We start from the raw sequence: 57671 nt of genomic DNA on the forward strand, positions 1-57671 counted from the left end.
GCGTGGCGTGGTGGAAGCGCAAAACCCTGCCTCCAGGCGGTCAATTCGCGGAGAAAACATGATTCCGACCCCGGCCGTGGGTGTGGTTTGCCTGAAGGGCGACGAAGTCCTGCTGATCCGTCGCGGCACGCCGCCGCGTCAGGGCGAATGGAGCCTGCCCGGCGGCCGAATCGAGCCGGGCGAGCGGCTGGCCGAGGCGGCGCTGCGCGAACTGCGCGAGGAGACGGGCGTCGAGGCCGAACTGATCGGCCTGATCGACGTGGTGGACGGCCTGTTTCCCGAGGCCGGGCGGCACTACGTCCTGATCGATTACGCCGCGCTTTGGACGGGCGGCGAGCCGACAGCGGGCGATGATGCGGCCGAGGCGGTCTTTGTGCCGTTTGAGGAGGCGCTGCGGCGAGTGGATTGGTCGGAGACCCGGCGCATCATTCGTCAGGCCCACGCCATGGCGGTGACCCATGGAGCGAAAGGGGAGCGCTGACGCCCTTGTCATCGCCAGCGAACCGGATTCGGTGGCGCGAGGGCCAGGCGACCGTTAAGCTGACCGCCAACCGGAGGGGCTTATGGATTTCTCGATTATCTTCTTTTTGATGTTCGCGGCCTTCGCGATCATCTTCCTGTTCAGCGTCATCAAGATCGTGCCGCAAGGCCGTGAATTCACGGTGGAACGCTTCGGCAAATACACCAAGACGCTGAAGCCGGGCATCAGCATCCTGACCCCGTTCGTCGAGCGCATCGGCAAGCGGATGAACATGATGGAGCAGGTGCTGGACGTCCCGACCCAGGAGGTCATCACCAAGGACAACGCCATGGTGAAGGTGGACGGCATCGTCTTCATCCAGGTGATGGACGCCGCCCGCGCCGCCTATCGCGTCGATGACCTGCCCTATGCCATCGCCCAGCTCTGCATGACCAACCTGCGGACTGTGGTCGGCTCGATGGAGCTGGACGAGGTGCTGTCGCAGCGCGACGCCATCAACACCCGTCTGCTGCACGTCATCGATGCGGCCACCGAGCCGTGGGGCGTCAAGGCCAACCGCATCGAGATCAAGGACCTGACGCCGCCGACCGACATCACCAACGCCATGGCGCGTCAGATGAAGGCCGAGCGCGAGCGTCGCGCCGTCATCACCGAGGCGGACGGCGAGAAACAGGCCGCGATCGCCCGCGCCGAGGGCGCCAAGCAGGCCGCGATCCTAGAGGCCGAGGGCCGCCGCGAAGCCGCCTTCCGCGACGCCGAAGCCCGTGAGCGTGAAGCCGAGGCCGAGGCCAAGGCGACGGCCATGGTGTCGGAAGCCATCGCCCGCGGCGATGTCAACGCCATCAACTACTTCGTGGCCCAGAAATACGTCGAAGCCTTTGCCGAACTGGCCCGCAGCCCGCAGCAGAAGACGGTCATCGTGCCCGCTGAAATGGGCGGCCTGGTCGGCACCATCGCCGGTCTGGGCGAACTGGTCGGTCTGGCCAAGGAGCAACAGCAGGTCCGCAGCGAAACGCGCGCCGTCGCCCGTCCGGCTCCGGCCTCGGCGCCCGCCGCGCCGGCCCGTCCCGCGCCGCGTCGCCCCGGCGGCGCCGTGCCGACCACGGAGTAGGGCATGGACTGGATTTTGAACCTCTACGCCGCCCAGCCCTTCTGGCTGTGGTTGGCGGTGGGCGTGGTCCTTCTAGCCATCGAGGCGGCCGCTTCAACCGAGTGGCTGCTTTGGCCCGCCGTTTCTGCCGGGCTGACCGCGCTGATTTCGGCGCTGGCGCCCAATCTGGGGCTGCCGGTCGAGATCGGCGTCTTCGCCGCCCTGACCGTGGCCTCGACCGTTCTGTCGCGCCGCCTGATCAAGCGCGTGAATCCCCAGGACGAACCCGACATCAACGACCGTGACCTGCGTCTGGTCGGTGAACGGGCGCGGGTGGTCGAAGCCTTCGTGGACGGTCGCGGCCGTGTCTTCGTCTCGGGCGCCGAATGGCCCGCTGAGATCGAGGGCGCAGCGCCCCTGGCCGGCGAGAGCGTCGTGATCGAATCGGTGGACGGGCCGCGCCTGCGGGTGCGCCCCGTCTGACAACCTCACGTTAGCTGGAGCGAATATCTGAGTTCCGATGCGATCGCATCGGAACCGATTTCGCTCTAGCGGCGTCGCATCTCTTCGACGCCGCGATTCGCCAGGACGTCGGCTCGTTCATTCAGGACGTGGCCGGCGTGACCCTTGACCCAGTGCCATTTGACCTCGTGGGGGCTGCGGGCCTCGTCCAGGCGGCGCCACAGGTCGTCGTTCTTCACCGGCTTCTTGTCGGCGGTTTTCCAACCGCGCGCTTTCCAGCCCCGAATCCATTCGGTGATGCCCTGCATGACGTATTTGCTGTCGGTGTGCAGATCGACGCGGCAGGGGCGTTTCAGGGCCTCCAGAGCGGCGATGGCGGCCATCAGCTCCATGCGGTTGTTGGTCGTGTTGGGCTCGCCGCCCCACAATTCCTTCTCGTGACCGCCGCCGGTCTGCAAAATGGCGCCCCAGCCGCCGGGGCCGGGATTGCCCTTGCAGGCGCCGTCGGTGTGAATGATGACGTGATCGACCAGACTCATGGCGCGATGCCTACAGCGTCCCTTGGCGCGCCGCCATCAGTCAGCCTATATGACGCACAACAATCAGTCGGACAGGACCGCGTTCGTGGTCCTCTTGAGGAGGTAACGCCATGGGCTCCATGAGCATCTGGCACTGGGCCATCGTCATCGTCGTTGTCGCCCTGCTGTTCGGCGGTCGCGGCAAGCTGTCGGGCATCATGGGCGACGCCGCCAAGGGCATTCGCGCCTTCAAGGACGGCCTGAAGGACGACACCGATTCCAAGCCCAAGGACGGCGTCGGCTCGCTGCCGCGCACCGAGTCCGAAAAAGAAGAAGCAAACCGCTAAGCCTTTCGCGGAAAGACGCTGAATCATGGGTGGTCTTGGCCCCGGAATCGGCGGGTTCGAAATCCTTGTCATCGGTCTGGTGGCCCTGCTTGTCGTAGGGCCCAAGGATTTGCCGATGCTGATGCGCAAGGTCGGTCAGTTCGTCGCCAAGGCGCGCGGCATGGCCAACGAATTCCGCGCGAGCTTCGACGAAATGGCTCGTCAGTCCGAGCTGGACGACCTGCGCAAGGAGGTCGAGGCGCTGCGGACCGGGCAGGGGATGCACCCGCTCGGCGCAGACGCCGAAGCGGCCTTCAAGGACATCCGCAAGGATCTTGAGGCCCCGCTGGAGGCGCCAGCCCTGGCCGCGCCCGCCGTGGTCGAGGCTGCGCCGGTCGCCACGGGGGTGGATGAATGGCCGGATACGTCTGCGGTCGCTGAACCTGTCGCGGCGGTGAAGCCCAAGCCGAAACCCAAGGCCAAGACCGCCGCATCAACCGGCGGTTCGATAAAACCCGCGGCCGCCAAGCCTGCGGTCAAGCGCGCCAAGAAGGTCGAGCTATGACGTCGTTCGATCGTGACGAGGCCGATATCGAGGCCTCGCGCGCGCCTCTGATGGATCACCTGATCGAGCTGCGCGGGCGGCTGTTGATCTGTGTCGTCGCCTTCGCCGTCGCCTTCATCGGCTGCTTCGCCTTTTCCGAAAAACTCTACCTCTTCCTGGTCCAGCCCTATGTGGTGTCGGCCGCCTTTCACCAGACAGTGGGGGCGCACGGCCATGTCTCACCGTTCGACCTGATCCTGGGCACGGCGCGCCTGATCCCTGTGCCGGATGTGGACCACCAGAGCGTCAAGCTGATCTACACGGCGCCGCTGGAAATCCTGTTCACCAAGATGAAGCTGGCCGGCCTAGGCGCCGTCATCGTGGCCTTCCCGGTCCTGGCCTGGCAGTTGTATCGCTTCGTCGCCCCGGGCCTCTATCGCAACGAGAAGGGCGCCTTCCTGCCGTTCCTGATCGCGGCGCCTGTGCTGTTCCTGCTGGGCGCGGCTCTGGTTTATTTCGTTATGCTGCCCTTCGTCATGTGGTTCTCGCTGAGCCAGCAGATCATCGGCGACGGCGTGGCGGCGGAGCTTCTGCCCAAGGTGTCGGACTATCTGAACCTGGTGACAGCCCTGATCCTGGCCTTTGGCCTGTGCTTCCAGTTGCCGGTCGTCATGACGCTGCTGGGCCTGGCGGGTCTGATCAGCTCCAGCGTCATGGCCAAGGGGCGTCGCTACGCCATTGTAGCCGTGGTCGTCGTCGCCGCCGTGGTGACGCCGCCGGACCCCATCAGTCAGCTGATGCTCGCGGTGCCCATGGTGCTGCTCTACGAGGTCTCGATCTGGTGCGTCCGCATCATCGAACTGCGCCGCAAGAAGGCAGACGCGGACGAAGGCCTGGCCGCCTGAGAGCCGCCTGGAAAATGCTGATTTGAGCGGGCGCGGCCGAACGGTTTGCGCCCGTTTTCTTTGCTGATCGGTCCTTCATGAACCCAGTGCCGAAGTGACCTTCGCGGCCTGTCCTGGCGAGGGGCGATAGCCCCTGGTGTGGGGATCAGCAGGAGCGTTGCGGGCGGCTTCTTCGTCACCTTAGCGGCGACGAAATGAATAAGGCGCCGGACGTTTCCGCCCGGCGCCTTGTTCGTCAGCCTGATCCGGAGATCAGCAGCTGTAGTACATGTCGAACTCGACCGGGTGCGGGTGCAGTTGAAGGCGGGCGACCTCTTCCGACTTCAGCGCGATGTAGCTGTCGATGAAGTCGTCATCCATGACGCCGCCCTTCTTGAGGAAGGCGCGGTCGGCGTCGAGCGCCTCAAGGGCTTCCTTCAGCGAACCGGCGACCTCGGGGATCGAGCCGCGCTCTTCGGGCGGCAGGTCGTAGAGGTTCTTGTCGGCGGCCGCGCCCGGATCGATGCGGTTCTCGATGCCGTCCAGGCCCGCCATCAGCAGGGCCACGAAGGTCAGGTAGGGGTTGCCCATCGGGTCGGGGAAGCGGGCTTCCAGACGCTTGGCCTTGGGCGAGGAGACGTGCGGGATGCGGATCGAGGCCGAACGGTTGCTGGCCGAATAGGCCAGCTTCACCGGAGCTTCATAACCGGGCACCAGACGCTTGTAGGAGTTGGTGGTCGAGTTGGCGAAGGCGTTGATGGCCTTGGCGTGCTTGATGATGCCGCCGATGTACCACAGACATTCCTGCGACAGGCCGGCGTACTTGTCGCCAGCGAACTGGGGCTTGCCGTCCTTCCAGATCGACATGTGGACGTGCATGCCCGAGCCGTTGTCGGCGAACATGGGTTTGGCCATGAAGGTCGCCGACTTGCCGTAGGCCGCGGCCACGTTGTGGATCACGTACTTATAGAGTTGCAGGCGGTCGGCCATGGTCAGCAGGTCGCTGAACTTCAGACCCAGTTCGTGCTGCGCCGGGGCGACCTCGTGGTGATGCTTCTCCGGGTCCATGCCCAGGTCCTTCATCACGCCCAGCATCTCACCGCGCAGGTCCTGTGCGGAGTCGACCGGGTTGACCGGGAAGTAGCCGCCCTTGTGACCCGGACGGTGGCCCAGGTTGCCCTCGGCGTACTCAGCGCCGGTGTTGGACGGCAGTTCGATCGAGTCGAAGCTGTAGCCGGTGTTGTGCGGGGCGGTGTTCCAGCGCACGTCGTCGAAGATGAAGAACTCGGCTTCCGGGCCGAAATAGACCACGTCGCCCACGCCCGAGGACTGGACATAGGCCAGGGCCTTCTTGGCCATCGAGCGGCTGTCGCGGTTGTAGGGCTCGCCCGTGTCGGGGCTGAGGACGTCGCAGAACAGGAACAGCGTGGTCTGCTGATAGAAGGGGTCGATGTAGGCGCGCGTCAGGTCCGGCTTCAGCAGCATGTCGGACTCGTTGATGGCCTTCCAGCCCGCGATCGACGAGCCGTCGAACATGGTGCCTTCTTCCAGGAACTCTTCGTCGACCATGTCGATGTCGAAGGTCACGTGCTGCAGGCGGCCGCGCGTATCGGTGAAGCGGATGTCGACGTACTGGACGTCTTTTTCCTTGATCTCTTGAAGGATCTTTTGGGCGGCGCTCATTCTCGAAGTCCTGTCAGTTCGGGGAGGAGAAACGAAAAGCGGCCGCCCTTGCGGGACGGCCGTGGTGGTGGGGTCAGATAGCCTGAGCGCCGGTTTCGCCGGTGCGGATGCGGATCACGTCTTCCAGAGCGGAGACGAAGATCTTGCCGTCGCCGATCTTGCCGGTGCGGGCTGCGGTCTGGATGGCGTCGACAACGGCCGGGGCGAGATCATCGGCCACGACGACCTCGATCTTGATCTTGGGCAGGAAGTCGATGACGTACTCGGCGCCGCGATAGAGCTCGGAATGACCCTTCTGGCGGCCGTATCCCTTGGCCTCCAGCACAGTCATGCCCTGCACTCCGATATCCTGGAGAGCGTCTTTCACTTCATCCAGCTTGAATGGCTTGATGACGGCTTCAATCTTCTTCATGGCGAGTCCCGAGCCGGCTCCCTTGGTTGGTCCGACGCTCGGGGGGTAAAGGGACATTGCATTGCACAATAAGGCAAGCAATTTTCGTGCGTAGAGGCCATCCGTGAACGGAATTCGATCATGAACCCGATCAACGACCCCATGACATGGCAAAGCCGACTGCCCTGGCCCGGCGCCGAGGCGCACAAGCATGCGCGCGGGCGCCTTGGCGTGGTGTCCGGCGGGGCTTATTCGACGGGCGCTGCAAGGCTGGCGGCGCGCGCGGGGCTGAGAATCGGGGCGGGACTGGTAAAGGTCTTCTGTGCGCCCGAGGCTGCGCCGGTGCTGGCGCCTGCGCTGGAGGCGGTCATGCTGGCCAGCTTCGTGTCGGGCGATCAACTGGCGGCGCTGGCCGAGCCGATGGACGCCGTGGTGATCGGCCCGGCGGCGGGACTGACCGAGGCGACGGCGGCCAATGTGGCGGCGCTGGCGCGGACGGGGGCGGCCCTGGTGATCGACGCGGACGCCCTGACCCTGTTCCGTGACCGGCCGGGCGACCTGTTCGCCAGTCTGGATCGCGACGACGTCCTGACGCCGCACGAGGGCGAGTTCGAGCGTCTGTTTCCGGGCCTGTTGGCCGAGGGACGCGAGACGGCGGCGCAGGAGGCCGCCAGGCGGGCGGGATGCGTTCTGGTGCTCAAGGGAAGCGCCACCGTCATCGCCGCGCCTGACGGGCGCTGCGCGGTCAACGGCAACGGCACGCCCTGGCTGGCCACGGCGGGGAGCGGCGACGTTCTGGCGGGAATGATCGGTGGGCTGTTGGCCCAGCATATGGAGAGCTTCGACGCGGCCTGTGCGGCGGTGTGGATGCACGCGGATGCGGCGAGGCGTTTCGGGCCGGGGCTGATCGCGGAGGATTTGCCGGATATGATCCCGGGTGTGCTGGCCGAGCTCTATCCCGGCTGAAGCCCGTGGTGCGGATGAGAGGACTCGAACCTCCACGCCTCTCGGCGCCAGAACCTAAATCTGGTGCGTCTACCAGTTCCGCCACATCCGCATAGGTAGGCGAATGCCTGTAGGCGAGGGCAGCGGATTGGGCAACTGACAAGGTTGGTCCGGATAGGAAAAAAGGCCCCGGATTTCTCCGGGGCCTTTCTCGTTTCTGGTGGCCTATCGCGCTTGCGCTGCTTGAGGCCGAACCGATCCGGGGATCAGTCCTTCTTGTTGTCGACGCCGTGGCCGAGGGCCTCCACAGCCGTTTCCAGCGTGGCGTCCTCGGTGATGTCGATGCCCTTGGCCAGCTTGGAGTGCCAGAAGCCATAGGCGGCGTAGATGACCGCGCCGATGACGGCGTAGCCGCCCAGCAGCATCAACGGCAGGGGGTTGTCCTCGGCGGCGTGCTGGAACATCGGGATCAGGTTCTGGCTGGCCAGGAAGAGGCAGGCCAGGATGCCCAGAACCGCCGTCACGATGCCGCCCGGCACCTTGAACGGACGTTCCATTTCAGGGTGCTTCACGCGCAGGACGATGACCGACAGGCAGACGATGGCGAAGGCCGTGGCCGTGCCCAGCGACACCAGGTCGCCCAGGATAGAGATAGGCAGGAAGGCCGCTGCGATGGCGATCAGGATGCCCAGAACGATGGTGCCGATCCAGGGGGTGCGGAACTTCGGGTGCACCTTGGCGAAGGACTTCGGCAGCAGGCCGTCGCGGGCCATGGTGTAGAAGACGCGCGTCTGGCCGTAGCAGAGCACCAGCATGACCGAGGACAGGCCGGTGATGGCGCCGATCTTGATCAGGAAGGCGATCAGGTTCAGTTGGCCGCTGGGCGATGCCGCCAGCGGCACATTGGCCCATTCCAGACCCATGCGGTCGATGGCGACGGCGATCGGAGCCGGCGAGGCCAGTTCCAGGTAGGGAACCACGCCGGTCATGACGGCGGCCACGGCCATGTAGATCAGGGTGCAGACGAACAGGGCGCCCAGGATGCCGATCGGCACGTCCTTGGACGGGTTCTTGGCTTCGGCGGCGGCGGTCGAGACGGCTTCAAAGCCGACGTAGGCGAAGAAGATGATGGCCGCGCCGCGGAAGATGCCGCCGACGCCGAACTGGCCAGCCTGACCGGTCGGTTCAGGGATGAAGGGGTGCCAGTTGTCCGGGTTGATGTACTGGATTCCGACGGCGATGAAGGTCAGCAGGACGATGATCTTGATGACGACGATGGCGTTGTTGATGTTCGCCGATTCCGACACGCCCAGCACCAGCAGGCCGCACACGGCGGCGATGCCGACGGCTGCGACCAGGTTGAAGGTTCCCGTCATCGGGAAGGAGGTCGCGCCGGCGTTCTGGACCAGTTGGACCAGAGGCGTGGCCCACTGAGGACCTTCGCCGCCCGCATACTGTATGGTCGGGAACAGACTGGCGCTGAGGCCGAAGTCGTTCATGATCGACACGACGTAGCCGGACCAGCCGACCGCCACGGTCGAGGCCGCGACGCCGTATTCCAGCACCAGCAGCCAACCCATGATCCAGGCGAAGACTTCACCCAGGGTGCCGTAGGCATAGGTGTAGGCCGAGCCCGAGACCGGCATGGTCGAGGCCAGTTCGGCGTAGCACAGGCCCGCCAAGGCGCAGGCGAAGCCGGCGACGACGAAGGACAGCATGATAGCCGGGCCGGCATTGGCCGAGGCCACCTGACCCGTCAGGACGAAGATGCCGGCGCCGATGATGGCGCCGATGCCCAGGCTCATCAGATTCAACGGACCCAGGGTCCGTTTCAGCTCGCTCTTGGCGGCTTCTTTCTGAATCTGAGCAATGGACTTTTTAAGGAATAGCCGGTTGCCGGCTGGCTTTACGCCGTCTGCGGACATGAAGTCGCGCCCCCAATTACGCAACGACCCCTCCCGGGTCGTCTTCTTGGGGGCGGACGCTAACCATCGGAAGGGCCGCGCGCAACGCGGTTTCGTTTGGATGAAGCGATGACGACGCTTTCGTGACCGGGGGCGTTGCGGCTAGAGCCGATGTGATGCTGCCGATTCACGCTGTACTGGAGCCGCTGAAAGCGGCGCTGAGCGCGACCAATGCGGTCGTTCTGGCCGCCCCGCCGGGGGCGGGCAAGACCACGGTCGTGCCCTTGGCCCTGCTGGATCAGGCCTGGCTGGGCGATCAAAAGGTGCTGGTGCTGGAGCCTCGCAGGCTGGCGGCTCGGGCGGCGGCCGACCGGATGGCGGCGACCCTGGGGGAGAAGGCGGGCGGAACGGTCGGTTATCGCACCCGGCTGCAGAGCCGGATCGGGCCTGAGACCCGCATCGAGGTCATCACCGAGGGCGTCTTCACGCGGATGATTCTCGACGATCCGGCGCTGGAAGGCGTCGGGGCGGTGTTGTTCGACGAATTCCATGAACGCAGTCTGGACGCCGATCTCGGGTTGGCTCTGGCGCGAGAGAGTCAGTCGGTGTTGCGCGACGACCTGCGGCTGCTGGTCATGTCCGCGACGCTGGATATCACGGGGGTGTCCAAACTGCTGGACGGCGCCCCCGTGATCGAGGCCGAGGGGCGGATGTTCCCGGTCGAGACCCTCTATCTGGGCCGCAACGCCGCCGAGCGATTCGAGGACGCTGTGGCGCGGGCGATCATGCTGGCGTTGGGCGATCAGACAGGATCAGTGCTGGTCTTCCTGCCGGGGCAAGGTGAAATCCATCGTACGGTTCAGCGCCTGAACGAACGGCTGCGCGATCCGGCCGTTGATGTGGTCGCCCTCTATGGGGCGCTGGACAAGGGCGAGCAGGACCGGGCCATCGAGCCGGCGCCGCCCGGACGGCGCAAGGTGGTGCTGGCGACCTCGGTGGCGGAAACCAGCCTGACCATCGAAGGCGTGCGCGTCGTGATCGACGGCGGCCTGTCGCGTGTCCCTCGCTTTGAGCCGTCCAGCGGCCTGACCCGGTTGGCGACGGTCAAGGTCAGCCGCTCGTCGGCGGAGCAGAGGCGAGGCCGCGCCGGACGCGTAGAGCCGGGCGTCTGCTACCGCCTGTGGGACGAGGAGCAGACGCGGGGTCTGGTCCCGCATCAGCGGCCGGAAATTCAGGAAGCCGACCTGACCGCCTTCGCGCTCGATCTGGCGCGCTGGGGCGCGAAATCGGTCGAGGGGCTTGCCCTGCTGGACCCGCCGCCCGCCGGAGCCTTGGCCGAGGCGCGGAAGGTGCTGACCCGACTGGGGGCGTTGGACGCCAAGGGCGACCTGACGGCGCATGGGCGGCGGCTGACGCGCATCCCCTTGCCGCCGCGACTGGCGCACATGGTGTCGGTCGCCTCTGATCAGGGCGACGCCCTGGGCGGGGCCAAGATAGCGGCGGTGCTGAGCGAGCCGGGACTGGGTGGGAACGCCATCGATCTGCACGACCGATTGAAGGGGCTGGAGCGAGATCGGTCGCAGAGGGCGCGCGACGCGATGAAGCTGGCCGAGCGCTGGGCGCGGGCGGCGGGCGGTGGAACTGGCGGCGAGGCCGATGCGGGCCTGCTGCTGGCCGAGGCCTTCCCGGAGCGGATCGCGCGGGCGCGGGGCAAGCCGGGCGAGGTGCTGCTGGCCTCCGGGCGCGGGGCCTTCCTCGATCCGACCGAACATATGGCGCGCGAGTCGTGGCTGGCGGTGGCCGAACTGGGCGGCGGGGACGCGCGCGACCGTATCCGCCTGGCGGCGGCGCTGGACGCCGCGACGCTGGAGGCCGATCTGGCGCACCGGATCGAGGTCGAGGACCGGCTGGCGCGCGAGCCTTCCGGCAAGCCGGTGATCCGCCGCATCCGCCGGATCGGCGCCCTGGTGCTGGACGAGAAGGTCGTCGGCGCGCCGGATCGCGCGACCATGACGGCGGCGCTGAAATCAGAAGTCGAGGCAGGCGGTCTGTCGGCCCTGAACTGGGGCGAACAGGCGGGGGCGCTGCGGGCGCGGCTGGCCTTCCTGCGCGGGCTGGATGCGACCTGGCCCGACGTGTCGGACGAGGGCTTGCTGACGGTGCGCGAGGATTGGCTGTGGCCACTGCTGGACGGAGCGCGGTCGCTGGGCGACATCGGCGACGGCAAGCTGGCCGAGGCTTTGCGCGGGCTGATTCCCTGGGATTTGCAGCGCAAGCTCGACGAGTTGGCGCCGCCGCGCCTGACCACGCCGCTGGGTTCAGCCAGCATCGACTATGCCGCCGAGGGCGGGCCGTGCGTCGAAATCCGGGTGCAGGAGTTGTTCGGGGTGAAGACCCATCCGACGGTCGGCGGCGGGAGGGTTCCGCTGACCCTGTCCTTGCTGTCGCCAGCACGAAGGCCGGTTCAGGTGACGAAGGACCTGCCGGGATTCTGGGCGGGATCGTGGGCGGCGGTGCGCAGCGAGATGCGCGGTCGCTATCCGCGTCATCCTTGGCCGGAAGACCCCGCCAACGCCGAGGCGACCAGCCGGGCCAAGCCGCGCGGGACGTGAAGCGTCGTCTTGACGGCGGATTACGATGCAGCGCAATGACCGTGCAGCAATTTAAGGATTTCGCGTGGCCGACGCTGCACTCTCACCGCCTGCTGCCTCCAAGCGGAGAATTCTGTTCGCAAGCCTGATCGGCACGACGATAGAGTTCTTCGACTTCTACATCTACGCCACGGCGGCGGTTCTGGTGTTTCCGGCCCTGTTCTTTCCGGGCGAGGACGCCACGACGGCCATGCTGGCCTCGTTCGCCACCTTCTCCATTGCCTTCTTCGCGCGACCGGTCGGGGCGGTCGTCTTCGGCCACTTCGGCGACAAGGTGGGACGCAAGGCGACGCTGGTCGCGGCTCTGATGACCATGGGGCTGTCGACGGTGGCCATTGGCCTGCTGCCGACCTACCAATCCGTCGGCCTGCTGGCGCCTCTGCTGCTGGCCCTGTGCCGCTTTGGTCAGGGCCTGGGTCTGGGCGGCGAATGGGGCGGGGCGGTCCTGCTGGCCACCGAGAACGCGCCGCCGGGCAAGAAGGCCTGGTACGGCATGTTCCCGCAGTTGGGCGCGCCGATCGGCTTCATCCTGTCGACCCTGAGCTTCATCATCCTGACGGCCACCCTGCCGAACGAGCAGTTCCTGAGCTGGGGTTGGCGCATTCCCTTCATAGCCAGTTCGCTGCTGGTCTTTGTCGGCCTGTGGGTCCGTCTGCGGATCACCGAGACGCCGGAGTTCAAGAAGACCATCGACAAGGCCGAGCGGGTCGAGACGCCGATCCTGACCCTGCTGGCGCGGCACAAGTTCGCCCTGCTGACCGGGACGCTGGCCGGGATGGCGACCTTTGTCCTCTTCTATCTGATGACCGTCTTCGCCCTGGGCTGGGGCACGACGGCGATGGGCTATACGCGCGAGCAGTTCCTGCCGATCCAACTTCTCGGGGTCTGCTTCTTCGGGCTGTTCATTCCGCTGGCGGCGCTGGCGGCGGATCGCTGGGGGCAGGGGCGGACGCTGCTGGTCACCTCGATCGCCATCGCCCTGTTCGGCCTGGTCTTGGCGCCTCTGTTCGACGGCGGCGGGCTGGCGGGCGTCGTGGCCTTCTTCATCATCGGCTTCAGCCTGATGGGCTGCACCTATGGGCCGCTGGGCGCGGCGCTGGCGCGGCCCTTCCCGACGGCGGTGCGCTATACCGGCGCGTCGATGACCTTCAATTTGGCGGGGATTCTGGGCGCGTCGCTGGCGCCGTTCGCGGCGACCTGGCTGGCGGGGCGTTACGGCTTGCAGGCCGTGGGCGCCTATCTGGCCGTCGCCGCCGTCCTGACCATTCTGGCCCTGCTGGGTATGAACCGGATCAAGACGGACGGGGAGGCGTAAGCCTTAGATGTCTGTGCCATAGGCCGCGTCCGTGACGGCATAGACCATGATGCCGGTGGCGACGGCCAGGTTCAGGCTGTCGGCTCGGCCTCGCATGGGAATCTTGACGTTCAGGTCGCAGGCGGCGGCCAGTTCGTCGGTCAGCCCGGCTTGCTCGTTGCCCATCAGGATCAGGGCCGGATGCTGCACGGGGCTATCGCGGTAGCCATGCTTCGCGTCCAAGCGGGTGCCGATGACGCTGCCCGGCCATTTGGCGCGCCAGGCCAGGAATTCCTCGCGCGTCGCCTTGCTGATGGTGACGGCGAAGACCGAGCCCATAGTGGCGCGCACGGCCTCGACCGAGAAGGGATCGACACAGTCGCCGATCAGGATGACGCCGCCGCAGCCGGCGGAATCCGCCGTGCGGATGATGGTGCCGAGGTTGCCGGGATCGCGCACCTGTTCCAGCGCCACCCAGCAGGGCTTCGCGGCGGGTTCGATGGCCTCTAGCGGGGTGTAGACCTGTTCGAACACGCCCAGCACCGTCTGCGGATTGTCGCGACGGCTGATCTTTTCGAGGATGGCGTGGGTGACGACGATGATCTGACCGCCCGCCCTGACCGTCTCGGCCTTGGCGCGATCCAGCAGCGGGTGAGGCCGAGCCTCGTCGCCGACCAGCAGCATGACCGGGGTGCGGCCCTGACCCAGAGCCTCGCCGATGAATTTCAGACCCTCGGCAAGGAAGTGGCCGGTCAGGTCGCGTTCCTTGCGCATGTGCAGGGCGCGGACCGACTTGATGGTGTCGTTGGTCAGTGAGGTGATGACGCGCTCGACCATGTCAGGCGCTCCAACGCGCGAAGAAGCTTAGGCCGATGGAGCGGGCGTTCGGGCCGTCCTCGGACAGGGCCAGTTCGCCCCAGTCGATCTTCCCGCCACGATCATGGGTCGCCTCGGCCATCATGTGGGCCAGAGACAGACCGGAAATCCGCGCCGCATAGGCGTTGAGCAGCAGGAAGGAGGCGTCGTCTGAGAGGAGGGCGGCGCAGTCCTTCAGCAGGTCCGGCATGTCCTCGAACAGGCGCCAGACCTCGCCATTGGCGCCGCGCCCGTACTTGGGCGGGTCTAGGATGATGCCATCGTACTTCGAGCCGCGACGGACTTCGCGCGCCACGAACTTGCGGGCGTCCTCGACCAGCCAGCGGATCGGACGGTCGGACAGGCCCGACAACTCGGCGTTCTCGCGGGCGTAGGCGACCGATTTCTTGGAGGCGTCGACGTGGGTGACGTGGGCGCCCGCCGCCGAGGCGGCCAGGCTGGCGACGCCGGTATAGCCGAACAGGTTGAGGATCTTCGGCTGCTGCAGGGTGCGGATGCGGGCGTCCAGCCATTCCCAGTTGGCCGCCTGTTCGGGGAAGAAGGCCAGGTGGCGGAACGGCGTGAACCGGCCCATGAAGCGCACGTCGCGCCATTTCAACGGGAAGGCGTCGATCGGGCCATGGGCGTCGAAGCGCCAGCGGCCGGAATCCTCTTCCTCCTGTTGCGGGTCGAACATGGCGTTGGCCTGTTCGAAGGCGCTCTCGTCATGGGCCTTCCAGAAGCACTGAGGCTCGGGCCGGACCACGGTGTAGCGACCGTAGCGTTCCAGCTTGCGGCCGTCGCCGCTGTCCAGCAGGGCGTAGTCCGACCAGCCTCGCGTGACGAGGGTTTCGGGAGAAGGAGAGAGAACCGGAGCCATCCGGCGCTGATAGGCGCTCAGGCGGCCGCTCGTCCAGCGTCGGCGATCAATGGCGCCAGGATCGGCGCTGTTTCCTCGCAGGCGATATCGGGGCGATGGGCGGTCTTGTCCCAGCGATGGGGTTCCAGGATCAGGCGAACGAAGGCGTGGGCGAAGGCCAGGCTGAGCAGCGACCAGTAGAAGGGAGCCGCGACCATGTCGCTGATGGCGAAGGGCGTATTGGCGCGCCGGGCGCCCAGTGTGGTCGCAAGGAGGGCCACCGCGGCCCCGCCCACCAGGATTCCCAGTCCGAACCACGGCGTCTGGGGCAGGTGGCGAGCCAGCAGGGCCATCAGAAAGAAGATGCCTATCCAGGCGACAGATAGGGCGTGTAGGGCCGCCGAGGCCACGGCCGCGCCGAGCGTCAGGGCCAGAGCGAGCCAGCCTCGCCATCCCATGCCCGAACCGGATCGGGTGTGGACGCACAGGGTCTGCATATAGCCCTTGAGCCAACGGGTGCGCTGCGGCAGCCAGTGAACCAGATGGCCTGGCGGGGTTTCGTAGGTGGGGCGGGTAAGCATGCCCAGGCGCCAGCCACGACGCCAGATGCGAAAGCCCAGGTCGGCGTCCTCGGTCACGTTCCAGGCGTCCCAGCCGCCTAGCGCCCGCAGAGCCGCAACGCGGAAATGATTGCTGGTGCCGCCCAGAGGGAAGGGCAGGCCCATCTGGGCCATCGCGGGCAGGGTGACCTCGAAAAGGGCCGCATACTCGGCCGAGAATTGCCGATCGAGGAAGGGCGAGGCGCGTCGCTGCTTGTGTCGCCGGCGGATGCGGAGCGGGGCCTGGAGACAGACGAGCGCGCTGTCCTCGGCGGCGAACCGGGCGGCGGCCTCCCTCAGTTGCAGGGGGTCTGGATCGTCCTCGGCGTCATAGACGGTCAGCAGTTCGCCCCGCGCCACAGAGAGAGCATGGTTCAGAGCGCGGGGTTTGGTCGTGGGGGCGCCGGGCGGCGCGATCAATACCTGAAGCCAGTCCGGCAGGGTCAGGGCGCTTGCGGCGTCGATAGTCGCCTGATCGTGGGCTTCCAGCACCAGATAGCCGTCCAGAAGCGCCGTCGGGTAGTCGAGGTTCGCCAACCGTTCGATCAGGTGGGGCAGGATCGCCGCCTCGTCGTAGAGCGCCACGACGATGGAATATCGGGGCAAGACCATGGGTTCGACCCCGGACGGCGTGAAGGGGCGCTGGCTGACGATGAGGGTCAGAAATCGCCAACCGATAACGGCGAGGAACCCCAACTGCAGCAGAAAAAGGATCGCACCGCCGACGGCCGGTGAGAGCAGGGAGGCGCCAGAAGCTCCGCCGAACAGCAGAATGAACAGTATGATCTGGCCCGGCGTTGCGGTGATCCTGGCGGCGTCTTCCGTGCTTTCGGCGCCCAGGCTCCCGGGGCGTTGTCCATGCATTTCAGGCCCCCATGACACGCTAAAGGTTAATTCTTATTAAGATTGCCGTAACTAATACCTTGGTTCTGCCAATGGCAAGTGGTTGGCGATTCGGGGAGGTTGAGGCTATGCAGGACGCCTTCCCGTCATGGAGTTCTGGATTGTCCGGCGACTCGACCCCCACGCCGCGCTCGGCCCGCAAGCCCAAGGGCGAAGGCCATGTTCGGCGCGCAGAGATATTGGCCGCCGCGGAACGCATCTTCGTCGAGCATGGCTATGAAGGGGCGACGATCCGCAAGATCGCGGACGAGGTCGGCTTGTCGTCGACCGCGCTCTACATGCACTTCGCTGACAAGAGCGAGATGCTGCATGAGATCTGCCGCGGCGCCTTTGAGGCCCTGATCGCCTCGCACCAGAAGATTCTGATCGAGGACGAGCCACCTGAGGCGCGGCTGAGGCGGATGATCGAGGCCTATATCCTGTTCGGTTTCGAGAACCCCAACGCCTATCGCCTGACCTATCTGACGCGCCCGGTCGAGGCGCGCGAAGGGGCCCAGACCGTGGCTCAGGAGACAGGTTTCGAGCTGTTCCGCTCTTTCGTGGACGTGGTTGAGCAGGCCGTCGCCGCCGGTCGTATGAGGGGCGATCCGACGACTCTGGCCCAGGCCATCTGGGCCTGCGGTCATGGCATCGTCTCCTTGCGGATCACCAAGCCCTATTTCGAATGGGCGGATCGGGATGAACTGACCCGGGTTACGCTGGACGCCCTGTTCGCGGGGCTGCTGAGGCCGTGAACAGGCGTTGCGGGGCGCTGGCCGTCCTCCTTCTGCTGACGCCAGTTGCGGCTGAGGCGCGGCCGTTGCGGGTGCTGTCGCTGGACCAGTGCGCCGATCAGTATGTCCTGGCGCTGGCGCCCGAGGCCGATCTGGCCCTGTCGTCGCGGGCGGACGATCCCGATTCCTGGATGCGTCAGGCGGCGCGCGGGCGGACGCGGGTCCGGCCGACGCTGGAGGCGGCTATAGGCTTTCAGCCCGACGTCGTGGTCCGCTACTGGGGCGGGGAGCCGCGCCTGCTGGCGGCGCTGGAGAAGCGCGGGACGCGGGTGCTGAACATCGACGACGCCACCGACATGGCCGGGGTGCGAGAGAACCTGAGGTCGGTATCGCTGGGGCTGGGGCAGGAGGCGCGCGGCGCGGCCCTGATCGCCCATATGGATAGGCGGCTGGCTCAGGCGGCGGGCGGTGGGCGCGGACGCGAAGCCGTCTATGTCACGCCCGGCGGCTATACGACCGGGTCGGGTTCGCTGATCGATTCCATTCTGAAGGCGGCGGGGTTTCGCAACGGCGTGACGGGGCCGGGCTATCAGCCCCTGGGCATCGAGAAGATCGCTCTGAGCCCGCCGGCCCTGTTCGTGCGAGGCTTCTTTCAGCAATGGCGGTCGGACTGGCGCGGGCCGGGGCGGCATCCGGTCGTGACGCGCGCCGCCAAGGGACGGACAGTGACGGACCTGCCGGCCTCGACGCTGAGTTGCCCCGCCTGGTTCGCGGCGGACGCGGCGGCCCTGCTGGCGGTGGCCGCACGATGAACAGACATCTGAGCCTGAACCTCGGTCTGGCGGCGGCCATCCTGCTGGCCCTGGTCGGGGCGGTGTTGCTGGGCGAGACGGCGCTGTCGGCGGCCCAGTATGGGCAGGCCCTGGTCGATCCCGCCTCGGGACCGGGCGAGGTGCTGTGGCAGGTGCGCGCGCCGCGCGCGGTCTGCGCCCTGATGGTCGGGGCGGCGCTGGGGCTGGCGGGGGCGGTGCTGCAGGGCCTGCTGAGGAACCCGCTGGCCGATCCCGGCGTGCTGGGCGTTTCGGCCACGGCCGCCCTGGGCGCGGCGGGGGCGATCGTGCTGGGCGCTGCGGCCATTCCCGGTCTGGTCGAGGGCGCGGCTCTGGTTGGGGCGGCGCTGGCCGGACTGGTGCTGGTCGCCATAGCGGCCAGGGTGCGGGCGCCCGAGGCGTTGATCCTGTTCGGGGTGGCGTTGTCGAGTTTCGCCGGGGCGCTGACGGCCCTGATCTTCAACCTGTCGCCGTCGCCGATCGCCTCGGCCGAGGTGATGAACTGGCTGCTGGGTTCGGTACAGAACCGCAGCTGGATCGACGTGGCCTGGGTGGCCCCGGCGCTGGCGGTGGCGGCTGTCTTTGCGGCGGGGGCGTCGCCGGGCCTGCGGATGCTGACTCTGGGCGAGGAGGCGGCGCGGGCGTCGGGCCTGTCGATGGGGCGGATGCGAGTTCTGGCCCTGATCGCCTCGGCGGTCGCGGCGGGGGCGGCGGTGGCGGTGGCGGGGGTGATCGGCTTTGTCGGCCTGGCCGCGCCGCATCTGGTGCGAGCGGCGGTGCGCGGCGATCCAGGGCGATTGCTGCTGCCCTCGGCCCTGGCGGGCGGGCTGATGCTGGTGCTGGCCGATCTGGCGGCGCGGCTGATGCCGACGGATCAGGAGTTGAAGCTGGGCGTGTTCACGGCCCTGGTCGGGGCACCCCTGTTCGCGCTGATCGCCTGGCGCGCGGCGCGGGAGTGGCGGCTGTGAGCGCTCTGTTGGAACTGGACGGCGTGGTGGCGCGCATGGGCGCGGCGACCGTGCTGGACGGAGTCAGTTTTTCGGTCGCGGCCGGCGAACTGGTCGCCCTGTGCGGGCCCAATGGGGCGGGCAAGTCTAGCGCCGTTCGCGCGGCCCTGGGCCTGACGTCTTTGCACAGCGGCGCGGCCAGGCTGGGCGGCGAGGACGTGCGACGGCTGTCGGAGCGCGAGCGCGGGGCGCGAGCGGCCTATCTGCCGCAGGAACGGCAAATCGCCTGGAACCTGCCGGCCATTGAGGTGGCGGCCCTGGGGGCGCCCTTCCTGTCAGGGGCTGCGGCGCTAGACCGGGCGAAGGCGGCGCTGGACGAGGTCGGGGCGGCGCATCTGGCGGAGCGCGGCGTGGCCGAGATGTCGGGCGGCGAGCGGGCGCGAGTGCTGCTGGCGCGGGCCCTGGTGGTTCAGGCGCCCCTGCTGCTGGCGGACGAGCCGATCGCCGGACTGGACCCGGATGCCCAGCTTCTGGTGCTGGAGCGTCTGCGGGCGCGAGCCGACGCGGGCGGAGGGGTGCTGGTCAGCCTGCACGATCTGACGCTGGCGGCGCGGATCGCGGATAGGGTGGTGGTTCTGGATGCTGGCCGCGTGGTCGCCGACGGGGCGCCGGTCGAGGCGCTGTCGCCGGCGGTGTTGCGCACGACCTTCAATCTGGACGGGACCTGGCTCGATGCGCCAGATGGGCCGCTGCTGGGCGCGCGTAGGCTGTCAGGCCTGTGACGTCGACGCTGGCTTGCACCCGGCAGGTGTTTCTCCCGGGATAGTTTCGGCAAGAGGTCGGTTTGACGTGACTACGATCATGACGCCGTTATGTTGGCGTCGAATAGCCCAAGGACGCCTGAGTGCAGTTTCTACAGACCGAGCATTTTGGCGGGCGCGCCAATGAGACCTTCGATCTTTCGTTGGGCGAAACGACGCAGACCCTGACCTTGATCGAAGTCCGGCCTCTGCCCATCCAGAATTTCCCGGGCATGGTGCGCCAGCCCTTTTCCTTGCTGTTTCGTAGCCCGTCGCAGATCGCCCTGCCGCAGCGCATCTATCGGCTCAACAACGCAACCATCGGGGCGCTGGACGTGTTTCTGACGCCCGTGGGACGGGACGCGGCCGGTGTGATCTATGAGGCCGTCTTCAACTAGTCGGACGCCACTCCATCCGTAGATGAGCGCCTTCGGCGCCGATCATGGTGAAGCCGAGGCGTTGGTAGAGTCGCATCGCGCCGGGATTGTTCGATAGAACATGCAGGCGGACGCAGGGACGGCCGTTTCGGCGCGCCTGGGCCATGGCCTTGCGGATCAGACTGGACCCCAGCCCTTGTCCGCGCGCCTTCGCCATCAGCGAGATGTCGACGATCAGCCGCCTTTCATCGTCGTCATGCAGCCAGAGACGCCCCACGGGCTGACGACGCAGTTCGACGATGCTGTGTCCATCTGGGCCGAAGTGCTGATCGTAGTGGCGCTTCTGAAGTTCAAACTGGCTCGACAGGAAGCGGGCGCACTGGTCCTGCGGCCAGCCGGTCAAGCTCATCTCGTCGGTCCGCGTGTCGGCGTAAAGGACGCGCAGGAAGGTGTCGTCGCCTTCCGCGACCGCTCTCATGCTGGCTTGAAACACAACGCCCATCTAGTTGAACGAGGGGAAATCTCCCTGCAAGGCGATGCAGTAGTTCAGCGCCAGGACAGGTTGCCGGTTCTCGTGGGCCGCCCCATTGCCTGCTATGCCGATGGCGAGGGGATGCAGGGCTGCGTTGGGGGCGACGCCCGACCGGAAGGTGCGCGACTGGACGGGCGACGACAGGGCGCTGCCGGTCACCGGCGCGCCCAGGCGATTGTCAGGCCCGTTCGCAGCCTGCAGCGTGTGGCTGTGCTGCGGCATTTCCGTGATCGATAGGGTGACGCTGCTTGCGCCAACGGTCTCGCCAATCGCATAGGGCGTCAGGCCTGGTCCCTGGCCTTGGCTGACAGCGACCCGGTTCACCAGGTTCGGCAACTGATAGTTCGACGTGCCGTTCCCACCGTATTGGATTCCAATCAGGGAGAAGAGCGCGGTGTTCTGCTGAATAGGCAAGGTAGCACCATTACAGAACGCCCAAGTATGCGGCGCATAGTCGAATCCGAAGATCTGAATTTCACCGACGTAGGGATTTGTCATTGCGCCATCAATTTCTAGAAGGGTAAATTCCAAACGAGGCGATGCAGTAGCTCACCGCCAGAGTCGGCATGAGATTGTTGTGTGCAAACCCGTTACCGCTGTTGGCTACCGAGGCGGAGCTGAGTGCAATATTGGCCGAAGCCTCCATGTAGGCCGTGTCGGAGGCCTGTGCGGCATGCATAACGTCCTGGCTTGGCGTGTCGGCGGTCGCGGCGGCTGAGGTGGCCACGAAGGTGTGGGTGTGCGGGGGCAGGTTGGACGAGATAAGGGTGACCGCCTCGTTCCCGGCCCGCAGGCCCAGTGGCCGGGGCGTAAGTCCAGGGCCCGTCCCCTGATGAACCGGGGTCTGCCCCCTCAGATCGGGAAGCCCAAAGGTATTTACGCCGTCGCCGCCGTAAGCCGTGCCCAGGAGGGTGTACAGGGCGTCGTTGTTCGCAATCGACATCAGGCTGCCGTTGCAAGGCAGCCAGCCTGTGGGAATGCGCGCAAATCCGAACATCCGGATCTCGCCGAGGAAGGGAGTAGACATGGCTTGCTCTGTGTCGGTCTAGTTTCGCGAAGGGAAGACGCCGTTCAAGGCGATGCTGAAACTGATCACGCTGAACGGCTGCATGTTGTTGTGAGGGATGCCGCCGCCCGTCTGGCCGATATTGGCAAGAGCAACTGCCGCACCCGGAGCCGCATAGGCGGGCGCGCCGTTCGATGAGCGCGCCGCCACCCCTCCCATAGGGCTGCGCCCGGCGCCGGCCTGCGTCGTCGCCTGAGCCATATGGTTATGTCTCGGCATTTCATTGATTCCAATGGTCACGTTCTCTGCCCCCGCGAGCAGCCCGCGCGGATACGGGCTCGGGCTCCAGGCAGGGTCCACAGAGTTGCCGGCGCCGACCGGCGCCCGCCCCTGAAGATTGGGAAGGCCAAAGTTCTGGGAGCCGTTTCCGCCGTAGGCAACACCCAGGAGGGCAAAAAGGGCTTGGTTCTGCTGGATGCTCATGAGCTGCCCATTGCAGTAAGCGAAGTTTCTGGGTGGAAAGCCAAACCCGGTCATCATGATCTGACCCAAGAAATATTCCGCCATGAGGCCCCCCTCGCTCAGTCCGAAGCGCTTACGGCTGCGCTTCTCCTTATGGGTGTATATACGCAAGCGCGGACCGCCGTCATCACCACTGGCGAAAATCATCATTCACCGTTACGCTTCAATTGTTTTGACGACCTGCGTTTTTTACTCGCCGGGATGTCCAGCCGTCAGGCGGCACGGGGGAATGGTTTTGGACGGATTCAACGGGCGCTTCGTATCGAGCGTAGCGCGCGGCTCGATGCGTCGAGCAGCGCTGACTCTTGTCGGCCTTTTCGTCCTGCTGATCGGCTCGATAGCCGGCGGCGGGTCCGCCAGCGCCCAGACCTGCAACGCGGGATCAATCAGCTTTTCCGCCGTCGACACGACTCAAACCCTGAATGCGCAAGCCTGCGACGAACTCATCAATGACTTCAGCAGTTGGGGCGGCTTCTTCACCGAGGCGACAGGCGACGCCTACAGCTTCTTCGGCCTCGGGGTCGATGATTTCGGAGCGCCCGCCGATGAGACCTTCGAAACCGCTAACGCCGTCTATAGCTTCAACGGCGATCTGAGCAGCGACATTTTCACCATCACCCTGGTGTCGTTGAAGAACGGCGGGGTCGCGAACGATACTATTTCTCTGTTCATGTGCCCTGGGCCGGAACAGTCGCAGGCATGTCTGACCACACAGCCGACGACCATCAGCGTCAACCTGCCGGCCCCATTGAACATCACCACGACGACACTGGCGGATGCGGCGGCGGGCGTCGCATACAATGCGCAGATCCTCGCCAGCGGCGGCGTGACGCCGCGAACCTTCGCTGTGACCGCAGGGGCGCTGCCGGGCGGCGTGACCCTGGGCACGGACGGGGTCTTTGCCGGCGCGCCGACGGTCGTGGGCCCCTTCAACTTCACCGTCACCGTCACCGACAGCAGCAACGCCACCGACAGCCAGGCCCTGAGCCTGATGGTGGATGCCCCGACGCTTGAGATCACGACGGCCACCCTTGCCGGAGGCACGGTCGGCGCCGCCTATTCTCAGACCATCGCCGGAACCGGCGGCGTCGCGCCACGCACCTTCGCCGTGACGACCGGGGCCCTGCCGGACGGCCTTGGCCTGTCGGCTGCCGGGGCTCTGACCGGAACGCCGACTGAGGGCGGCGACTTTGACATCACCGTAACGATGACGGACGCGACGACGGGCGGTTCGGCGCCGTTTACGGCAACCAAGGACTACAGGCTGACGATCGGCGCGCCGACCATCACGGTCGGCCCGGCAAGCCTTGGGAACGCCAGGGTCGCTTCGGCCTATAGCGCGAGCCTCACGGCCTCTGGCGGCGTGTCCGGCTACAGCTTTGCGGTCACCGCCGGCAGCCTGCCGGCAGGCCTCACCCTGACGAGTGGCGGCGCCTTGAGCGGAACGCCGACAGCGGGCGGCAGCTTCAACTTCACCGCGACCGCCACGGATTCCTCCACGGGAGCCACGCCATATTCTGGGACCAGGGCCTATAGTCTGACGGTCGGCGCGCCGACCGTCGTTCTGGACACGACGCCGCTGCCTTCGACCTCGGTCGGGGCCGTCTATAGCGCCAGTCTTGCGGCGACCGGCGGCACGTCGCCTTATGTTTACACGATAGCATCGGGTGATTTGCCGACCGGGGTCACCCTGTCCAGCGTTGGCATCATCAGCGGCGCGCCTGCAGCCTCGGGGACCTTCAACGTCACGATCAAGGCCACGGACTCCTCTACCGGAACGGGACCCTATGAGACGACCCATGCCTATACCCTGACCGTCGCCCCTCCCACGCTGAACGTCAGCGGCTTCCTGGGCGGAGCCAGCCTCTACGCCTCCTATTCTGGCAACGTCTCGGCCAGCGGAGGGCAGGGCCCCTACACCTATGCCGTGAGCAACGGGAGCACGCCGCCGGGGATCACCCTGGCCGCCGACGGCGCGTTCAGCGGCACGCCGACCACGACGGGCAGCTTCACCTTCAGCGTCACGGCAACGGATTCGACGGCGGGCAACGTCGGCGGTCCCTACACCGGGAGCGACACCTTCACGATCGTCGTCGCCGCGCCGATCATCGTCCTGCCTGGAGCAAGCCTGTCGGACGCCATCCTCCATCAGTCCTATAGCCAGCAATTGCCGAGCGCGAGCGGAGGCCTGGCCCCCTATAGCTACATCTTTACCGGTGGCGCTCTGCCGCCGGGCATGTCGCTGAGCCCGACCGGATTGTTGAGCGGCACGCCCACTCTCGACGGTGACTACACCTTCACTGTCGAGGTCCGCGACTCGAGCCCTACCCCCTATTCGGGCGCCCAGACCTATACCGTGCGGGTCGTCAATCGACCTCCCTTGGTTATTCCCACCCTTTCGGAATGGGCGATGATCCTGCTGGCGGCCTTGCTGGGCGCCGGTGCTGTAACCACCCTGAACCGTCGACGGACCAGCCGATGAACCGCGTCACCTCCCTGGATCGGACACATATGAACCGCCGAGGCCTGTTGGGGGCAGGGGTGCTTGTCGCCGTGGCGGGCGTGTCGCTGGCGAACGGCGCGCAAGCTCTGACGCGCACGGTGCTGGAGGCGAACAACGGGCGGCGCGTGACGCTGCGCGGCGTCATGGCTTCGTCGTCATTGTCCGCCGTGCACTACTTCACCATCCAGGGCGTCAGCGCCGATGATCAGGTCCGAGTCTTCCTGCGAGATGGCCGAGATCGACCGGCAGGGCGGACCGTATCTCTGGAAGGACGGTTGCAGTTGGGCAAGTTTCAGGACGCCGTGACGAACGATATCGCGCGAGCGGTGCTGCTCGACGCCCGCTTCGTCTAGGCATCCGGTGATTGATCGTTTTCGTCTGCCGCTCGCGGTCGATGTGGAGGCGTTGCGCGCGGATCTGATCCGTCTGGGCGACGCCGGCTGGACCCCGCACTTTAACCGTGACTACTACGACGGCGACTGGAGCGGACTGGTTCTGCGCGCCCCTCCAGGACACGGCGACAGTCTCTACACCGGGGGCGGAGACGGTGTTTGGCAGGATGCCCCGGCCATGGACCAGTGCCACGGCGCCCGCGCCTTGTTGGAGCAGTTGGGTCTCGATGTGCGATCCGTACGTCTGCTGCGCCTCGGCGCGGGGGCCGAGATCAAGGAGCATCGCGACTACGGCCTGGGCGCGCGAGAAGGCGAAGCGCGGCTGCACGTGCCGATCATCACCAATCCGTCCGTGGCGTTTCGCGTGCGCAATCGACCGGTCGATATGCGTCCCGGTGAGATCTGGTATCTGGACCTTGGACAGCCGCATCGGGTGCACAATGCCGGCCCGACAGATCGCATCCATCTGGTGATCGACGTGGCGGCGAATGCGCAGCTGCGCACCTGGGCGCCGTTCGATCAGGTCGATCCGGAGGTTCAGAGGGTCGCTGAAATTCTGAACGCCACCTCGCCTGAAACGAGCGCGAGGAACTTCGCCACCTTTCGCGAGAGAATGCTGAGCGATGCTGCGCTTCACGTCGAGCTGGCCGCCATTCGCGACCGCCGACTCTTTATCGAGGAGACGGTTCGGCTGGGCGTGGAAAGCGACCTTCCATTTGCTGAGGCCGAGGTCGAGACGGCGCTGATCGACGGCCGCAATCGCTGGAACCAGCCATGGAGTTGATGGATCGCCACCCAGCCCATTGGTTGCCGGCGCGCCTGTTCTGGGGCGAGGAGGCAGAGGCGCAGGTGACGTGGCTGCATGGCGAGGACGAACAATTCTCCGAGTCCTTTCTGCAAGACACCTTCAACGTCTGGATGCGGCGGCCCATCAACGCCGCCTTTGCCCCGGTCACGTCGCTGGAACGGCTGAGAGCGCGCGCGGCGTCCTTGCCCGGCATTGCACCGACGGGTTTTATCTTCCACGTGTCGCGCTGTGGTTCGACCCTGCTGTCCAGGCTTCTGGCTCAGGCCCCCGATACGCTGGTGCTGTCCGAACCGCCGCCATTTGACGCCATTGTTCGCGCCAATCACCGCGCGCGCCGCATGACCGAAGCACTTCAGATAGATACATTGCGCGCCATGGCCAGTGCATTGGGCCAGCCGCGAACACCGGGCCAGAATCGGCTATTTATCAAGCTGGACGCCTGGCACGCTTTGCAGGCGCCGCTGCTGCGCGCGGCCTTTCCCGACACGCCCTGGGTGTTCCTGTATCGCAACCCGATCGAAGTCATGGTGAGCCAGCTGAGACAGCGTGGAATGCACACGGTTCCCGGCGTCCTGCCGCCGGCCTTGATCGGCGGGGCTGATCCATCCGCGGTTTCGCCCGAGGACTATTGCGCGAAGGTGTTGGGGGCCATTTTCGCCGCCGGCCTGGCCATGCACACGCCGGGCCGATCATTGTTGATCAACTACAGCGACTTGCCCAACGCGATAAACCCCATCGCGCGCCATTTCGGCCTCGATCCGAACGATCCCGACTTCCAAACTGCCCTGGCGCGTGAGTTAAAGACCGACGCCAAGCGCGGCGGCGACTTCACCCCTGACAGCGTCACGAAGCGTGCTGAGGCGACGCCGGCGATCCATGCAGCGACGATGGCCTGGTTGACCGCGATCTACGATCAACTCGAAGACGCTCGGCGGGCGTAAGAGCGGCGTCAAGCAGGGTGCTGAAATGACCGTTTTCGGAGAACTTGTCGCCCAACTGATGCGTCAGCTTCACTGTGGATTTGCGTGGGCGTCGCGGGTCCGACACTGACGCCCACTACGCCACCCCCATGAGTTTCAAGGGGGATGCGATGATGAAATCCGTGGCGAACAAGGCTGGCCTGTTGGCGGGCGCGGCGGTGCTGAGCCTGATGGCGGGCGGCGCGGCCCAGGCCCAGAGCGCGGCCGAGGATCACGTCTCGACGGTGGACGACATCATCGTCACCGCCCAGCTGCGGGCGCAGGACCCGATCGAGGTGCCGTTCGCCCTGACGGCCTATAGCGGCCAGTTCCTCGAGAACCTGGGCGTGCAGGAGTTCGAACAGCTGTCGGCCTTCGTGCCGGGCTTCCTGGTGCAGAACCAGTCGCCGAACAATCCGGGCTTCGTCATGCGGGGCATCACCTCGGACTCGGGCGCGGCCACGGCCGAGCCGCGCGTGTCTGTGTTCCAGGACGGGGTGTCGATTTCCAAGTCGCGCGGCTCCTATGTCGAGCTGTTCGATCTGGAGCGGGTCGAGATCGCCAAGGGACCGCAGTCGACCCTCTATGGTCGAGGCGCCCTAATCGGGGCGGTCAATCTGGTGCAGAACCGCGCCCGTCCGGGGCAGTTCGACGCCGAGATGCGCGCCGAGATCGGCGACTACGGCTATCGCTCGGTCGAGGGTTTCGTGAACGCGCCGGTGGGGGATGATCTGGCCCTGCGTCTGGCCACGCGGATGAAGACCCGCGACGGCTCGGTCGAGAACCTGTTGGGCGGCGAGGACTACAACGGCATCCAGACCAAGGCTTTCCGCCTGTCGGGCGCCTGGACGCCGACGGACAATCTGCGCGCCGACCTGATCGCCAACTATCAGACTGACTCCGCGACCGGCACCTCGTTCAAGTCCATCGCCTATGATCCGGCCGACCCGACGACGGGCGCGGTTCTGGGCGGTCGTGCGCCGTGGGAGGGCGCGGCCCTGACGCCGGGCGCCGCCTTCGACGGCGGCAAGAGCCTGGGTCTGGACCGCGAGGTCTGGGGCGTGACGGGTCTGGTGAAGTGGACGCTGACGCCGTCGCTGTCGCTGAACTCGACCACGGCCTATCGCCAGTTCGATTCTTACGAGACCTTCGACGCCGATGGTCTGTCGCTGCCGCTGCTGACGGCGGCGGAGGAAGCTTACGGCGAACAATGGAGCCAGGAGTTCCGCCTGAACTGGGACAACGGCGGGCGCCTGTCGGGCTTTGCCGGCGCCGGCTGGTTCCGCGAAGAGGGTTATCAGCGCACCCCGACCCAGTTCGACGAGCGCATCGCCCTGGCCCAGCTAGCCGGACTGCTGGACGGTTCGCCGACGACGGTGGGCCACAACACCCTGCCGATCTCGGCCTATCCGACCGTGGCGACGCAGTTCCTGCAGGCGACCTTGGCGCCGATGGGGGCAGGGGCCCTGGCCGCGCCGATCGCGGGCAATCTGAAGTCGGCGCATATCGAGATCCCGATCAACAGCGCCGAACTGACCTCTTATGACCTGTTCGCCGACCTGACCTTCAAGGCCACGGACCGGCTCGAGTTCGCGGGCGGGGTTCGTTACACCCGCGACGACAAGACCACGGGCTACGCCAGCTCGGTCGCAAACGGCCGTTCCATCGCCGGCGGTCTGCTGGCGGTGCTTCAGGGCGCGGTCCCGGCTGGTCAGGTTCCGGCCCTGCTGGGCGGTCTGGCCAATCCCAACGCCGTCAACCTGCCGGCCTCGGTCCTGCCGCTGTTCGGTCTGACGGCGCAGCCGACCGCCAACAACGGCGATTTCGTCTATGGAGATCATGAGGACGACGGCTTCACCTGGCGTTTGACTGCTCGTTACGCCCTGTCGGATGACGCCAGCCTCTACGCCAACTACGCGCGGGGCCGTCGCCCCGAGGTGCTGAGCGTCAGCGGCCCGTCTGCCCCGCTCGGCGCCCCGACCTTCAAGGTCATCGAGGCAGAGACGGTCGACAGCTTCGAGGTCGGGGCCAAGGCGGCGCTGATGGGCGGTCGCCTGCGTCTGGACGGCGCGATCTTCCACTACGCCTATGACAACTTCCAGACCACGGTTCAGGAAGGCACCCGCTTCATCACCACCAATGCCGGCGAAGCCAGCGCCTATGGCTTCGAGGGGCAGGTCTTCTGGGCCGCCGCCGAGAACTTCGACCTGTTCGGCACTTACGGCTACAACCACTCGCGGTTCGAGGCGGGCCTCTATGACGGGAACCGTTTCCGTCTGTCGCCGGACAACATGGCCTCGATCGGCGCCGTCTGGCGTCTGCCCGTCGCGGGCGGCGTGGTCGAGGTTCAGCCGACCTATACTTGGCAGTCCAAGGTCTTCTTCGACGACAACAACGACATCCCGGCCTTGCAGACCCAGAACTTCGTCGCCGACCTGATCCAGGACGAATATCAGGACAGCTATGGCTTGCTGAACCTGCGGGTCCGCTACGCCCCGGCGTCCGGAAACTGGGGCGTCGAGGCCTTTGGCGAGAACCTGCTGGACGAGGAATACATCAAGGACGCCGGCAATACGGGCGATGCGCTCGGCCTGCCGACCTTCATCGCCGGACGCCCCGCCAGCTACGGCGTGGCCTTCACCGTTCGCTACTGAGGGCCAGGCGCATGACCATGAACCGTCGCGGCCTTCTGGGCCTGTTCGGGGCCGGCGCCGCCGTCGGCGCGACGCCGGCGATGGCGGAGACGGCCTCGGTCGCCTTCGTGCACGGCGTCGCCTCGGGCGATCCGGGGGCCGAGCGGGTGATCCTGTGGACGCGGGTCACGCCGCGAGAGGGCTTCAACGGTCCGGTCTCGGTGGCCTGGCGTGTGCTGGAAGGCGAGGGCGATCACGTCGTCGCCTCGGGCCGGTTCGAAACGGGGGCGGAGCGCGACTATACGGTCAAGATCGACGCGGCGGGCCTGCGTCCCGGTCACGACTATCGTTACGACTTCGCGGTCGGCGAGACCCGCTCGCCGGTAGGCCGCACCCGCACCCTGGCGAGCGAAGGGGTGACGCCGGTCAATCTGGCGGTCGTGTCGTGCCAGCTTTATCCAGGCGGCCTGTTCAACGCCTATGAGGCCATAGCCGCCCTGCCGTCGCTGGACGCCGTGGTTCACCTGGGCGACTACATCTACGAATATGGGGCCGAGGCCGACGCCTATGGCATGGCCACTGGCGCGGCGCTGAACCGTCTGCCCGAGCCGCGTCATGAGATCGTGACCCTGGCCGACTATCGGACCCGTCACGCCCAATACAAGACCGACGCCGACCTGCAGGCCGCCCACGCCCGCGCGCCCTTCATCTGCGTCTGGGATGACCATGAGACCGCCAACGACGCTTGGTTGCATGGCGCCGAGAACCACCAGCCCGAAACCGAAGGCGACTTCGCCGTTCGCAAGGCGGCGGCGCTGAAGGCCTATTACGAGTGGATGCCGATCCGCGAGGCGGCGCCCGGCGCGCTGAAGCAGGCCATCCACCGCAGCTTCCACTTCGGCGACCTGGCCAGCCTGATGATGGTCGAGACGCGGCTGACGGGGCGCACCGAGCCGCTGGACTACAGCAAGGACCTGACCGCCAAGGAAGGCCCGGACGGCGAGCCAGTGCTGGACCTCGACGCCTTCCGCGCCAAGCTGAACGATCCGTCGCGCGATCTGATGGGAGATGAACAGCGCGCCTGGCTGACGCGCGAACTGGCGGCGTCCAAGGCGGCGGGCCGTCCCTGGCAGGTGCTGGGCAATCAGGTCGTGACCGCGCGCGTGGCCGGGCCCGACGTGTCGCGCACCATGACGCCGGAACAGATCGAGGGTCTGATGGCCCAGGTGCCTGAGGCCTTCCGCGAGCAGTTCGAGCAGGCCCTTTTCCTGTTCAAGATGGGCCTGCCGTTCAATCTGGACGCCTGGGACGGCTATCCGGCGGGGCGCGAGCGGCTCTACGCCGCCTTCGCCGAGGCGGGCGTGCAACCCATCGTTTTGGCGGGCGACAGCCACGCCTTCTGGGTCAATGAACTGAAGGACGCCGGCGGCGCCCGCCGTGCGGTCGAGTTCGGAACCAGTTCAGTCTCCAGCCCCTCGATCGGCGACGCCATCGGCGGTTTCCCCTTGGGCGAGGCCCTGATGCAGGCCAATGACGAGGTCGTCTTCTGCGACCAATCGGCCAAGGGCTTTATTCTGCTGACCCTGTCAGCTGACCAGGCCGAGGCGAGCTTGATGCAGGTCTCCACCATCTTCGCCAAACCCTTTGAAATTAAACAGCTGAAACGTTTTTCCGTGAGAGGCGATGGCGGGTTGGCTGAGGTCGCCGGGGGCGAGGCGGGTTAGGCGGCCGCAGGGCCGCCTGCCCTTGCCATGATCGGAAGGCTGTGCTGATCCCGCGCTGACGGCGGCGGACGCGGGGTGGGACATAGATGTCGGAGGGCCTGAAGCGTCGGCTGGCGATCTTGGTCGCCATGGCTGCTCTGGCGGTCGCGGGCTCGGCGCAGGCGCGGCCGCAGGAGGCGCGGCGCTTTGAGGTCGCCGCCCAGCCGCTGGATCAGGCCCTGGCGGCCTTCTCGGTCTCGACCGGCCTGCAGATGCTCTACGACAGTTCACTGGCGTCGGGGCGGCGGTCGTCGCCGGTCTCCGGGGCGATGCAGCCGAGGGAGGCCCTGGCGCTGATGCTGGCGGGCACCGGGCTGACGGCCCGGTTCACGTCGGGCGGCGCCGTGGTCATCTATGCCGGCTCGACCTCGGCGGTGACGCTGAACCCGATCACCGCGACGGCGGCGCCGGTCATCGGCCGGTCGGGCGCGAACGCCGAGGCGCGGGCCTATGCCGAGGCGGTGCAGCGACAGACGATTGAAGCTCTGCGTCAGGACGCGGTGCTGTCGGGCGGCGACTATGCCTTGAGCGTGCGGCTTTGGGTGAACGAGGACGGCGCGGCGCGTCGGGTCGAAGTTCTGAACGGGTCGGGCGAGGCAGGGCGTGACGCGGACTTCCTGGCCCTGGCCTCGAGCCTGAGGTTTCCGGCGCCGCCGCCGGACCTGCCGCAGCCGATGCGAATAGAGTTTCGCGTCCGCCAGCGTCACTGACATATCAGCGTCACCGTTCTGTCGCCGGTGACGGTTTAGGGAGGCGGGGTTCCAGCGGCTCTGACGGCTCGACCTCCATCCATGACGCGAAACTGGCTCCTAGGCGCGATGACCTCGGCGGCCCTGCACGGCGGGGCGGCGGCTGTTTTGCTGGCGTCCTCGGCGATCCCGCCGGGTGCGGCGGCGCCGGAAGTCCAGCCGCACGCCGTCAATGTCGAACTGATCAATGCAGCCCGCCGACAGAGCGGCGACCAAGTCCGCACCGAAGCGCAATCCCGATCAAGCGAGAAGGCCAGTCCGGTCGCCGCAGCGCCTGCATCGCCCACGTCCGGAGAGGCGGCGACCGCCCCGATGCGGTCCGCCAGCGGGGGGGAGGCGGCCCTGCCGGCGGCGGCGCCCGATCCCGGCGCGGTGTCCGACTATTATCGCCGGGTCGAGAGCCATCTGGCGCGGTTTCACGCCTATCCGGCCGCGTTGACCGGCCCGCGCCCGACCGGGGTGGTGCGAGTTGGCCTGATCGTCCAGCGCGACGGGCGGGTGATGGACGCCTGGATCGAGACCAGTTCCGGGGTCGTGCCTCTGGATGAGGCGGCGATGCAGACCTTGAAGCGCGCCGAGCCTCTGCCGGGCCTGCCCGCGACCCTGCCGGGCGCGATCGACCTGATCGTGCCCCTGCGCTACGCTGCTTCGACGCGGGGCGCCGGCGTGCGGGTCGGCGAATGAGCGCAAGGTCATGGTGACGGATGCGGCCGCGCGTCTGCGGGGGCATCTGGTCGAGAAGTACGAGACCTTGCTGAGCGGCCTCAGCGCCCGGTTGGGCTCTCGCGAGCAGGCGCGGGATGCGCTGCAGGACGCCTATGTGAAGCTGTCGAGCAGCGGCCCTCAGGACGAGGTGCGTCACCCGACGGCCTATCTGTTCCGAATGGCGCTGAACATCGCCGCCAATGCGCGGCGGCGAGACCGGCGGCTGCTGGGCTTTGACGAGGTCGCAGCCCTGCTGGATGTGCCCGACGAGAACCCGGACCCGGCCGCCGTGGCGGAGGCGCGGTCCGATCTGGCGACGGTCAAGGCGGCGATGGCGCGGATGCCCGCGCGGCGTCTGGCCATCTGCACCGCCGCCTGGCTGGACGGCCTGTCGACGGTCGAGATCGCCGAACGCCACGGCATGGCCCAGCGCACGGTCCAGCACGAGCTGAAGCTGGCGACCGAGGCCTTGCAGAAGAATTTGGCTCAACCCAGGGTCATATCCTTGCGCCGTTCCGAAGATGGCGTGTCATGAATTACAGGGGCGCCTCAGAGGCCGGACATGAGCGGCGAGATCAGGACGTGAGCGACACGGTCGTCGAACAGGCCCAGGCCTGGGTGCGCCGCCTGATGTCAGGCGAGGCGACGCAGGACGACGCCCTGGACCTGGCTGTCTGGCGTCAGGCCGACGTGCGCCACGAGCGCGCCTTTGTTCAGGCCGCGCGGTTGCACAAGACGGCGCGACAGGCGGCGGCGGACCTGCGCAGCGAGCAGGTGAGGCAACCGACGATGGCGGGGCGAGGCCTGAGCCGCCGTATGGTGGTGGGCGGCGCCATCGCCGCCTCAGCTACCGGGGTGGCTATCATCGCGGAGCGGTCGGGGACGACGCGCTTTGCGCCTGCGCCCGCCGACTTCACCACGGCCAAGGGCGAGACGCGGCGCGTCGAACTGGCGGCGGGCGTCTCGGTCGAACTGAACACCCTGACGCGGATCGCCCTGCGGCCCCAGGCGGGCGAGGGCGCCTTCGAACTGCTGACGGGAGAGGCGGTCGTCACTGTCGATCGGCCCACCGCGCCTTTGTCTATTTTCGCTCAGGACGGCGAGACCACGGCCTCGCAGGCGCGGCTGGCGCTGCGCTGTCTGGACGGTCAGGTGCGGGTCTCCTGTCTGGAAGGCGCCGCTCAGGTGCGCTCGGCGGGACAGGCGGCGACCCTGCCTGCGCAACACAGCGTGACCTATGACCAGAAGCAGATGCAGGCCCCCACGGCCATCGACCCGGAGACCGAGGCGGCATGGCGACGCGGCCTGCTGGTCTTCCGCGATCAGCGCCTCGGCGACGTGATCGAGGAGATCAATCGCTACCGCACGGGACGCATCGTCATCGCTGATCCGCGGCTGAGAAACCGTCGCGTCAACGGCGCCTTCCACACCGATCGCATCGATCAGGTCATTGATCAGATGCGCCTGGCCTATGGGGTTCGGGCCACGCGCCTGCCCGGCGATGTTGTCCTCGTGGCCTGACGAAATCCTACATAAGCGACTGGAAAACGTCGCGAAATCTTCACGCTAAATCTTTGCGCCTGTGTCGGGCGCACGTGTCTCTCCCCTGACGACCAAGTGCGGGGCGTCGGTCGCCTCAGCGGCCGTCGCGTCACGGGGGATTGATGCTGGATTACAAGAGACATTGCGCGCTGAGAGGCGCGGCGAGCGCCCTGGCGCTGGCCGCTGTTCTGGCTGTTCACGCCTCGCCCGCGACGGCGCAGGACGCGACCAGCTTCGAGGTTCGCGCCTTTCAGGTGAAGGGCAACACCGTCCTGCCGCCCGAGGCGGTGGAGCGGGCGGTCTATCCCTTCATGGGGCCGGGCCGGACCTCGGACGACGTGGAGGCGGCGCGCGCCGCGCTGCAGGCTGCCTACGAAGAGCGCGGCTTCATCGCCGTGTCGGTCTTCATTCCCGAGCAGTCGGTCGAGGGCGGCGTCCTGATGCTGGAGGTGGCCGAGCAGGCCATCGGCCAGGTGCTGGTCGAAGGGGCGAAGAACCCCGACGCCGTGCGCGCCCAGGCGCCCTCGCTGACGCCGGGCCAGACGCCGAACCTGCCGGACTTCCAGCGCGATGTGGTGGCGCTGAATCAGAACCCGTCGCGGCGTGTGACGCCGGAACTGCGTGCGGGCGTGGCGCCGGGGACGCTGGATGTGGTGCTGGCGGTCGAGGAAAGCTCGCCTTGGCATGGTTCGCTGGAGTTGAACAACTACTACAGCGCCTCTACGACCCAGTTGCGGACGGCGGCGACGCTGCGTCACGACAATATGTGGGGCCGGGGCGACAGCCTCAGCCTGTCGGCTCAGACGGCGCCCGAGCGGACCACGGACGGCACCGTCTATTCCGGCAACTACATGATGCGCCTGGGTGTCGGCACGCAGTTGCTGGCCTATGCGGTCCATTCGGACAGCGACATCGCCGTGGTCGGCGGCACCAATGTCATCGGCAAGGGCGATCTGGCGGGCCTGAGACTGATCCGGTCGCTGGGCGGCGGCGACGGCTTCTATCATTCGCTGACGCTCGGCTTCGACTGGAAGAGCTTCAAGGAAGACGTGATCCTGGGCTCGGATCGCGCCGCCGCGCCGATCGAGTATTTCCCGCTGATGGCCTCGTGGCGCGGCGACTGGAGCGGCGAGGCACGACGCAGCGACCTGACCTTCAGCGGCGTCCTGGGCGTGCGCGGTCTGGGCGACGACAAGTGGGCGTTCGACGCCAAGCGTTACAACGCCCGCCCCAGCTTCTTCACGGTCAAGCTCGACGCCTCGCACACCGAAGAACTGGTCCACGACCTACAGTTGATGGCCAAGCTGTCGGCTCAGTGGACTGACCGTCCGCTGATCTCCAACGAGCAGTTCGGCATCGGTGGATCGAGCACGGTCCGCGCCTATCGCGAGAGCGAGGCCATGGGCGACTATGGCCTGGCCACGCAACTGGAGCTGCGTTCGCCGCTGCTGCTGGCCGACTGGCCGGGCGTGGACGAGTTGCGCCTCTATGGCTTCTGGGACGCCGGCTTTGTCGGCATCCACGACCCGCTGCCGGGTCAGAAGGGCGAGAACCTTCTGATGAGCGCCGGCGTCGGCGGGCGACTGCGCCTCTTCCAATACCTCAACGGGGCCGTCGATGTCGGCACGCCCCTGATCACCATGCCGGGCCGCGATGCGGGCCTGGTTTCCGTTCGCTTCCGCATCTGGGGGGAATTCTGATGGCTTTGACGATGACCAAGAAGGGGCTGCTCGGCGGCCTCGCCGCCGCCGTGCTGATCGGGGCTGCGGCTCCGGCCGCTGCGGCGGGCTGGTGGCAGGCGGACTACGTCTATCGCACCAAGATCAACCTGAACGCCCAGGCGGCGGGCGTGACCGGCGAGGTGGCCCGCGCCCCCGTCCTGATCCGTCTGCACACCGGCAATTTCGACTTCGCCGACGTCAAGGCCGACGGCTCGGACCTGCGCTTCGTGGCGGGCGACGACCGCACGCCGCTGGCCTTCCACATCGAGAAGTGGGCGCCCGCCGAGCAGCAGGCCCTGGTCTGGGTCGATGTGTCGAACCTGAAGCCGAGCGCCGCCTCGGCCATCTACGCCTACTACGGCAATGAGAAGGCTGAAGCCGGTCAGAACGCCGCCGGGACCTTCGGCGCCGACTACAAAATGGTCTGGCACTTCGACGGCGCCGGCGCGCCGCAGGACGCCACGTCCAACGGCCTGAACGGCGTCGGCGGCGAGGCTCGCAATACGGGCGGCCTGATCGGTCAGAGCCTGACGCTGGACGGCGCCGCCGCCGTGTCGGTGCCGGCCGAAGCCTTCGCTCAGGGGCCGGTCTCGGTCAGCTTCTGGGTCAAGCCCGGTTCGGACGGTCAACTGCTGGGCCTGCCGGGTCTCAGCCTGATCTCGGAAGGCGCGAGCCTGTTCCTCGACGCCGCCGGTTCGCGCAGCGCGGGCGCGGCGCTTCCGGCCGGAACTTGGGCCCACGTCGCCCTGGTCAACGACGGTCAGAAGTCGACCCTCTTCGTCAACGGCCAACCGGCCGGCGAGGTCGCGGGCGCGCTGGCGGCCGGTCCCGCCGTTCTGGGTCAGGGCTTCGCCGGCGAGATCGACGAGTTCCGCGTGGCGGGCGTCGCCCTGCCGCAGGCCGCCTTCCAACTGGCGGCCGCCAGCGAGGGGCAGGGCGCCAAGCTACTGACCTTCGACACGGCCGAGCAGACCGAGAGCGGCGGCCACAACTATTTCGGCATCCTGTTCAAGGCGCTGACGGTCGACGCCTGGGTGGTCATCATCATCCTGGGCTTCATGCTGGCCCTGGCCATCTGGGTCATGATCTCCAAGGGGCTGATGCTGGGCCGCACCACGCGCGCCAACGAAGAGTTCCTGGACGTCTATCGCCAGTCAGCCCGCGCCTCGAACGGCCATGACGGCCTCGGCGCCCTGCCGCCGGCCCTGACCGAACACTCGCCGCTGGCGCGCCTCTATCAGATCGGCCGCCACGAGCTGGGCATGCGTCTGGCCGAGGGCAAGGCGTCGGGCAGCCGCTTCGCCGTCCGTCCGCAGTCGATCGCGGCCATCCGCTCGGCGCTGGACGCCGGTCAGGTGCGCGAGAGCCAGAAGCTGAACAAGTGGATGGTGCTGCTGACCATCGCCATCTCGGGCGGTCCCTTTATCGGCCTGCTGGGCACGGTTCTGGGCGTCATGATCACCTTCGCCTCGGTGGCGGCGGCGGGCGAGGTCAACATCAACGCCATCGCCCCCGGCATCGCCGCGGCCCTGCTGGCCACCGTCGCGGGTCTGGCCGTCGCGATCCCGGCCCTGTTTGGCTACAACTACCTGCTGAGCCGGGTCGAGGACGTCACCGCCGACAACCAGATCTTCGTCGACGAGCTGGAAAAGCGCATCGCCGAAACCTGGCAGGACGCCCCTGTCGCCGCCCTTGCGGCGGAATAGGGGAGCGCTGACCCATGCAGGTTCAGGGCAAGAAACCCTATAACGAGATCAACATCACGCCTCTGGTCGACCTGACCTTCGTGCTGCTGATCATCTTCATCCTGCTGACCACGGCGGCGGTGCAGGGCATCAAGGTCGACCTGCCGTCGGCCTCGTCGTCCCAGGTGCTGGATCAGCCCAAGTCGCGGGTCATCGCGGTCGCCAATGACGGCACGGTGTCGATCGACGCCGTCCCCGTCTCGATGGCCGAGCTGGAGCAGGAACTGCGCGCCTCCATCGCCTCGACGCCGGATCTGCCGGTGATCCTGCGGGGCGACCGGGCGGTGCAGTATGACCAGATCATGCAGGTGCTGGACCTGTGCTCCAAGGTCGGCGTCGGCAGCCTGGGCATGGCCTCGACCCGCCCGCCCGGCGGGGGAGCCTGAGCGCCATGACCTACGCCTTCATGGCGGATGATCCGCCGCCGCCGCCTCGTCGGCGCAGGATCAACTGGCCGGTGATCGGGGTGGTGGCGGTTCTGGCCGTCGTCCTGGCCGCCACCTTCCTGCGGCCCGCTTCGGTCAGCGAGCGTCAGCGCGACGACAAGACGGTGCGGGTGGTCCTGCCGCCTCCGCCACCTCCGCCCCCGCCGCCCGAGGTGGCGCAGGAGAAGCCGCCCGAGCCCACGCCGACCCCGATGGATCAACCGGTCGAGGACACGCCTCCACCGCCGGACGCGCCGTCCGAACCGACGGTCGGGGACAGCGCCCTGACCGCCCGCGAAGGGGCCGGCCCGTCCAACTACGGCCTGGCGCGCGGCGACGGCTCGGGAACCCGCATCGGCGGGCGTCCGGGCGGCGACGGCGGTTTCGGCGCCTATGGCGAACTGACCCGCCGCGAGGTGACCCAGGCGGTCCAGGGCGAACGCGACCTCAGCCGGGGTCGCTACTCCGCTCAACTGGCCGTCACGGTCGATGTCGAGGGCCGGATCACCTCGGTCCGCCTGCTGCGCGGCACCGGCGACGCGCGCCGCGACGCCGCCCTGCAACGCGCCCTGACCGGCCTGAAGCTTTCCCGCCGCCCGCCCGACGGCCTGCCCGTCATGCGTATCGAACTGAACGCCCGAAGCGGCGCCTGACCTCCCTGGGGATTTACCGTAATGAACCGTCCTATCCGCCTGAAACCGGCCCTGATGGCCTGCGCCGCAGGCCTCAGCCTGCTGGCCGCCCAGCCGGCCTTCGCCCAGACCGTCGACTCCACCAAGCTGCTGGAGCTGATGGTCGCCAAGGGTCTGGTCACCCGCGAGGAGGCCGACGGCCTTCTGGCCCAGGCGACTGTGGCGCCGCCGCCCGCGCCTGTTCCCGCCGGCGGCGTGGCCAACGGGGTGCAGACCATTCCCTATATCCCGCAGGTCGTCCGCGATCAGATCAAGGAAGAACTGCGCGCCGAGCTGGGCACCCAGGCTCAGGCCCAGGGCTGGTCGGCGCCCGGCCAGACGCCGGAATGGACGCGCGGCATCACCCTGTCGGGCGACGTCCGGGTGCGCGGCGAAGGCGTCTTCATGGACGACAACAACGCTGACATCTTCGTCGACTACGGCGCGATCAACGCCGGTTCCGGCCAGAACATCAACGACAAGACGCCCGGCTATGTCGGCCCGCCCTACCTCAACACCCTGGAAGACCGCCAGCGCGCCCGCATCCGCGCCCGCTTCGGCCTGAAGGCTCAGATCGACAGCTGGATCTCGGCCGAAGTGCGCGTCGCCACCGGCAACGACACCTCGCCCGTCTCGACCAACCAAACGCTGGGCGGCGGCGACGAGTTCGGCAAATACGCCCTGTGGCTGGACCGCGCGGCCATCCGCTTGACGCCGGTTCAGGACGTGGCCCTGGACTTCGGCCGCTTCGCCAATCCGTTCTGGAGCGGCGACCTGATCTTTGACGACGACATCAACTTCGACGGCGTGGCTGTTTCGGCGCGTCATGCGCTGAACCCGGCGTTCGCTGTCTTCGGGACCGCCGGCGCCTTCCCCGTCTTCAACACCGACTTCAACTTCGGCTCGCGCAATGCGCCCGAGGGCAAGGGCGGGCCGTTTGAGAGCCGCGACAAATACCTGCTGGCTGCTCAGCTGGGTCTGGACTGGACGCCGCATGACGACATGCGGGTGCGCGCCGCGGTCGGCTATTTCAACTTCGACGGCGTCGAGGGCGAGGTGTCCAAGCCTTGCCAGTTCTACGAAACCGTCTGCGACACGGACCCGACGCGTCCGCAGTTCCAGCAGTTCGGCAACACCATGTTCCCGATCCGCAACGTTGTCGCCGATCCGCTGAACCCGATCACCAGCCCCGAGAACCAGTATTTCGGCCTGGCCTCGGCCTATGAGGTGCTGAACGTTCGCGCCAGCCTGGACTTCAACGCCTTCGACGGCGTCGGCTTCCGGGTCGAGGGCGACTTTGTCGAGAACCTGGGCGTCGACAACGCCGTGATGCGTCTGCGCGCGGTCAACAACCTGGGCCCGTCGACCACCATCCCCGACCCGACCAACACCAACGGCACGATCACCCTGCCGGGCGCCTGGGACGGCGGTTCATCGGGCTGGTCGCTGAAGCTGACGGCGGGCAAGCTCGACCTGGCCTCGCGCGGCGACTGGAATGTCCACGCCGGTTATCGCCGCCTGGAATCCGACGCGGTTCTCGACGCCTTCACTGACAGCGACTTCCATTTGGGCGGGACCAACTCGCAGGGCTGGATGGTCGGGGGCGCCTATGCCTTTGGCAAGAACACGGCGATCAGTGCGCGTTGGCTGTCGGCCGAAGAGATCGCCGGGGCGCCGCTGTCGTCGGACCGCCTGCTGATCGACCTGCTGACCCGGTTCTGATCCGCGCCATGACGACGGTTCCCGCTCATCTGCGTTCGTCCCTTCGTCTCGTCGATCACGACGGGTCGCGGGAATGCGCCCAGACGCAGGCCGTCGTCGGACGCGCTCGGTTCGTCGTCTCGCCTGGTTCTCGCCCGTCCCGAGGCGAGGCGACGCTGGCGGACTGCTTCGGCCCATCCCCGGCTGGAGCGGTCCGCCTTCTTCTTCCGATTCTGTTGGCGCTCTCGCCCGCCGCAGCCCTGGCCCAACAGGCGCCTTCATCGCCGCCGCCTTCCGGAGTGTGCGTTCAGGTTGACGTCGGCGGCGACCGCGCCGGTCATCTGGACTGCGCGGCCGAGGCCCTGCAACGCGCCGCGCGTCTGGCTCAGAGTCAGGCCCGCGCCGCCTTCGAGACACCGACGCCCGACGCGCGTTCGTCCGATCTGACCGTCGGCGTCGCAAGCCAGACAGCAACGCGCCAGCGCCTCGGCGCCAATTTCGGCCTGTCCGTCCATCCCCAGCGTCCCGTCCGGCCCGCGCCGACGCCGCGACCGGGAGGACAGCCATGAGCCACTTCTCCCTTTCCCTATTCCAGATCGTCGGCGCGCCGCGCCCGGTCTGCTTCCCCCTTCGCCAGACGGCCGCGCGCGCGGCCTCTGCTCCTCTGGAGATCGCCCGATGATCCGTCTCGATTCGCGTTCGCTGCGCCGCCGCCTGCTGGTCGGCGCCTCGCTCGGCTCCCTGATCGTCGCCGGCGCGGCCGAGGCCCAGAACCGGGGCGGCTTCGGCAGCCGGGGCGGGGCGGGGGCCAATCCGACCGCCGCCGTGACCCAGGCCATTCAGGCCGAGGCCGGCCGCGCGGCTCAGGCCACCAGCGCCAGCCAGCGCGCCATCGCCTCCTTCGCCCGTGCCGCCGCCACGCGTCAGGCCATGACCGACGCCCAGGTCGCCGCCCGCGCCGCAGCGCTCGCCGCCCAGAGCCACATCCCCAACGGCCTGGGCCAGGGCGGGCTTCAGGTGGCCGAGGGCGTCACCCTGGACCCCAATCTGTGGATCGGGGCCAATGGTCCGACCCAGACGACGGGAACGGACGGCCGCACCACGGTCACCGTCGGCCAGACCGAACAGAAGGCCATCCTGACCTGGGACAGCTTCAACGTCGGTCGCGAGACGGATCTGGTCTTCAACCAGCAGGGCCATTCCGACTGGGTCGCCCTGAACCGCGTCACTGACGCCAGCGCCGATCCGACCAAGATCCTGGGCAGCATCAAGGCCGATGGCTCGGTCTATATCATCAACCGCAACGGGATCATTTTTGGCGGGGCTTCGCAGGTCAACGTCCGCAGCCTGATCGCCGCCACGGCGAACATTTCGGACATCCAGTTCCTGGAACGCGGCATCTACGCGACCGAGACGCCCAGCCCCAACTGGTGGGAACCGCCGATCCTGCTGCCGTCCTTCACCAACGCCGGCGGCGCTGTGAAGGTCGAGGCGGGCGCGCAGATCAACACCACCAAGCCCGCCACGGTTGTCGAGGGCGGGGGCTTCGTGGCCCTGATGGGCACCGAGGTCGAAAACGCCGGCTCCATCGTTACGGCGCGTGGGCAGACCTTGCTGGCGGCGGGCGACAACTTCATCTTGCGACCGGGTTACGGCACAGCGACCAATCAGGGCTCGACCACGCGGGGGCATGAGGTCGCGGTCACCCTGAAGGCGGGCAGCAACGCCGGCCGTGTGATCAACAGCGGCATGGTTCAGGCGGCCGAGGGCGACATCACCTTGGCCGGGCGTCATGTGGTGCAGGACGGCGTGGCCATCGCCACCACCTCGGTCAATACGCGTGGCACCATCCATCTGCTGACGGACCTGAGCGACAGTCAGTCCAGCGTCACCCTGACCGGCGACAGCCTGACCCTGATCCTGCCGGAGTTGGACAGCGACGCCACGGCGACCAACGCCCAGCGCGACGCCCTGCTGGCCGAGTCGGCCAAGGCGCCGGGCGTTCCCAACCTGCTGAACAACCAGGGCATCAACCGGCTCAGCCATATGCTGCCGGACCGCAAGGATATGTCGCGCGTCGAGATCATGACCGGCGGGACGGCTGAGTTCCAGACCAACTCCCAGACCATAGCGCAGGGCGGACAGATCGCCGTCACGGCGATGAAGCGCACCACGGTTCAGGACGGCGCCGAGCTGAACGTCTCGGGCGTGCGCGACGTGGCCATGGACATGGCCACGAACAATCTGAAGGTGAACATCCAGCCGTTCGAGCTGCGCGACTCGCCGCTTAACCGCGAGGGCGATGGCCTCAAGAACAACGATGTCTGGATCGACATCCGCGACCTGATCCTGCTGCCCAGCGGAACGGGCGGGCATGAAGGCGACCGCTACTACACGCCGGGCGGCCTGATCGAGGTCGGCGGCCACCTAGGCAATACCGCTCACGGCATCGGCGAGTGGGCGGCCCAGGGAGGGACCATCGCCATCTCCAGTAATGAGATCGTGGCCCACAAGGGCGCGGTGTTCGACATCTCCGGCGGGTCGATCGACTATGCTGCCGGCTATATCCAGTCGACGCGGATGCTGGGTTCGGACGGCAAGCTCTATGACCTGGGCAAGGCGCCCGCAGGCGTGAAGATGCTGGCGGTCGGCAACGCCTTCATCGTCAATCACGACCGTTGGGGAGAGGCCTTCCAGGAGGTCTATGCCCAGCCCCTGTTCAGCTCGTCGCGCAGCGTGCGGTGGGAGGCGGGCTATACGGTCGGGCGCGACGCGGGCGTGCTGTCGCTGTCGGCGCCCACGGTCCTGTTTGACGGTCAGATCGTCGCGGACGTGGTGGTCGGAGAGCGTCAGACGGGCGAGCGGCCCACGGTTCCGCCCGTGATCAAGGACGGCGTGACCTCGGGGGCCTTCCCCGAACGGCTGGACGGCTACGACCTGCCGCAGAACGTCACGCCGCTGGCCGGCGGCCTCTATATCGGGTCCAAGCTGCATCAGACCTATGTGCCGCCGACGGCGCAGGAAGCTCCGTTCGCCAACACCGTCATCCTGGGCGAGGGCGGCGGGTCGGTGGGCGTCGAGGACGGCGCGGCGCTGGCGCCCAACCTGCTGAACACGGTGCTGTTGTCGTCCGAGGCCCTGAACGACGCCGGCCTGGGCTCGCTGCGGATCACGGCCGGCGCGGTCCAGGTCGAGAGCGACCTGACCGTCAGCCCCGGGGGCGATATCGCCGTGCGCGCCGAAACCATTGCGGTCGACGCCGACATCACGGCGCGCAGCGGCTCGATTTCGCTGGCGGCGATCCCGGCGTGCGGAACCGGCTGTCCGGCGACCACCGAACTGACGGTGGGGCAGGGCGTGACGTTGGACGCCAGCGGTCTGTGGGTGAACCTGAAGACGGGCGGCGACGCTCGCGACTTGGCGCACCTGACCGGCGGTTCCGTCGTGCTGGAAAGCCGTCAGGGGAACCTGACCCTGTCGAAGGACAGCCTGATCGACGTCTCGGCGGGCGCCGCCATCCTGCTGGACGGCAAGACGGTGGGCGCCAAGGGCGGCTCGGTCGGCCTGGCCGTCGGCGCCGAGCCGCGCCTGACCATGGGGCAGATGACGCTGGACGGCGCCATCCGCGCCTACGGCTCGGGCGAGAATGCGGGCGGAACCCTGACCGTCTCGGCCGCTGGTCGTCCGATCACCATTGGCGAAACCGTGCTTGGTGGAGGCGACGAACTGGCGGCCGGCGAGGCGGCGCCGATGGACTTGCAGCTTCTGAAGGAATTGGTGCTGAAGGCCGGCGACGCCCTGCCGTTCGACTATACCTATACGGTGGACCTGATCCCGGCCGGACAGCCCTTGCCGGGCTCGACCTATGTCGAGTTCTACGCCGCGACTGTGACCAACGACTGGACGGTTCCAGACGGGCTGGAGGTCTATGACGGCAACTTCATGCCTTACTATCCCGGGGATGTCGTTCCCGCCGGCACCTATCTGGAGTTCGGCTATGGGCAGATGGCCGCCGGCTATATCGTCTCGGCCGAAATCTGGCCTGACGGCATTAAAATCCCCCCTGTCGCCTATACCTATGCCAAGGGCGAAATCCTTCAGGCCGACCTGACCCTGCCGGTCGGGCGGACCATCTCGGCCGGGACCGTGTTTGAAACGGCGGTCAAGGTCGCCAAACCCCTGCATCTGGAGGCGGATCTCTTCCAGACCGGCTTCTCTCGCTATGACATCCGCGCGGGTGGCGACCTGCACGTCGGCGGGCAACTGGATGTCAATGCGCCGGTGCGCCGCTTTACCGCCGACAGCGTCAATGTGGTCAGCGGCGCCGCACCGCAGGACGCCCTGGAGCTGTGGACGCCGGACATGCTGCGCGAGGACACGGCCAACGGCCGCTTCGTGCAGCGTCAGGGCGCCAGCCTCAGCCTGACGGCTCACGGCCTCAGCGAGCGCAACTGGACCACCGCCTACGGCAACCCCGTGACGGACCCCCGTCCGGTCGGCGAACTGATCCTGGCCGAGGGCGCGAGCATCCGAGTCGACGACGGCCAGTCGGTCAGCCTGACGTCGATGGAGGGCATGAGGATCGACGGTCGCATCGAGGCGCGCGGCGGCAAGGTGACCTTGCTCGCCGGTCGTGAAGAGAACGAGCGGCGCGACTATCAACCCTCGGACATCGTCTACAATCCGACCACGGCCCTGTGGCTGGGCGAGAAGAGCGTCATCGACGTTTCGGGCCGGGGCGTCAGCGCCATCGGCGCGGACGGCGCGCGCTATGGCCATGTCTCCAGGGGCGGTGAGATCAGCATCGGCGGCCAGAGGGCGGCCTATGTCGTGGTGCGTCCCGGCGCGGTTCTGGACGCCTCGGGCGCCGCGACCGAGGTCGACTACCTGACCTCGCCCCTGACTGGCGACAAGCAGGCCCTGACCATCGCCACCGACGGCGGCGCCATCCGCTTCCAGTCGCAGTATGGGCTCTTCCTCGACGGCGACATGCGGGCGAATGCCGGCGGCGCCGGGGCCTCGGGCGGGCTGCTGTCGATCAAACTGACCACCCCCTATGTGGCGCAACTGGGTCTCGGCTCGCGTGACATGCCCGACTACATGCGCCGTCTGCGCAGCATCATCCTGAGCCAGGACCAGGACAGCGGTCTGTCGGCTGACCTGCAATATGGCGACTGCGTCACCGGCTGCTGGACGCCGGGCCAACTGGTAGCCGACGCCATGGCCGCCAACGAAGGCATGGCCGATCTGGTCGGTCAGGCGCGCATTGGGGTGGATCAGATCACGGCGGGCGGATTCGGCAGCCTGACCCTGGACTCATCGGATGTCGTCCTGCTGGACGGCGCGGTGAACCTGAACCTGTCGCGCAACCTGACCCTGTCGGGGACCATGGGCGCGATGGGCGACAGCGCGGACCTGGATTCCCGCCTGAGCGCTGCCTACGTGCGCTTCGTCGCCGCCGGGGCGATGAACGGCAACAACCTGGTCCGTTCGGAAGACGGCCGCAACGCCCTGTTCAAGATGCCGGAGATCGGCGAGGGGCGCCTGACCATCACCGGCGGCCTGGTCGACATGGGCGGCGCCCGCTTCGGCATCAACGGCTCCGTCGGCCTCTCGGGCGGTCGCCAGCATGAATACGAATACGCAGCGCATCGCCTGATCGACGTGGTCAGTCGCAGCGACATCCGCCTGACGGGCGGCGACGTCAACGCCATCAGCAACATCTCGCTGACCGCCGCGCAGATCTATCCGATGACCGGCGCGACCGCAGGCATCTATGCGGGCAAATATACCTACACCATTCCCGGCACGACCAACCTCTACAACGCGCTGGTGCCTGGAGGCACGGTCAGCTTCCACAAGCTGGAGGGCGTGACCCCGACCGCGCCGCTGTCGCTCTATGGGTCGTTGACGGTAGGCGCAGACATCATCAACCAGGGCGGAGTGCTGCGCGCGCCCCTGGGTTCGATCACCCTTGGCGTGGGCGGCGACCGGTTTGTTCCGGGCATTGATCAACTGCAGCCGGGCCAGACCTATTGGACCGGGATTTCGGTCACGACGTCGGAAGTGAACCTGTTGCCGGGCAGCCTGACCTCGGTCAGCGCCAAGGATCTGATCATTCCCTACGGCGGCACCATCGACGGCCTGATCTGGCGCCTGAACGGCGCGGACTTGAAGGGCACCCTGTCCAGCCAAGGCGTGGTCGTGGTGGGGTCACTGCGGGCGGACGAAGGCTCGGTGCTGGACCTGTCGGGCGGCGGCACGCCGTCGGGCGCGGGCTTCATCCCTGGTCGCGGCGGGTCGGTCGATGTGCTGAAGACTGCGCTGGCCAATGTGAACCCGGCGTTCGCGGGTCTGAGCCACGCCGACAACAAGGTCTACGCCATTGTGCCGTCCTATGGCGCGGCGGTCGCGCCGACGACCATCGACGGCCACGCCCAGCCAGGCGTGGGCCAGCAGATCGTCATTCCCGTCGGCGTTCAAGGTTTGGCGGCCGGCGTCTATACCCTGCTGCCCGCCGAGTATGCGTTGATGGCCGGCGCCTTCCGGGTCGAACTGGGTTCTAACATGCCCGCCGGAGCCGGGAAGCTGACGCCGCTGGCGGACGGCTCGAGCCATCTGGGGGTGAACACCGCAATCGCCAACACGGAGATCCGCAGCGCCCTGAAGGTCGAGGCGATTCTGACCCCGGCCAAGGTGGTCCGCACCTATTCCCAGTACAATGAGACCAGCTTCGGCGAATTCCTGGTCAAGGCGCCGTCGTCGGCCCAGTTCGACAATCCGCTGCCGATCCTGCCTGAGGACGGCAAGACCTTCATCCTGGCTCTGACGCCGCCCAAGGCGGACAGCGATCGCCCCGTCTTCTCGTTCAAGGGCAAGGGCCTGTTCGACGCCGCCGAGGGCGGGCTGGGCGGTGCGCTGGCGGTTGTGGCCGGCGCCTACTACGGCAGCCAGGACTACACGCTGGAGATACTGGCTGACGGCGCGGTCGGCTCTGACAAATCCCTGTCGCTCTATGCATCGGATCTGAACGCCGTCGGCGCGCGGATCATGACCCTGGGCGGCGTGGCGCACCGGGTGTCGACCACCCAGTCGACCAGCATTCAGGTTCTGGTCGGCGCCGGCATGCCCAACCAGCCCAACTTCAGCTACACGGGCTTTGGCGGCATCGCCGTGCGCGAGGGCGCGGTGCTGGAAGGGCCGCAGGTCCTGCTGATCGCCGACCGGAACGCTGATGTCCTGGTCGAGAGCGGGGCGCGGATTACGACCCTGGGCAAGGGCGATCCGGCGTTTGACTCGACCATGGGCTACACGCTGATGGCCAACAATGTGAACCTGCTGGCTGTGTCGAACGGTCTGCTGGAGTTCACCAGCAATACGGCCGCCGCCGGCAGCACCGGCGTCATCACGGTCGAGGACGGCGCCTCACTCTATTCGGACGGGACGCTCAGCTTCGTCACCCCGGGCGCCGTCAGCCTGGGCGAGAACGTCAACTATGGCGCCCGCTACCTGGCCTTCGCCTCGGGCGCGGTGAATATCGGAACCAGTGAAGCTCTGGGCCAGGCCAAGACCGATGGGGTTCTGCCTTCCGGCATTGCGCTGAACCAGTCGGTGCTGGACCGCCTGATGGCCGGCGACCAGAGCACGGGGGCGCCCAAGCTGGAGCGGCTGATCCTATCAGCCAGCCAGTCGGTCAACTTCTACGGTTCGGTCAGCCTGGACACGCGCGATGCTGCCACCGGCGTCTCGAAGCTGCAACTGGTGCTTAACACGCCCGCCCTTTACGGTGCGGGCGGGGCGGGCGATGTGGCCCAGATCACGACCGGAACCCTGGTCTGGAACGGCGTTCTGGGGACCCAGGGCGACCAGTGGAACCCGACCGTCATCACCGGCCTACCGGGCGCGCCGATCCATGGCGGACCGGGCGAGGGACTGGGCACGCTGAACCTGATCGCCGACCGCATTGTCCTGGGCTATCAGGACGGCGTGGCGATGAGCGCCAACCTGCCGCTGAACCGGCTGGCTCTGGGCTTCAGCACCGTCAACCTGACGGCGTCGCAGCGCATCGAGGCCAACCACAAGGGCGACTTGGCCGTCTATCAGTCGCAGGCCGTCTATGGTCAGGCGGGGCAGGGCGGCACGCTGAACCTGACCACGCCGCTGCTGACCGGTCAGGCCGGGTCCAGCCTGCATTACAAGGCGGGCGGCGCGATCAACCTGACCGCCCCGGCGGGCGCCCCGGCGGCCGATGCCGCCAAGCCGCAACTGGGCGCCGAGATCAAGATGACCGCCGCCAGCATCACGGCGGACACCACCATCGCCCTGCCCAGCGGCCGACTGGTCCTGACGGCGACTGAGGGCGATGTCGTTCTGGGCGAGAACGCGCGCCTCGACATGGCGGGCAAGGCGACCGACTTCTTCGAGGAGACCCGCTACAGCTGGGGCGGCGACGTCGAGCTGGAAAGCGCCAAGGGCGACGTTGTCCTATCCTCGGGCTCCAGGGTCGACCTCAGCGCCGACTACAACCACGCCGGCACGCTGAAGGTCACGGCGCTGAACGGCGAGGCCATCCTGAACGGGGCGATCGAGGCCCACGCCCGAAACGGCGACAAGGCGCCCGACGCCTCGCTGCGCAACGGCTCCATCGATATTCGCGCCAACGTGATCAGCGACTTCAAGGACCTGAACGAGCGTCTCACCGAAAGCGGCGTCACCGAGAGCCGCAGCTTCGTCATCAAGACCGGCGATCTGGTCATAGGCGACGAGGTCAAGGCGCGCCATGTGACGATCGCGGCGGACGGCGGTGATCTGACTGTCAACGGCCGTATCGACGCCAGCGGCGCTCGCCCCGGCACGATCCGTCTGTCGGCGCGCGACGATCTGACCCTGGCCGGGACGGCGATGCTGGACGCCAGCGCCGAGACCCTGGTGGTCGACGGCTACGGCGCGCCGATCGAGGCGTCCAACCGCGCCAATATCGAGCTGGCGACCAAGGCGGGGACCCTGACCCTGGCCTCGGGCGCGACCCTGGACCTGTCGTCGCCGGACGGCGTCAATCGCGGTCGCGTCGAGCTGAATGCGCCGCGTCTGGGCGCCGACGACATCGACATTCAGGCGGGAGGGGCGCTGACGATCAAGGGGGCCGACAGCTTGTCGGTCAACGGCTTCCGCACCTATCAACCGGCGGGCGGCGTGATCAACCAGGCTCTGATGGACGATATCCATCTGGACAGCACGGCCTTCATCAACGCCGCCATCGTCAACCAGGCCCTGATGGGGCGTCTGGCGGGACTGCGCGCCTATCAGGACGCCTTCCACCTGCGTCCGGGCGTCGAACTGACCAGCGCGCCGGGCCAGAGCCTGAGCGTGTCGGGCGACCTGAACCTGGCCGGCTATCGCTACGCCAGCCTGAACGCCGACACCCAGATGACTGGCGTCTATGGCTCGGGCGAGGCCGGCGCTCTTCTGGTCCGCGCCGCCGACGACCTGAATATCTACGGCAGCATCACCGACGGCTTCGGCGAGCCGGCGCGCACGCCCGACGACAACGGCTGGGTGCTCTACGGAACCAGTGAAGCGGGCGGCGTGGGCGCCTGGCCGGCCGACCACCAACTGTCGGCGCCGGTCAAGCTGGCCGCCGGCGCGAGCTTCCCGAGAGGCGTCAAGCTGACCTTCGATGCGCCGGTCGACGGCTTCACCGTCATGGGCAACACCCCGATCGGCGCCGAGACGCGGCTGGCCCAGGCCGTGACCCTACCGCTGGAATGGGTGACGACCTCGGCCATCCATCTGCCGGACGGCAGCGTCATCGCCCGCGGCTCGATCCTCGAAGCCGGCACGATCCTTCCCGCTGACGCGAAGCTGGAGAAGGGCGCCATGTTCCCTATGGCCGTCTCGCTACAGGCGACGACCTGGCCCAAGGACACGCCCTTGCCGGCGCTGTTGAAGCTGTCGTCGGCGACCCAACTGCGGGCGGGCGACATCATTCCGCGCAGCAGCACGGTTCTGATCGCCGGTTTGACTGGGCTGCAGAGCGAACCGGTGGTCCTGGACTCGGGATACACCCTGGTTGGCGGCGCCGGGGGCGATGTGACCACCATTCCCGGCGGTCCGACTTCGACCGCAGTGCTCGACTTCGACATCGAGGTCCGCAACTTCACCACGATCCGCACCGGCGTCTATATCCCGTTCGGCTTTGTCGCCTCTAACCTGGCCACCTCGCGCAGCGGGCCGTGGACGGTTCCGGTGGACATTTGGGCCAGTAAGGCGGCCTTTGAAGCCGGGGCCGCACCGGTGCACCGACAGGGCGATATCATCAACGTCGGCCAGTTTGTTCGCGCCAACACCTACTGGGGCGCAGGCGCGGTCATACCGACGGTCCTGGGAGCCACGCGGGGCATCGCTCCGACGGTCATTCCGGCAGGGACGCCGATGAACGTCTTCTCCAGCGACGTTGCATTGAACAGCAATGTGACGGTGAATGCGGGGACCGTGATCCCGGCCGGCGTGAACCTTCAACTCCTCGGCGCGGGCGGACCGCACAATACCCGCCCCGTTCAGGCCGATGGCACGCAGGGCCGGATCTGGGCCGTGGCGCCCATGCTGGCGGCGGGTTCGCAGTCCTGGTCGATGCGGTTTGTCGCCGGGGCGGACGTCGCCTCATCGGACGGGCGCACCTTGCGCGCGGCGACCGATCTGACCAGTGCTGGCCATTCCGGCGACCTGACCCTGTCGGATCGCCACTACGTCAATCCGCAGGCCACGATGGCGGACGGCTTCTCCGCCATCTGGCTAAACGGGCTGAAGCTGATGCAGAACTTCAGCGTCATCCGAACGGGCGTCGGCTCGCTGGATCTGCTGGCGGGCGGCGACTACGAGCAGATGTCGCTCTATGGCGTCTATACGGCGGGCACACCCTCGGCCGAGGTCGGCGGGCTGACGCTGGACGGCCACAACGTCTTCAATCAGCCGCGCGCGGTGTTGGCGGGGGCCAGCCATCTGACCAATCCGTGGATCGGCGCGAACTTCGACGGCTACGCCGCCTCTATCCAGGACTATCAGGCCTGGTATCCCGAGCATGGCGGCGACCTGACCCTGGCTGTCCAGGGGCGGCTGACCGGCTACGCCACCGATCGCGACGCTGGTTTTCAACGCGTCGGCAGCGGCTCGGTCGGAAACTGGCTGTGGCGCCAGGGCGGCTATGGCGTCACCGACGGTCAGTCGACGCAACTGGGCCAGGACGTCCCGACCGCCTGGTGGATCAACTTCGGCGGCTACGTCCCGAACAACCCGACCAGCTTCAACGACAGCGTCAACTTCAACGGCCCGATGCTGGAAGGCTTCATGGGCATAGGCGCCCTGGGCGGCGGCAATCTGATCGTTCGTGCCGGCGGCGACGCCGGGGTGCATGAAAGCTGGGCGCTGACCGAGACCAACTATCCGGACTCAAACCTGGGTCGGATCGCCAGCACGGCTCTGAACTTCGCCGTCGGCGGCACCGGGCGCGTGACCTCGGTCATTCGCGATGCCGGGATCGTCGTGGACGGCGCGCTGGTTCAAACGGGAGGCGGCGACATCGACATCCGTCTGGGCGGCACGCTGAACCCCGGCGCAGGTGCTGCGACCCCATCGACCCTTGCGGGCGGCGGGATCGTGAACCTGCGCGGCGATACAGCCATCGTGGCGGGCGGTGTCGGTAATACGGCCTATTCGAGCGGCCGCGATCCACTGGACCCGCGTCGTTTCGATCCGCTGCGAACGCCATTCCAGGACGCCTTCGGCGGCATCACCCTGGTCATCGGCGACGGCAGCGCCAGGATTGATGCGCGCGGCGATCTGGTCCTGGCCGGCGTCGGCGATCCGGGTTCGACCGTGACGTCGCTTGCCGGGGTGTCGGTGGGCTATGTGAACGCTGCGGGCGAGTTCGTCCGACCTGACGGTCTGATCATGCAGACCAGCTTCTCGCTGTGGCGCGACGACACCAGCATCGACCTGTTCAGCGCCGGGGGGGACGTCACGCCGATCACGGGCGGAACGGGCGACGCCGGGGGCCGTGAAGGCCGCTACTGGTATCCGCCGATCCTGCGGGTCACGGCGGCCCAGGGCAACATCTACTGGAACTCCGGCCGATGCGATGACTACAGCTGTAGCGAAGGCATCCTGCCGTTGGAGCTGGCGCCGTCGCCCTTGGGTCAGGTTGAATTCCTGGCCGGTGTGTCCATTCTGGGCGGCGGGTTCCGGGTCACCGACAGCGCCGGACCGTTCGCGGCCAGCCGCCCCATCGCCCTGTCGGGCATGGCGAGGTCCCTGGACCTGTTGCCCAATCCGTTCCGTCCGGTCTGGATGACGGAGTGGCGCAACAACCTCGGCGCGGCGCCGAACGCCATCAAGCCGGTGCAGGGCAATGCGACCAATATTGGCGGCCTGACCGTCTTCCAGAAGGATACGGCGACCGGAACCCTTATCGACGGCCGCAAGGCGCCGGCGCTCTTCTATGCGGCGGACGGCGACATCAGCAATGTCAGCTTCGGCTTCATGACCTATGATGGTCAGTCGCAGCTCTATGTCAGCTCAGGGGCGCTCGATCTGCGGGCCTCGCGCGACATCGTCAACCTGGGCACCGGGACAAGCCTGGGTTGCCCGCCGGGCGGTCCTGCGGAATGCCGCACCACGGCTTACCTGTTCGGCGTCTTCAACCAGGGCGGCCTGGTCGTGCACAACGACCCGTCCGACATCTCGCTGATCTCGGCGGGCAGGGACATCATATACGGCAACATGACCGTGGCGGGGCCGGGCAACTTGGTGGTCGAGGCAGGGCGCAACATCTATCAGGCGGACAATGGCCGTTTCACCAGCGTCGGCCCGCTGTTCGACCTGTCGCCTTCAACCCGCAACGGCGGGGCCGGCATCTCGATCCTGACCGGGGTCGGGGCGGGCGGTCCCAACTACGACGCCTTCGCCAAGCTGTATCTGGACCCGGCCAACCTGGCCGAGGTCGGACGCCCTCTGGCCGAGCAGGACGGCAAGGTGGTCAAAACCTACCACGACGAGCTGATCCAGTGGCTGGAAGACCGTTTCGGCTACGAGGCCGCCGACGCGAAGGAGGCCCTGACCTACTTCAACGGTCTGGACCGTCAGCAGCGCGGCGTCTTCGCCCGACTGGTCTATTTCGACGAACTGAAGGCGGGCGGCCGCGAATACAACGACCCCAATGGACCGCGTTTCGGCAGCTACCTGCGCGGCCGCAACGCCATCGCGACCCTCTTCCCCGAGAAGGACGCCCAGGGTCAGGCCATCTCCTACGCCGGAGATCTGACCATGTTCGGCGGCTCGGGCGTGCGGACCCTGTTCGGCGGCAATATCGAGATGCTGGTGGCGGGCGGTCAGACCGTGGTCGGCGTCGGCGGTGTGGCGCCGCCCTCGACGGCGGGCGTCCTGTCCATGGGATCGGGCGACATCGACATCTATTCGCTGAAGTCGGTGCTGTTGGGTCAGAGCCGGGTCTTCACCACCTTCGGCGGCGACCTGCTGATGTGGTCGGCCGAGGGCGATATCAACGCCGGGCGGGGGTCCAAGTCGACCGCCGTCTATCAGCCGCCGCGCCGCGTCTATGACCTCTACGGCAACGTCACCCTGTCGCCGCCGACCCAGAACACCGGCGCCGGCATCGCGACCCTGAACCCGATCCCGGAAATCCCGGCAGGCGATGTGGACCTGATCGCGCCCCTCGGCACGATCGACGCGGGCGAGGCGGGCATCCGGGTGTCGGGCAACGTCAACCTGGCCGCGCTGCAGGTGATCAACGCCGCCAATATCCAGGTTAAAGGCGACGCCGTGGGCATTCCGGCGGTGGCGGCGGTCAACACCGGCGCCCTGACGGCGGCCTCCTCGGCCAGCAGCTCGGTCGTGGCCGAGGCCGCCCGCCTGGCCGAACGCGCCCGTCCCAAGCCGACCGGCGACATCCCCGCCATCATCACCAGCCGCTTCCTCGGTTTCGGCGAGTAACGACTGCGGGAGGGAGGCCGCCGCGCCTTCCTCCACGCTCCCTTTTTTCGACTGGAGTATCCCCATGTCCGAGGCCTCCGCCTTGCCCCTTTTCTATCGCGATCCGCAGCCGCTCTCGGCGGCCGAGCACGGCGACTGGCGCCTGAAGGACGGTGATGTCGCCTTCGCCGCCGACACCCCCTTCGTTCCCGTGGTGGTCAGCGAGATCGCCGCCGCCGCCCGCAGCTATCCGGTCGTCTTCTCAGCCGGGGAGGGGGCGCAGCCCGTCGCCGTCCTGGGCCTGGAACAGCGCAACCTGTTCGTCGCCGGCGGTCGCTGGACCGACGAAGCCTATGTGCCGGCCTATGTCCGCCGCTATCCGTTCGGTTTCATCGCCACCGTGAACCCGGACGGTTTCGCCCTGGCTATCGACGCCGCTTCGGACCGCGTGCTCCGTGCGGGGGAGGAGGGGGCTGCCCTTTTCGAGGCCGAGCAGCCGACAAAGCTGACGCAGGACGCCATGGCCTTCTGCAATGTCTTCCAGGGCGAGGCGGACGGCACCCGCGCCTTCGGCGAGGCCCTGCGCGAACAGAATCTGCTGATCGACCGCCGCGCCGACGCCACCCTGCCTGACGGTCGCAAGTTGGGCCTGGACGGCTTCCAGGTGATCGACACGGAAAGGTTCGCAAACCTTGACGAAGCTGTCGTGCTGGACTGGCACCGTCGGGGCTGGCTGGCGCTGGTTCACTTCCATCTGGCCTCGCTGGAGCGTTTCGGCGCGCTGCTGACCCTGCAAGCGCAAGCGACGCCCCCCGCCGAGCCGGCTGACAAGCCGGCCAAATCCAAGAAAGCCTGACCCATGACCACCCGCACCTTCTTCGCCGCTTTGACCTTCGCCGCCGCCGCAAGCGCCGCCCTGCCGGCCGGCGCGCAGCAGGCTCCAGCCGCTCAGCCGCTGGGCGGGCCGGTCATTCCCGGCGTCTGCCTGCTGTCGCGTGAGGCGGTCTTCGCCAACGCCGCCGCCGGCAAGGCCGCCAGCGCCCGCCTTCAGGAACTGGCCGCCGCCGCGCAGAGCGAGATCGAGACCGAGCGTCAGCCTCTGGAGGCCGAACTGCGCGCCCTTGAAAGCCAGCCCGACAACGCCGCTCGCCGCCAGCGCGCCGAGACCCTGGCCGGCCAATGGCAGACCCTGCAGCAGAAGGCCGCCCACGCCAGTCAGGAGGTCGAGGCCACCCGCGTCAAGGCGATGGAACGCATCGCCAACGAAGCCCAGCCCGCCATCGCTCAGGTCTATGCGGCCAAGGCCTGCGGCCTGCTGTTGGACCGCAACTCGGCCTTGGGCGGCAACTTCGCCAATGACCTGACCGCCGAGGTGGTTCAGGCGCTGGACGGCCGCCTGTCGACCATCACCTTTGAACGCGAACGCCTGCCTCAGGCCGCCGCGCAACCGGCTCGATAGACATGACCGGCGCCGCTTCCCGCTCAAGAAGGTCAGGCTGGCGCGCCCTGGCGACAGGGCTGGCGGCCGCTTTCGGGATGGCGGCGCCGGCCCAGGCCCAGGTGCAGAGCCTCGCGCCAGACGCCGCCCCGGCCGCCTGGGTCGCCTATGCCGAGATCGCCACGCGCACCGTCACGACCTGGTTGGAGGAGGACGGTCCGCCGGCCTCCAACCTGCGCCTCCAACTGCACCAGACGCGCCCGGCGCCGGACCAGCCGACGCCGCCTCTGGAGCTCAAGCTCTGGATAGAGGCCGACGGCGTCGTTTCGCGCGTAGAGGCGGCACCGCCCGCCAAGGAGACGGTGAGTGTTGATCTGCAATCGTCCGTGCAAGGTCGTCGGCTAGCCCCGCCGCCGCCCGGCATGCTCCAGCCCCTGCGCCTGGCCGTTCAGTTGGAACCGTGAGCAGGGGGCTACGAGCGAATGTCCGCTTTCCCGGCCCTTAGAACCAGCCTGCCTCTTTTAACTGGACGCTGTAGGTCCGGCTGACCGGCGCCCTGAGGTCGCCGACAAGCCTTAGCTCGCCGCCGCCACGACGCCAGCGCACCGCCTCGACGGCGTCGGCCGCCACCCACCATGAGCGATGCACCTGCCACCCATGCGCCTGCGTGAGATCAGCCATCGCGTCCGAAAAGCGAAGCGTGATCAGTTCCGCGCCAGCGTCAGTGTGGACCTTCAGATAATGGTCGTGCGCCTCGACGGCGATCAGGCGTGCGTGGCGTCGTTTGGCGGACAGCCGTCGCCGGAACGCCGCCTCGGCGTCGGGCAGCGGGGGAATGACGATGGTCCGCGCCTCGATCCGCACGGGCATTCGCCGCCAGACCAGAGCCCGGACCGCCATGGCCGCCAGCATGATGGGCCATACCTGCCAGAGCAGTTGCAGGTAGACCGGCCAGCGCAAGACCTCGCCGAAGAGGAAGCACTGAATGGTCAGAACGAACAGGGCCACCAGCGGCGTCGCCAGCATCGAGATGACAGCCACGCGTTTCCACACGACGGGCAGGCGTCGGCCGAACCCTTCGTCCACGGCGATCGCAATCAGCCCGCCGCCCAGCATGCAGAGGGTCCAGTAGGCGTAGCGGATGTCGGGCGGGGCGCTGTCCGAGTCGAAGGGGCCGAGAAAACCCAGCAGCACGCCCATCGCGACGAGCATGACGATGTCGATCATCCAGCGCCGGATGCTCTCCGTCCCGAAGATGGCCTTGTCCCTGTGACCCATTCCGCCCCGTTCGCGCACCTGCGGCGCCGTTCGCGAAGTCGGGCCTAGCGAGCCCGTGCTTCCGGGGCAATGGCGTTCGGCGAGAACCCAACCTTCAGACAGGAAAAAACCCGTGTCGCAATCCTGGTTCGCCAGCGCCCTGGCCGTCATTATTCTCGCCGCCGCATTTCCCGCCACCGCTCAATTGCCCGGCGCCGACGTCGATGCACGACCGGACCCGGCCATAGCCTGCCACGTCGGGGTCTATCGCCTCGACGACGGCAGCTGGGTGGACGTGGCGCCGCTGGAGAGCCGGGGGCTTCGGTGGCGTCGGCTGGACGGGGCCACGGCGAAGATGACGCCGGACGCCGACGGACGGTGGATCAGCACCTTGGGATGGACCGCCCGCGTCGAAGGTCCGCAACCTCAGCTTGGGGCCTGTGACGAGGGACGGATGGAGTTTGAAGGGAAGGGCGGTCGCCGCGTGACCCTGCATGCCCAGAACACCACCTTCATCGGTCAGGGCGGGACCCGTCTGAACGGGCGCCTGATCCTGCCGC

General features: G+C 67.4%; 47 protein-coding genes and 1 tRNA gene (1 of these 48 running past the window's edge). 34 read left to right on the top strand and 14 right to left on the bottom strand.

Features of this window, described 5'->3' with window-relative positions; genetic code table 11:
* Positions 1-58 precede the first annotated feature (58 nt).
* From ACR9FL_RS08925 to ACR9FL_RS08935, 3 genes are all read left to right on the top strand, one after another.
* On the top strand, positions 59-481 hold the full coding sequence (locus tag ACR9FL_RS08925; protein ID WP_296176383.1) for an NUDIX hydrolase: 423 nt from the start codon (positions 59-61) through the stop codon (positions 479-481).
* A gap of 82 nt (positions 482-563) precedes the next feature.
* Positions 564-1592, top strand: a complete 1029-nt coding sequence (locus ACR9FL_RS08930; RefSeq protein WP_436358037.1) for an SPFH domain-containing protein — start codon at positions 564-566, stop codon at positions 1590-1592.
* 3 nt (positions 1593-1595) lie between these two features.
* The gene (locus tag ACR9FL_RS08935) at positions 1596-2054 is read left to right on the top strand and encodes an NfeD family protein (protein ID WP_296176387.1); all 459 of its coding nucleotides are present in this window, start codon (positions 1596-1598) and stop codon (positions 2052-2054) included.
* A 65-nt stretch (positions 2055-2119) separates the two neighbouring features.
* Here the strand turns inward: ACR9FL_RS08935 and rnhA are convergent, their stop codons facing one another.
* Entirely contained in the window at positions 2120-2572 is a 453-nt protein-coding gene (gene rnhA, locus ACR9FL_RS08940; protein ID WP_436358038.1) for a ribonuclease HI, read from the bottom strand.
* Positions 2573-2682: 110 nt separating this feature from the next.
* Here rnhA and ACR9FL_RS08945 point away from each other — a divergent pair, with 110 nt between their 5' ends.
* Genes ACR9FL_RS08945 through tatC form a run of 3 tightly spaced genes read left to right on the top strand, consistent with a single transcriptional unit; the run spans position 2683 to position 4326 of the window.
* Complete coding sequence (locus ACR9FL_RS08945) at positions 2683-2898, top strand: twin-arginine translocase TatA/TatE family subunit (protein WP_436358039.1); 216 nt, start codon at positions 2683-2685, stop codon at positions 2896-2898.
* 25 nt (positions 2899-2923) lie between these two features.
* The gene (gene tatB / locus ACR9FL_RS08950) at positions 2924-3442 is read left to right on the top strand and encodes a Sec-independent protein translocase protein TatB (protein WP_436358040.1); all 519 of its coding nucleotides are present in this window, start codon (positions 2924-2926) and stop codon (positions 3440-3442) included.
* Positions 3439-4326 (top strand): twin-arginine translocase subunit TatC, encoded by an 888-nt coding sequence (gene tatC, locus ACR9FL_RS08955; RefSeq protein ID WP_436358041.1) that lies wholly within the window; start codon positions 3439-3441, stop codon positions 4324-4326. Before tatB ends, tatC begins: the two co-directional genes overlap by 4 nt.
* A gap of 252 nt (positions 4327-4578) precedes the next feature.
* Here tatC and glnA read toward each other — a convergent pair whose 3' ends face one another.
* Together glnA and ACR9FL_RS08965 are read right to left on the bottom strand one after the other, a co-directional pair.
* On the bottom strand, positions 4579-5988 hold the full coding sequence (gene glnA / locus ACR9FL_RS08960; RefSeq protein WP_105563499.1) for a type I glutamate--ammonia ligase: 1410 nt from the start codon (positions 5986-5988) through the stop codon (positions 4579-4581).
* Positions 5989-6061: 73 nt separating this feature from the next.
* Positions 6062-6400, bottom strand: a complete 339-nt coding sequence (locus tag ACR9FL_RS08965; protein WP_105563500.1) for a P-II family nitrogen regulator — start codon at positions 6398-6400, stop codon at positions 6062-6064.
* 120 nt (positions 6401-6520) lie between these two features.
* Here ACR9FL_RS08965 and ACR9FL_RS08970 point away from each other — a divergent pair, with 120 nt between their 5' ends.
* A complete protein-coding gene (locus ACR9FL_RS08970; RefSeq protein ID WP_436358042.1) occupies positions 6521-7345 on the top strand; it encodes an NAD(P)H-hydrate dehydratase in 825 nt (274 codons plus the stop codon).
* A 6-nt stretch (positions 7346-7351) separates the two neighbouring features.
* Here the strand turns inward: ACR9FL_RS08970 and ACR9FL_RS08975 are convergent.
* Both ACR9FL_RS08975 and ACR9FL_RS08980 read right to left on the bottom strand, forming a co-directional pair.
* Positions 7352-7436 (bottom strand) — tRNA-Leu (locus tag ACR9FL_RS08975).
* A gap of 154 nt (positions 7437-7590) precedes the next feature.
* Complete coding sequence (locus ACR9FL_RS08980) at positions 7591-9249, bottom strand: amino acid permease (RefSeq protein ID WP_436358043.1); 1659 nt, start codon at positions 9247-9249, stop codon at positions 7591-7593.
* A 155-nt stretch (positions 9250-9404) separates the two neighbouring features.
* On the opposite strand from ACR9FL_RS08980, the gene hrpB reads away from it, so the two are divergent.
* Positions 9405-11840 carry an ATP-dependent helicase HrpB gene (hrpB, locus tag ACR9FL_RS08985; protein WP_436358044.1) on the top strand — a complete coding sequence of 812 codons (2436 nt, stop codon included), beginning with the start codon at positions 9405-9407 and terminating at the stop codon, positions 11838-11840.
* Between the two features lie 64 nt (positions 11841-11904).
* The gene (locus ACR9FL_RS08990; RefSeq protein WP_436358045.1) at positions 11905-13194 is read left to right on the top strand and encodes an MFS transporter; all 1290 of its coding nucleotides are present in this window, start codon (positions 11905-11907) and stop codon (positions 13192-13194) included.
* A 3-nt stretch (positions 13195-13197) separates the two neighbouring features.
* Here ACR9FL_RS08990 and ACR9FL_RS08995 read toward each other — a convergent pair whose 3' ends face one another.
* From ACR9FL_RS08995 to ACR9FL_RS09005, 3 genes are read right to left on the bottom strand one after another with little or no spacing between them, the layout of a single operon-like run.
* Positions 13198-14010, bottom strand: a complete 813-nt coding sequence (locus ACR9FL_RS08995; RefSeq protein ID WP_436358046.1) for a TrmH family RNA methyltransferase — start codon at positions 14008-14010, stop codon at positions 13198-13200.
* A gap of 1 nt (position 14011) precedes the next feature.
* A complete protein-coding gene (locus tag ACR9FL_RS09000) occupies positions 14012-14908 on the bottom strand; it encodes a class I SAM-dependent methyltransferase (protein WP_436358047.1) in 897 nt (298 codons plus the stop codon).
* Between the two features lie 17 nt (positions 14909-14925).
* Complete coding sequence (locus ACR9FL_RS09005) at positions 14926-16350, bottom strand: glycosyltransferase (protein WP_436358048.1); 1425 nt, start codon at positions 16348-16350, stop codon at positions 14926-14928.
* A 107-nt stretch (positions 16351-16457) separates the two neighbouring features.
* Between ACR9FL_RS09005 and ACR9FL_RS09010 the strand changes: the two genes are divergently transcribed.
* The 5 genes from ACR9FL_RS09010 to ACR9FL_RS09030 all read left to right on the top strand — a co-directional run bounded on the left by ACR9FL_RS09010 (position 16458) and on the right by ACR9FL_RS09030 (position 20077).
* Positions 16458-17123 carry a TetR/AcrR family transcriptional regulator gene (locus ACR9FL_RS09010; protein WP_297932793.1) on the top strand — a complete coding sequence of 222 codons (666 nt, stop codon included), beginning with the start codon at positions 16458-16460 and terminating at the stop codon, positions 17121-17123.
* A complete protein-coding gene (locus ACR9FL_RS09015; protein WP_436358049.1) occupies positions 17120-17914 on the top strand; it encodes an ABC transporter substrate-binding protein in 795 nt (264 codons plus the stop codon). Before ACR9FL_RS09010 ends, ACR9FL_RS09015 begins: the two co-directional genes overlap by 4 nt.
* Positions 17911-18900, top strand: a complete 990-nt coding sequence (locus tag ACR9FL_RS09020) for a FecCD family ABC transporter permease (protein ID WP_436358050.1) — start codon at positions 17911-17913, stop codon at positions 18898-18900. The genes ACR9FL_RS09015 and ACR9FL_RS09020 overlap by 4 nt, the downstream gene beginning before the upstream one ends.
* A complete protein-coding gene (locus tag ACR9FL_RS09025) occupies positions 18897-19661 on the top strand; it encodes an ABC transporter ATP-binding protein (RefSeq protein WP_436358051.1) in 765 nt (254 codons plus the stop codon). Before ACR9FL_RS09020 ends, ACR9FL_RS09025 begins: the two co-directional genes overlap by 4 nt.
* A gap of 122 nt (positions 19662-19783) precedes the next feature.
* Positions 19784-20077, top strand: a complete 294-nt coding sequence (locus ACR9FL_RS09030) for a DUF6916 family protein (protein WP_296174771.1) — start codon at positions 19784-19786, stop codon at positions 20075-20077.
* On the opposite strand, the gene ACR9FL_RS09035 is transcribed toward ACR9FL_RS09030, so the two are convergent.
* From ACR9FL_RS09035 to ACR9FL_RS09050, 4 genes are read right to left on the bottom strand one after another with little or no spacing between them, the layout of a single operon-like run.
* Positions 20070-20534, bottom strand: a complete 465-nt coding sequence (locus tag ACR9FL_RS09035) for a GNAT family N-acetyltransferase (RefSeq protein WP_436358052.1) — start codon at positions 20532-20534, stop codon at positions 20070-20072. The two genes, ACR9FL_RS09030 and ACR9FL_RS09035, sit on opposite strands and share 8 nt — an antisense overlap.
* Positions 20535-20558: 24 nt before the next feature.
* Positions 20559-21086 (bottom strand): phage tail protein, encoded by a 528-nt coding sequence (locus ACR9FL_RS09040; protein WP_296174774.1) that lies wholly within the window; start codon positions 21084-21086, stop codon positions 20559-20561.
* Positions 21087-21093: 7 nt separating this feature from the next.
* On the bottom strand, positions 21094-21615 hold the full coding sequence (locus ACR9FL_RS09045) for a phage tail protein (RefSeq protein WP_436358053.1): 522 nt from the start codon (positions 21613-21615) through the stop codon (positions 21094-21096).
* An 18-nt stretch (positions 21616-21633) separates the two neighbouring features.
* Positions 21634-22266, bottom strand: coding sequence for a phage tail protein (locus tag ACR9FL_RS09050; RefSeq protein WP_436358054.1), 633 nt, complete (start codon positions 22264-22266; stop codon positions 21634-21636).
* Between the two features lie 133 nt (positions 22267-22399).
* On the opposite strand from ACR9FL_RS09050, the gene ACR9FL_RS09055 reads away from it, so the two are divergent.
* The 15 genes from ACR9FL_RS09055 to ACR9FL_RS09125 all read left to right on the top strand — a co-directional run bounded on the left by ACR9FL_RS09055 (position 22400) and on the right by ACR9FL_RS09125 (position 40454).
* The gene (locus ACR9FL_RS09055) at positions 22400-24598 is read left to right on the top strand and encodes an IPTL-CTERM sorting domain-containing protein (protein ID WP_436358055.1); all 2199 of its coding nucleotides are present in this window, start codon (positions 22400-22402) and stop codon (positions 24596-24598) included.
* Positions 24595-24972: a hypothetical protein gene (locus ACR9FL_RS09060; RefSeq protein ID WP_296174785.1), complete on the top strand. Its 378-nt coding sequence runs from the start codon at positions 24595-24597 to the stop codon at positions 24970-24972. Before ACR9FL_RS09055 ends, ACR9FL_RS09060 begins: the two co-directional genes overlap by 4 nt.
* Positions 24973-24979: 7 nt before the next feature.
* Positions 24980-25795, top strand: coding sequence for an aspartyl/asparaginyl beta-hydroxylase domain-containing protein (locus ACR9FL_RS09065; protein WP_436358056.1), 816 nt, complete (start codon positions 24980-24982; stop codon positions 25793-25795).
* Entirely contained in the window at positions 25786-26760 is a 975-nt protein-coding gene (locus tag ACR9FL_RS09070; RefSeq protein WP_436358057.1) for a sulfotransferase, read from the top strand. Before ACR9FL_RS09065 ends, ACR9FL_RS09070 begins: the two co-directional genes overlap by 10 nt.
* 149 nt (positions 26761-26909) lie before the next feature.
* Complete coding sequence (locus tag ACR9FL_RS09075; protein ID WP_436358058.1) at positions 26910-29432, top strand: TonB-dependent receptor; 2523 nt, start codon at positions 26910-26912, stop codon at positions 29430-29432.
* Positions 29433-29443: 11 nt separating this feature from the next.
* Complete coding sequence (locus ACR9FL_RS09080) at positions 29444-31135, top strand: alkaline phosphatase D family protein (protein WP_436358059.1); 1692 nt, start codon at positions 29444-29446, stop codon at positions 31133-31135.
* 86 nt (positions 31136-31221) lie between these two features.
* A complete protein-coding gene (locus ACR9FL_RS09085) occupies positions 31222-31884 on the top strand; it encodes an STN domain-containing protein (RefSeq protein ID WP_436358060.1) in 663 nt (220 codons plus the stop codon).
* Positions 31885-31992: 108 nt separating this feature from the next.
* Positions 31993-32607, top strand: a complete 615-nt coding sequence (locus ACR9FL_RS09090) for an energy transducer TonB family protein (protein ID WP_436358061.1) — start codon at positions 31993-31995, stop codon at positions 32605-32607.
* A gap of 10 nt (positions 32608-32617) precedes the next feature.
* On the top strand, positions 32618-33163 hold the full coding sequence (locus ACR9FL_RS09095) for an RNA polymerase sigma factor (RefSeq protein ID WP_296174798.1): 546 nt from the start codon (positions 32618-32620) through the stop codon (positions 33161-33163).
* Positions 33164-33210: 47 nt separating this feature from the next.
* The gene (locus ACR9FL_RS09100; protein ID WP_436358062.1) at positions 33211-34149 is read left to right on the top strand and encodes a FecR family protein; all 939 of its coding nucleotides are present in this window, start codon (positions 33211-33213) and stop codon (positions 34147-34149) included.
* Positions 34150-34292: 143 nt separating this feature from the next.
* Positions 34293-35870, top strand: coding sequence for a ShlB/FhaC/HecB family hemolysin secretion/activation protein (locus ACR9FL_RS09105; protein WP_436358063.1), 1578 nt, complete (start codon positions 34293-34295; stop codon positions 35868-35870).
* A complete protein-coding gene (locus ACR9FL_RS09110) occupies positions 35870-37597 on the top strand; it encodes a DUF2341 domain-containing protein (RefSeq protein WP_436358064.1) in 1728 nt (575 codons plus the stop codon). Before ACR9FL_RS09105 ends, ACR9FL_RS09110 begins: the two co-directional genes overlap by 1 nt.
* A 14-nt stretch (positions 37598-37611) precedes the next feature.
* The gene (locus tag ACR9FL_RS09115; protein ID WP_296174810.1) at positions 37612-38022 is read left to right on the top strand and encodes an ExbD/TolR family protein; all 411 of its coding nucleotides are present in this window, start codon (positions 37612-37614) and stop codon (positions 38020-38022) included.
* A gap of 5 nt (positions 38023-38027) precedes the next feature.
* Positions 38028-38714, top strand: coding sequence for a TonB C-terminal domain-containing protein (locus tag ACR9FL_RS09120; protein WP_436358065.1), 687 nt, complete (start codon positions 38028-38030; stop codon positions 38712-38714).
* Positions 38715-38735: 21 nt separating this feature from the next.
* Positions 38736-40454 (top strand): putative porin, encoded by a 1719-nt coding sequence (locus ACR9FL_RS09125; RefSeq protein ID WP_436358066.1) that lies wholly within the window; start codon positions 38736-38738, stop codon positions 40452-40454.
* 257 nt (positions 40455-40711) lie between these two features.
* Here the strand turns inward: ACR9FL_RS09125 and ACR9FL_RS09130 are convergent, their stop codons facing one another.
* A complete protein-coding gene (locus ACR9FL_RS09130; RefSeq protein ID WP_436358067.1) occupies positions 40712-40948 on the bottom strand; it encodes a hypothetical protein in 237 nt (78 codons plus the stop codon).
* A 163-nt stretch (positions 40949-41111) separates the two neighbouring features.
* On the opposite strand from ACR9FL_RS09130, the gene ACR9FL_RS09135 reads away from it, so the two are divergent.
* From ACR9FL_RS09135 to ACR9FL_RS09150, 4 genes are all read left to right on the top strand, one after another.
* Positions 41112-54437 carry a filamentous haemagglutinin family protein gene (locus tag ACR9FL_RS09135; protein WP_436358068.1) on the top strand — a complete coding sequence of 4442 codons (13326 nt, stop codon included), beginning with the start codon at positions 41112-41114 and terminating at the stop codon, positions 54435-54437.
* Positions 54438-54501: 64 nt separating this feature from the next.
* Entirely contained in the window at positions 54502-55272 is a 771-nt protein-coding gene (locus ACR9FL_RS09140) for a SapC family protein (RefSeq protein ID WP_436358069.1), read from the top strand.
* 3 nt (positions 55273-55275) lie between these two features.
* Positions 55276-55875, top strand: a complete 600-nt coding sequence (locus tag ACR9FL_RS09145) for an OmpH family outer membrane protein (protein WP_436358070.1) — start codon at positions 55276-55278, stop codon at positions 55873-55875.
* Positions 55876-55877: 2 nt separating this feature from the next.
* The gene (locus tag ACR9FL_RS09150) at positions 55878-56318 is read left to right on the top strand and encodes a hypothetical protein (protein ID WP_436358071.1); all 441 of its coding nucleotides are present in this window, start codon (positions 55878-55880) and stop codon (positions 56316-56318) included.
* A 37-nt stretch (positions 56319-56355) separates the two neighbouring features.
* Here ACR9FL_RS09150 and ACR9FL_RS09155 read toward each other — a convergent pair whose 3' ends face one another.
* The gene (locus ACR9FL_RS09155) at positions 56356-57081 is read right to left on the bottom strand and encodes a LytTR family DNA-binding domain-containing protein (protein ID WP_436358072.1); all 726 of its coding nucleotides are present in this window, start codon (positions 57079-57081) and stop codon (positions 56356-56358) included.
* Between the two features lie 163 nt (positions 57082-57244).
* Here ACR9FL_RS09155 and ACR9FL_RS09160 point away from each other — a divergent pair, with 163 nt between their 5' ends.
* Positions 57245-57671 carry the 5' portion of an alpha/beta hydrolase family protein gene (locus ACR9FL_RS09160; RefSeq protein ID WP_436358073.1) on the top strand. The gene runs 923 nt beyond the window's last position, so the window shows 427 of its 1350 coding nt (coding positions 1-427); the start codon lies at positions 57245-57247; its stop codon lies off the right edge, out of view.

The organism is Brevundimonas sp. CEF1 (assembly GCF_051353055.1).
Taxonomy (GTDB): domain Bacteria; phylum Pseudomonadota; class Alphaproteobacteria; order Caulobacterales; family Caulobacteraceae; genus Brevundimonas.

Bases quoted from the DNA above. Each gene is read 5' to 3' on its own strand.
- ACR9FL_RS08925 (WP_296176383.1), top strand. From the start codon at position 59: ATGATTCCGACCCCGGCCGTGGGTGTGGTTTGCCTGAAGGGCGACGAA.
- ACR9FL_RS08930 (WP_436358037.1), top strand. From the start codon at position 564: ATGGATTTCTCGATTATCTTCTTTTTGATGTTCGCGGCCTTCGCGATC.
- ACR9FL_RS08935 (WP_296176387.1), top strand. From the start codon at position 1,596: ATGGACTGGATTTTGAACCTCTACGCCGCCCAGCCCTTCTGGCTGTGG.
- rnhA (WP_436358038.1), bottom strand. From the start codon at position 2,572: ATGAGTCTGGTCGATCACGTCATCATTCACACCGACGGCGCCTGCAAG.
- ACR9FL_RS08945 (WP_436358039.1), top strand. From the start codon at position 2,683: ATGGGCTCCATGAGCATCTGGCACTGGGCCATCGTCATCGTCGTTGTC.
- tatB (WP_436358040.1), top strand. From the start codon at position 2,924: ATGGGTGGTCTTGGCCCCGGAATCGGCGGGTTCGAAATCCTTGTCATC.
- tatC (WP_436358041.1), top strand. From the start codon at position 3,439: ATGACGTCGTTCGATCGTGACGAGGCCGATATCGAGGCCTCGCGCGCG.
- glnA (WP_105563499.1), bottom strand. From the start codon at position 5,988: ATGAGCGCCGCCCAAAAGATCCTTCAAGAGATCAAGGAAAAAGACGTC.
- ACR9FL_RS08965 (WP_105563500.1), bottom strand. From the start codon at position 6,400: ATGAAGAAGATTGAAGCCGTCATCAAGCCATTCAAGCTGGATGAAGTG.
- ACR9FL_RS08970 (WP_436358042.1), top strand. From the start codon at position 6,521: ATGAACCCGATCAACGACCCCATGACATGGCAAAGCCGACTGCCCTGG.
- ACR9FL_RS08980 (WP_436358043.1), bottom strand. From the start codon at position 9,249: ATGTCCGCAGACGGCGTAAAGCCAGCCGGCAACCGGCTATTCCTTAAA.
- hrpB (WP_436358044.1), top strand. From the start codon at position 9,405: ATGCTGCCGATTCACGCTGTACTGGAGCCGCTGAAAGCGGCGCTGAGC.
- ACR9FL_RS08995 (WP_436358046.1), bottom strand. From the start codon at position 14,010: ATGGTCGAGCGCGTCATCACCTCACTGACCAACGACACCATCAAGTCG.
- ACR9FL_RS09000 (WP_436358047.1), bottom strand. From the start codon at position 14,908: ATGGCTCCGGTTCTCTCTCCTTCTCCCGAAACCCTCGTCACGCGAGGC.
- ACR9FL_RS09005 (WP_436358048.1), bottom strand. From the start codon at position 16,350: ATGCATGGACAACGCCCCGGGAGCCTGGGCGCCGAAAGCACGGAAGAC.
- ACR9FL_RS09010 (WP_297932793.1), top strand. From the start codon at position 16,458: ATGCAGGACGCCTTCCCGTCATGGAGTTCTGGATTGTCCGGCGACTCG.
- ACR9FL_RS09020 (WP_436358050.1), top strand. From the start codon at position 17,911: ATGAACAGACATCTGAGCCTGAACCTCGGTCTGGCGGCGGCCATCCTG.
- ACR9FL_RS09035 (WP_436358052.1), bottom strand. From the start codon at position 20,534: ATGAGAGCGGTCGCGGAAGGCGACGACACCTTCCTGCGCGTCCTTTAC.
- ACR9FL_RS09040 (WP_296174774.1), bottom strand. From the start codon at position 21,086: ATGACAAATCCCTACGTCGGTGAAATTCAGATCTTCGGATTCGACTAT.
- ACR9FL_RS09045 (WP_436358053.1), bottom strand. From the start codon at position 21,615: ATGTCTACTCCCTTCCTCGGCGAGATCCGGATGTTCGGATTTGCGCGC.
- ACR9FL_RS09050 (WP_436358054.1), bottom strand. From the start codon at position 22,266: ATGATGATTTTCGCCAGTGGTGATGACGGCGGTCCGCGCTTGCGTATA.
- ACR9FL_RS09055 (WP_436358055.1), top strand. From the start codon at position 22,400: ATGCGTCGAGCAGCGCTGACTCTTGTCGGCCTTTTCGTCCTGCTGATC.
- ACR9FL_RS09060 (WP_296174785.1), top strand. From the start codon at position 24,595: ATGAACCGCGTCACCTCCCTGGATCGGACACATATGAACCGCCGAGGC.
- ACR9FL_RS09070 (WP_436358057.1), top strand. From the start codon at position 25,786: ATGGAGTTGATGGATCGCCACCCAGCCCATTGGTTGCCGGCGCGCCTG.
- ACR9FL_RS09075 (WP_436358058.1), top strand. From the start codon at position 26,910: ATGATGAAATCCGTGGCGAACAAGGCTGGCCTGTTGGCGGGCGCGGCG.
- ACR9FL_RS09080 (WP_436358059.1), top strand. From the start codon at position 29,444: ATGACCATGAACCGTCGCGGCCTTCTGGGCCTGTTCGGGGCCGGCGCC.
- ACR9FL_RS09085 (WP_436358060.1), top strand. From the start codon at position 31,222: ATGTCGGAGGGCCTGAAGCGTCGGCTGGCGATCTTGGTCGCCATGGCT.
- ACR9FL_RS09090 (WP_436358061.1), top strand. From the start codon at position 31,993: ATGACCTCGGCGGCCCTGCACGGCGGGGCGGCGGCTGTTTTGCTGGCG.
- ACR9FL_RS09095 (WP_296174798.1), top strand. From the start codon at position 32,618: ATGGTGACGGATGCGGCCGCGCGTCTGCGGGGGCATCTGGTCGAGAAG.
- ACR9FL_RS09105 (WP_436358063.1), top strand. From the start codon at position 34,293: ATGCTGGATTACAAGAGACATTGCGCGCTGAGAGGCGCGGCGAGCGCC.
- ACR9FL_RS09110 (WP_436358064.1), top strand. From the start codon at position 35,870: ATGGCTTTGACGATGACCAAGAAGGGGCTGCTCGGCGGCCTCGCCGCC.
- ACR9FL_RS09115 (WP_296174810.1), top strand. From the start codon at position 37,612: ATGCAGGTTCAGGGCAAGAAACCCTATAACGAGATCAACATCACGCCT.
- ACR9FL_RS09120 (WP_436358065.1), top strand. From the start codon at position 38,028: ATGACCTACGCCTTCATGGCGGATGATCCGCCGCCGCCGCCTCGTCGG.
- ACR9FL_RS09125 (WP_436358066.1), top strand. From the start codon at position 38,736: ATGAACCGTCCTATCCGCCTGAAACCGGCCCTGATGGCCTGCGCCGCA.
- ACR9FL_RS09130 (WP_436358067.1), bottom strand. From the start codon at position 40,948: ATGGACGGACAGGCCGAAATTGGCGCCGAGGCGCTGGCGCGTTGCTGT.
- ACR9FL_RS09135 (WP_436358068.1), top strand. From the start codon at position 41,112: ATGATCCGTCTCGATTCGCGTTCGCTGCGCCGCCGCCTGCTGGTCGGC.
- ACR9FL_RS09140 (WP_436358069.1), top strand. From the start codon at position 54,502: ATGTCCGAGGCCTCCGCCTTGCCCCTTTTCTATCGCGATCCGCAGCCG.
- ACR9FL_RS09145 (WP_436358070.1), top strand. From the start codon at position 55,276: ATGACCACCCGCACCTTCTTCGCCGCTTTGACCTTCGCCGCCGCCGCA.
- ACR9FL_RS09150 (WP_436358071.1), top strand. From the start codon at position 55,878: ATGACCGGCGCCGCTTCCCGCTCAAGAAGGTCAGGCTGGCGCGCCCTG.
- ACR9FL_RS09155 (WP_436358072.1), bottom strand. From the start codon at position 57,081: ATGATCGACATCGTCATGCTCGTCGCGATGGGCGTGCTGCTGGGTTTT.